Origin of the sequence: Streptomyces sp. 8N616, from assembly GCF_052246385.1 — a bacterium.
Lineage (GTDB): Bacteria > Actinomycetota > Actinomycetes > Streptomycetales > Streptomycetaceae > Streptomyces.
Window position 1 is genome coordinate 1 of the sequence record NZ_JBQQBY010000044.1, and the last position, 56,060, is coordinate 56,060.

A 56,060-nucleotide genomic window follows, 5' to 3' on the forward strand; every position below is an offset into this window, starting at 1 on the left:
ACCCAAACCGCAACACTCACCGGCGGCACCGCCACCGTCACCGACAGCACCCTCGCCGTCGGCACACACACCATCACCGCCACCTACACCGGCGACGGAAACTTCAACACCTCCAACGGCACCGACACCCACACCGTCACCGCAACCGACACCACCACCACCGTCACCACCGCACCCGACCCCACCGACTTCGGCGAAACAACCACCATCACCTTCGCCGTCACCGCCAACCCACCCGGCGCAGGCACACCCACCGGCACCATCACCTACCAGATCGACGGCGGCGCAACCCAAACCGCAACACTCACCGGCGGCACCGCCACCGTCACCGACAGCACCCTCGCCGTCGGCACACACACCATCACCGCCACCTACACCGGCGACGGAAACTTCAACACCTCCAACGGCACCGACAACCAGACCGTCAACGCCGCCCAGACGACCATGACCGTCACCTCCTTCCCGGACCCGTCGACATCTGGAGAGACGGTCACCTTGACCGCCGCCGTACAACCTGTGGCCCCCGGCGCCGGGGTCCCCACGGGGACCGTCGACTTCGTCGTCACCGGCGCCAACTCGGTGACGCTGACCGGGGTGCCTCTGGACGGCAGCGGCGTCGCGACCACCACCACCAACGCGCTCACCGTGTCGGGGGCCGACACCATCACCGGCACCTACGCCGGCGACGGCCAGTACCTCGGCTCCAGTGACAGCGACAGCCACACCGTTCTGTAATCTGCCAGCCACTACGGTCCTGCACCGCAGGACGGCGCCGGGCCTGCCCCACGGGGCGGGCCCGGCGCTCGTATTCACCCACCAGCTTCCCGGATGCCGAGAGCCCGCGACCGTAGACCACCCGCTCTCGTCGACCGACTCCTGGTCTACAGCCCTTGGGAAAGCAGGAGTTCGTGCGCGAGCCGCGCGCCTCGGGCTGCCTCTTCCTCCATCTCGGTGTCCTGCGACGGGATCTCCTCCAGGCCCTCCGCGAGTGCCCGGACGGCCTGGGCCAGGGTCTGGACCTGGGACTCCAGGAGGCGCAACCGTTCGTGCACGTTCGGGGCAACCTTCTCAGTCATGACGGGCCTCCTCACTCCGTCCGTCCGACCAGGAACTCGGTGCGGCCGGGCAACTCAATTTCCGGTGCAGGTCCGGTGCAGGACCATGGGCTCCGCGAGGTGTACGCGGAGGGCGATTGCTGGACCACCGCCTCGGTCCAGGACTCCCCATCACCGCAAGTACCCCAAACCGCCCATATGCTCATGCGGCCCGCGATCCGGCAGCAACCCCGGCGGCTTATGGTGCGAGATGCTCATCCGCCGCTGTTCCGCCGCGGGTGGTGGTGGCCGAGCACCAGAGCCGGTCCATGGCCTTCCCGTACCGCGCCGCGAGTACCACTCGCCCAGGCGCAGCGAGAGCGAACCCGGCGGGTTGAGGGAGATCCGCGCCATGACATTGCCTCCTGATCCGAGTTCGGTCGCAACGCCCGGGCGGGGCCGTCGTGCGTTCACCGGCTCTGACAGAACGGCTCTCCTGGAGTGACACGGGCCGCGAAGGGCCCGCGCACGAGCCCGGAAGAGTCCGCGCTCGTGGTCAGGACGTGGGTCCGGATCCGGTCGCGGCAGGGGCGCCGGGCTCACCCCTGAGGTGGCACTCGACGTCCACGACCCCCTCCACGGCTCGTACCAGGCGCGCCGCCACCGAGATGAGCGAGGTGTCCCGGATCTGCCCACTGAGGGTGACGACTCCCTCGTTCACGTCGACGTGCACGGGCCGGGCGAGGCCGGGGAAGAGGTAGGCCACGACCGTGCGGCGGACCTCCTCCGCGATGTCCTCGTCCGGCCGCAGGAAGATCTTGAGCAGATCGCCTCGGCTGACGACGCCCTGCAGCTTGCCCTCGTCATCGATGACGGGCAGCCGCTTGACGTGCCGTACGGCCATGATCCGGGCCGCCTGGGCCAGAGTTGCGCCCGGGTGGACCGTCACCGCGGGTGCGCTCATGAGCTCTTCCGCGGTCACCGCTCCCGCCTTGGCCAGATCGGACAGGCGTCGCAGTTGCTCGCCACGGCTCGGGTCGCTGTCGCGGAACTCCTCCTTGGGCAGCAGGTCCGCCTCGGAGACGACCCCGATGACCCGCCCTTCGCCCTCAAGGACCGGCAGCGCGCTGACCTTCCACCGCTCCATGGTCCTGACGATCTGCTTGAAGGGCGCGTCGCGGCCCACGGCGACCACGGTCCGTGTCATCACATCGCTCACGATGTACGGGGTCTCGGGCATGGAGCCTCCTCCTCCCCGCTGCTTCGTCGGACCGGTTCGACGTCCGCTGGGTCGGCCTGGCTCCCGCTCGCAGGCGGAGCCGCCCCAGCCCCCTGCTCCTGCCGTCACCTCCAGCGTCCGGCGAGAAGTGGCCCGCCACCAGGGTCTGAAAGGGCACGGAGGTGGGCCGACCGGCCCTGGCCCGGGCGGTGCAAGCGTGCCCACGGGGGTACCCGGAGTACCTCCCGTCAGCCGGAGTGAAGGGCGGTGGGGACCATGGAACTCCCGCTGGTCGTGGGTGTCGACGGATCGGAGTTCAGCCTGCAGGCCCTGGACTGGGCCGTGGACGAGGCGGCCTTCCACGGGCTGCCCCTTCACCTGGTCCATGCCTCCCGGTGGGAGCGCTACGAAGGAGGCCGGCCGTCCCTCGGTACCGACCGCCCCGCCGAAGTGGAGCTGTCCGGGCACATCACCGCCTCTTCCGTGGAACGGGCCCGGCTGCGCAACCCCGAGGTGAAGGTGTCGAGCGAGGTGCTGCCCGATGACGCCGTGACCGCGCTGCTGAGTGCGGGCCGGGAGGCCTTCGCCCTGGTGACGGGGTCCCGCGGCCGGAGCGAGCTCGCCGGGATGCTGCTGGGCTCCGTCAGCCTCTCCGTGGCGGGCCGCGCCACATGCCCGGTGATCGTGGTCCGCGGTGCGGGTCTGAACCAGCGGGGGACCTTCCACCGGATCGTTCTGGGGGTCGGCGACACCACCGAGGGCTCGGCCGCCGTACGGTTCGCCTTCCGCGAAGCCGAGGTGCGCGGCTGCCCGCTTTTCGCCGTGCGGGCCTGGCGCCGCCCGGCTCACGGGCACGTGGACCACCTCCTGATCGCTGACGACGCCGTCCAGGTCCACGAGGAGCAGGCCTCGGCTGTCCTCACCGACGCGCTGAACCAGGCCGTACGCGACCACAGCCGGCCCGTCTGCCACCGCGAGGTCACCGAGGGCCCGGCCCACAAGGTCCTTCTGAACAAGTCGGCCGACGCCGACCTGCTGGTCGTCGGCGCCCTCCGGCAGCACGGCCACTCCGGTCTCCAGCTCGGCCGGGTCACCCACGCCCTGCTGCACCACTCCGACTGCCCGGTCGCCGTCATCCCGCAGCGGGCATGAGGGAGTGCATCGCCCATGGACCCGAGCCGGGGCGGTGCGCGGCGACCCGCTGCGCCGCCACCGTGAGCGGGCCGGTTTTCCCTACCGAACGAGTCGGTTTATCCCCGTCCGGCCATGTAGCCGGCGGAGAACGGGCCGAGCAGGGCCGAGACAGCGGCCTCCAGGTCAGCCACCTTGCGGATCTCGCCGCGCTCGCGGGCCCGCTCCAGCACCGCGCTGGAGCCGGCACGCATGGCCGAGGCCCCGCCCGCGACCGGGGACACCCGGACCGATCTGGTCGCCGTCCTCCGGGACTTCGCGACCACGGTGGAGCGGCTCCGGGGCATGGCACTGATCCGGAGCTCTCCTGCGGGCCGGCGGGTCAGCGCAGTGAGCAGGAGTTGACGACGTCGCCTGAAGCGGGCTTGGCGACGGTGCCGCCGGCGGGCGGGGCCGCGTGGCGCTCGACCCAGTCGGTGAGGGCGCCGAAGGCGGTGCGGTAGCAGGGCAGGATGGGGCGGAGCCGGTCCGGGTGGGTGTCGTAGAGGCCGTCGACGTGCGTGCCGCCCTCGATCGTGTAGGAGCGGTGCAGCCGGGCGCGGTGCCGGTTGGCGATCATGTCCGCGTAGACGTCGGAGGCGGTCGCGATCGGCAGCAGCGCGTCCAGGTCACCATGCAGAGTGATCATGGGCTTGCCGATCCGGCCGGTCAACGAGATCCGTTCGACCGCCCGGTGCACGGACCGGGGGCGGGCGGCGTAGTCGTACGACGCGTCCGAGGCGCAGGGTGCGAGGATCTCCGCGGTCGTCGAACCGGCCGACGCGCCAGGGCAGTCGGGGTCGTACGAGGGGTCGAACTCGGCCCGGTAGACCTTCTGCGTCAGCCCCCAGTAGACGGCCTCGTGGTACGGCCACAGGAATTCCGTGCCGGGGGCGTAGCCGGCGGCGATCATGTCGTCGTGGGTGGCGCGGCCCGCCTGGTGGGCGACGCCGGTCGGCAGGTAGGTGAAGAGATTGGGTCCCTCCGGCGTCCACAGCGCGCCCTCCCAGTCCACCCCGCCGTCGTACAGCTCGGGGTAGTTCTCCAGCTGCCAGCGGGTGAGATAACCGCCGTTGGAGATGCCGGTCATGTAGGTGCGGCGCGGGGCGTGCCCGTAAGTCTGCTCGGCCACGGCCCTGGCGGCGCGGGCCAGTTGGGTGGTACGCCGGTGCCATTCGGCGATCGCGTCGCCGGGCCGGTCCCCGTCGGTAGAGAAGTCCGGTCCGCTGTTGCCCTTGTCGGTCGAGGCGAAGGCGTAGCCCTTGGCCAGGACCCAGTCGGAGATGAGGGGATCCAGGGAGTACTGCTTACGCGTGCCGGGCGCGCCGGTCACCACCAGTCCGCCGTTCCAGCGCTCCGGCAGTCGGATGACGAACTGCGCGTCGTGGTTCCAGCCGTGCGTGGGACCGGAAAGCACGTCTGGAGGTGCCTCGGCGGGCGCGGAGCTGCAGCGACCCCGGGCTGTACGCGAACACGGGCGGCGGGCTCCAGGCCCGTACGACACGCAACGGAGCCTTCTGTGCCGAGGTCGCGGCGAAGGCGAACTCGATCAGCGGATGCGCCGATTCGCGCAGGTCCTCGATGCCGACGACGACCTCGTCCCCCGCGCGCTCAGGCTCGGCCCCCGCGCCCTCCCGCACCATCACCACTGGGCACTTGGCCCACGCGAGCACCTCACGGCGTCGCAGCCGAGGCGGTCGGCTCGCTCGCGGAGCAGCGCGGGGAAGTTCGGGCTGCCGGACTATCCCCTGGGCAGGCCGGCGGAACCGAGAAGCCAGCCGGACACGACGCCCTGCCCGCGCGAGCCGAGGACCAGCATCTCCGACGTCGCGCTGCGGGCCACGAGAGCCGCGACGGCCGTCTCCGCGACCTGCTCGGCGGAGATCGACACCTCCGGGTGGCGGGCCGCGAGATGCGCCTCGGCCTCGCGCAGGATCCGCGTCGCCCCGCGCCTGCGCCCCTCGGGCTCCTGGGCGGTACGCGCTGTCTGGGGCGGCTCGGCCCAGGCGTGTGACGCCGGCGGCCCGGGGTTCACTGAGCTGAACACCCCCTGGGGGGTTGTTCAGCTCAGTGAACCCCGGGCCGTCCCTACGTCGTCACATCGTCTCCATCTTGATGTAGCGCCAGGCCTCCGGTGCTTCTGACAGGACCACCGCGACCGCCGCGGCGGCCAGTGCGCCGACGGCGATGCGCACCACGATCGCCGGGATGAAGATGCCGTTCCTCATCGAGGAATCACCTCCTCTCCCAGAGTGCCCGGTGCGGTGGCAGGCGCTTCCTCCAGCAGCTCCGCCACCAGCGACTCGACGAGCCGTACCGCCTCCTCGACCGCCCGCTGAACGGGTTCGCTGAGCTCCACCAGCACATCCGGCTCGTCACCGGTCATCCGCACCGAGGGCTCGCAACCGACGACGAGGATGCGGGGCAGCGGTCCGTCGCTGCCGTCGCTGAGGTGGCGGGCGAGTGCCAGGACCTTGACCGGGTCCATGGCGTGCGTCTCGGGGGCACCTTCCATGTCCTCGATATCGGGCTCGATGACCGACAGCGTGCCGGGGCGCTCCCCTCTGGGGGCGGCATCCACGAGCAGAGCGGCGTCGTAGCCCTCGAGCAGCCGGTAGGCGAGGTCCATTCCGCGAATGCCGAAGTCCACTACGTGGACGCCGTCGGGGAGCGTCCGCCGGCTCAGAGCGGCGGCCACGGCCGGGCCGAATCCGTCATCGGCCATAAAGACATTTCCGATGCCGGCGACCAGGATGCGCGGGCGAGGTGGTGCACCCGTCCCGGGAGTGGCGGGCCCGGCCGGATCCAGTTCCCCGGGCGAGAAGAAGAAGCGGTGACCGATCTGCCCATTCCCCCCGAAGTCGCGTCCCGGGTCCCCTGCCAGGACGACCGCGACGTGGATCCGGCCCTCGAAATCCTCCTCCACGCCGACCACTTCGGCGATGCGCCCGGCAAGTGCGAGATCGAAGATGTCGGCCCCGCCGGACGGCCTCAGCCGCACCCGGCTCCCCGGACGCAGCGGAACCCCGTCCACGGTCACGGTCTTCCCGATCCCGGGTGACACGGCGTCACCGGACAGCTGCCCGTTCACGCGTCCTCCGAGGGCCGGAACTCGCGGATGGTCCCGTGCAGGCCGATCAGTTCGTCAGGGCTCAGCCCCGCGCAGCGGTCGAGGATCTCCCGCGCTCTGGGGTCGCAGGCCCGGGCCTCCGCCTGCTCCTCCTCCGTCAGGCTCAGCACGCTGAGGACGAGCAACTGGTCGATCTCCGTCCCGTCGAAGAGGTCTCCGGGGCTCTCGGGGGCCACCGCCGGAAAGTCGTACAGGGTGACGGGGGACGACAGCACCGTGTGCGCGCCTGATGTGCTGTCCCGCCGCGCTCCTGGGGGGCGGCCCTCGCCGTCGTCCACGAGTACGGGCCAGGTTCCCCGGTTGTCGCAGGCCGCGGCGAGGGCGCACAGGTGGGCCGGCGGGTCGATGAGGGAGACGAAGCGTCCGGCGTCGCTGTGCAGCAGCGTGTGAGTGGAGACGAAGGCGTACGCGGCGGCCTCCTCCCGGGCGTTGGGCGCGCCGGTGTCCGGACCGGGATACGGCGTGGTGTTCTCGATCCGCACCGTCAGCCGGTGCACGCCGTCCGCGACACGCACAGCGCCCACTTCCACCGTGCCGGTGAGCGGCCGTCGGCTGCGGACGAGACTGCCGACGTGGCGGCCCGACGCGTCGACCAGTGGCTCACGATCGGTGCCCGCGGGGAAGTCGATGGCGGACGTGGCGGGATCCCGCAGGCCCGCGGGCAGCGTCACGGGGACCAGCACCTCGCGTTCGACGGCCTCCTGCCAGGCGAGGTAACGCTCTCCGTCCACGGTCAGCTCGTCGACGGGCTGCGGCCCGTCCGGCCCTTCCCGGACGACACCACGGTCGACGACCTGCAGAAACCGTACGCGGATCGACACATCCACATCGGCCGCGCTCCCCTCCGCATGACCGGTGTCGAAGAGGACCTGGGTCTGCATCACGCTCTGTTCACCGAGCTCGGCGGCGCACGCCTGCGGGAAGACCCCGCCGAAGGTCCAGCGCTTGGCGTTCTTCAGCGCGGACCTGCGGTACGGCCAGAGCAGGTAGCCCTCGTAGAGGCAGGTGCGCACGATCTTCTCCACGGCCGTCTCCGCGGCCTTCTCTACGGTGTGCATGGCGCTCCGGTTCCGGTGGTCGTGGCTTCCCCGAGGGTTTCCGTACGGGTATCCGTGAGGGCTTTCGCGGGGGTTTCCAGGAGGGCGGCCCTCTCGAGCAGGCCGCGGATCGTGTCGTCCCAGCCGCCGAGCACTTCACGCGCCCGGAAGGCGTCGAGCCGGTCGAAGGTCTCCCTGGACAGCCGCAGCCAGGGACTGCCGCCGAAGTACCGGTCGATCAGCTCGTGCCACAGGTCGGCGGGCAGTCCGTACCCGGTGTCCTTGGTCCAGGAGATCTGGGCCGTCCGCAGCGGTCCCTCGGCGGCCCGGAAGAAGACGGTGCCGCCGAAGAGGAAGTTCAGGGGCACGTCCCCGTCCCGGACGGCGCGCAGGTACTTGGTCACACCCAACTCGATGTCGTACGGGCACGGCACCGTGATGTCGACTGCGGTGCCACTGTCGAACGGCGGCACGACCACCGTCGTCCGCGCCCAGTGAAGGGGCCGCATGGTGCTGCCCCACCGCTGCGGCTCGCCGAAGAGCTCGGTCAGGGCCCGCCGGGCCTCCGGGCCGTAGCGGCGCCGGGCCGCGTCGATCCGGATCGCCGTCGTCAGGCTGACCGAGTCCACAGGGCCGCCGCCGGCGCGGGTGATCTCCAGCCGGAAGCGCAGCGTCGGAACCGCGGCGTAGCGCTCCGGCTCCACACCGGTGATCGCGAAAGCCAGGTCCGGGATCGCGTGGCGCGCCGCCGCACGGTCCGTCACCGTCACGCCGGGGACAGGTTCGGCATGTCGGGCATCACGGGTTCCCGGTGCCTGGCGTTGATCCCGGTGGACCGGCGAGCCGTCGAGCGGTCATCGGGCAGATGCCCGGGGTGGTACTTGATGACGCCCCTGTGGTTGCCGCGCCGGACCCCCCTGACGTGTGCCGCCTTGTCGAGCTGTACGTCGGGCTTGCCTACGGTGATGCCCATGACGCCTCCTCGGTCGTGGTTCGGAAGTCGGTGGAGAGTTCATCGAAGAAGGATCTGACCTGCTCCCACACCTGGGGACCACCACCCAGTCCCTTCCAGTGTGCGCGCACCACGGCCACCAGCCGGTAGCAGTCGTCCAGAGGCACCAGCCAGTGCTCCCGAGCGCCGCCGGCCTGGTTCACCAGCAGGGCTTCGACGTCCTCCGCCATCGTGCTCAGAGCCGGGTGGGAGGCCTCCAGCTCGCGCCAGCTGTGCGGATCCACCGTGGAACGCATGGTGCCCAGCGGGCTCGGATAGCCGGCCGAGACCTCCCCGGACGACCCGCTGCGCGTAAAGAATGCGAGGTCGACGGGGATGCCCAGACCGGCCCAGAGCATCTCGTCGATGTCACAGCCGTCCAGCCGCAGCCTGCGCCGCGGCAGCAGCCGGAGGGAGTACCTCCCGGACGGAGTCCGGGGGAGCGCTCCTCCCGCCTCCTGCCGGTCGAAGAGCAGGGAGCAGGCGCGGCAGGCGCAGGACATGGCGCCCGTGTGCAGGTCGAGCAGGTGACGGTGTGCCTGGTCGATCGTCTCGGCGCACAGGTCGCACCGCTCCGGGCCATCGTGGCCCGTCTGGCGGGGGCGCCCTCCCCCCGCCTCCGGGACCGTGGTCCCGCCCATGCCGCCAGTCCCGCCGGTCCCACCGGGGCGAATGGCGTGGTGCACCAGGCGCCGCAGGCGGGGTGCGGCGAAGTGCGTCGTCGCGGGGCTCATCCGGCACTCCGTCCCGCGGGCGTCCGGCCGTGGAACAGCGCCTCCACCGGGATGAGGGTCTCCGGCACCGGCTCCGGGCCGCTCTCGATCCCGACGTCGAGGATCTCGGGCGCACGTCCGGCGATGGCATCCCGTACGGCCTGCTCCGCCGGTTCCTGGGCAGACGAGCAGCCGTGGCCGCGGCGCTCGAGCCGGATCCGTACGGCCGTGTCCGACAGCTCCAGCAGCTCCAACTCGCAGCCCTGCGACCGCACATGGCGGCCCACCTCATCCAGCGCTCTCCGCACCCGGGTCTCCACCGGGTCGGGGTGCAGGTCGTGCACGAGCAGCAGATGGCCGACGAGTTCGTCGGCCGCGAGCCGGTCCAGCAGCCCGAGACCCGTACGGCCGGCGGCCGTGCCGTCGTCGGCTTCACCCGCTCCGTCGGTGTCCGCGGTTTCGGCCGCGTACTCGATGACCCTGGCGAGGCAGTCGCCGTAGAGGCCGACCAGCGCCTCGACGGTCTCGACGGCCCGTGCGGCCGCGGCACTGTCCGGCAGGGTCTCCAGACCGGCCAGCAACTCCTCGGCCCTGGCCACCTGCGCGCGTGCGTGCTCGTCATCCCATGGCATCCCGGCGCCCCTACCCGACCGCGCCGAATGTCGGGGAGTGCATCTGCTTGAGGGTGCGCCCGCCGCCGAGGTACATGTGCACGCCGCAGGGCAGGCACGGGTCGAAGCTGCGCACGGTGCGCATGATGTCGATGCCCTTGAAGTTGTCCGGGCCGTTCTCCTCGAAGATCGGACAGCCCTGGACCGCGTCCTCGTACGGCCCGGGGGTTCCATAGGAGTCCCGGGGGCTGGCATTCCAGGGGGTCGGCGGGTACGGGTGGTAGTTCGCGATCTTGCTGTCACGGATGACCAGGTGGTGGGAGAGCACACCGCGCACGGCCTCGTGGAAGCCCACGCCGATGGCCTCCTTCGGCACCTTGAAGTCCTGGAAGGTCTTGGTGCGTCCGGCCCGGACCTCCTCCAGGCCCCGGTCCACGAAGTAGAGGGCCATCGCGGCGGCATAGGCCACGAAGTACATCCGGGCCCGGTTGCGCTCGATGGTGTTGGGGAACGGCGGGGGCTTCCACTCCAGGTGGACCTCCGGCGTGCCGGGGGTCTTCGGCAGGTCGATCTCCACGCTGTGCCCGGTGGAACGGACATAGGGCGTGCGGACTTTGCCGGCCAGTGCGGTGGACCACAGCCGGGCGATCGGCCCGCCGCCGGTGTCCAGAGCGAGATGGTCACCCGTGCGCCGGTCGTACCACCGGGGGCTCATCACCCAGCTGTACTTGCCGCCCTCTCCCAGGTCGCGCTTCTGCGGTGCGGGCAGCGTGGTCTGGTTCCACGGGTGCCGCTTGTCCACGGGGTTGCCGAGCGGATCCTTGTCGACGAAGGTCTGCTCGCCGGCCCAGTCCTCGTAGTACGAGCTGCCGAGCAGGATGCGCATGCCCAGGTTGATGTCGACCAGGTCGGTGGTGACCAGCTCGTTGTCGACGACGATGCCGGGGGTGACGAACATGGCGTTGCCCCACTCGTTCATCCGCCGGTAGTCGTAGTCGACGATCTCGGGGTCCTGGAAGGCGCCCCAGCAGCCGAGCAGCGTCCGGCGGCGGCCGACCTCCTCGTAGCCCGGCAGCGCCTCATAGAAGAAGTCGAAGACGTCGTCGTTCATGGCGACGGTCCGCTTGACGAAGTCGAGGCACCGCGTCAGCCGGACGAGATAGTCGGTGAAGACCTGCGGGGTCGCGACCGTGCCGACACCGCCGGGGTAGAGCGTGGAGGGGTGGACGTGCCGGCCCTCCATCAGGCAGATCATCTCGCGGGTGAGGCGGCTCATGACGAGCGCCTCCTTGTACGTCGTACCCTCGAAGGGGTTGTAGGACCGCATGATGTCGGCCACGGTCCTGTGGCCGTGCAGGTCGGCGCCGGGAGCCGGGGTCCGCTCGGCCTGCTCCAGAACGCCCGGGTTGGTCTCCCTGACCATGCGTTCGCAGTAGTCGACGAAGACCATGTTGTCCTGGAAGATCGTGTGGTCGAACATGTACTCTGCGGCTTCGCCGAGGTTGATCATCCAGTCCGCGAGCGGCGGAGGCTTCACCCCGTAGGCCATGTTCTGTGCGTACACCGAACAGACGGCGTGGTTGTCCCCGCAGATGCCGCAGATGCGGCTGGTGATGAAGTGGGCGTCCCGCGGGTCCTTGCCCTTCATGAAGACGCTGTAGCCGCGGAAGACGGAGGATGTGCTGCGGCATTCGACGACTTCGCGGTTGTTGAAGTCGATCTTCGTGTAGATGCCCAGGTTGCCGACGATCCGGGTGATGGGGTCGAACGCGACATCGGTGAGGGTGCGCTGTCCGGTCGGGATGGTCTGGCTCGTCGTCACAGGACGGTCCTTTCGCGCATGGTCAGCGGCCGGACCAGCGCGGCGAGAAGCCGGAGGTCAGCTCGGGACGGTTGTGGCGCCACTTCGGTTCCCGGTTCGCGGCGCGGTTGGTGATGGACCGCAGCGTCCGTACGAGCGGCCCGTAGGTGGAGCTGAGCACCGTGGACGACAGGGCGCCGCCCGGTGGCTCGTCCATGAACGGCATGAACTTGTCGGGGAAGCCGGGCATGGTGCAGCCGATGCAGACGCCGCCGACGTTGGGGCAGCCGCCGATGCCGTCCATCCAGCCGCGCTTGGTGACGTTGCAGTTCACCACCGGGCCCCAGCAGCCGATCTTCACCTGGCACTTGGGCGAGTTGTAGTCCTTGGCGAAGTCGCCTTGCTCGTAGTACGCGGCCCGGTCGCAGCCCTCGTGCACGGTCTTGCCGAACAGCCAGGTCGGGCGGAGCTGCTCGTCCAGCGGAATCGGCGGCGCCATCCCCGCGGCCTGGTACAGCACCCAGGTGAGGGTCTCCATGAAGTTGTCGGGCTGGACGGGGCAGCCGGGGACGTTGACGATCGGCAGCCCGCCCGCGGAGCGGAAATCCCAGCCCAGATAGTCGGCGAGGCCCATGCAGCCCGTGGGGTTGCCGGCCATGGCATGGATGCCGCCGTACGTGGCGCAGGTCCCGGCCGCCACGACGGCGTAGGCCTGCGGCGCGAGACGGTCGATCCACTGGTTGAAGGTGATCGGCTCGCCGGTGTCCGGGTCGTTGCCCATCGAGGTCCAGTAACCGTCGCCGTTGATCCGCTCGTTCGGGATGGAGCCCTCCACGACGAAGACATACGGCCCCAGTTCGCCCCGCGCGGCCTGGTGGAAGGCCTGCATGAAGTCGTCACCGGTCTCGTAGGCCAGCACCTTGTTGTGCAGGTGCACCTTGGGGAGACCGGGGATCGCTCCCAGCACGACGTCCTCGAGGCTCGGCAGGGACGCGGCGGTGACCGAGACGGTGTCCCCGTCGCAGCTCATCCCCTCCGAGGTCCACAGAATGTGCACCTCGTCGACACCACGAGCGGCTGACAGGTCGGTCATCATCGCGCCTTCCTTTCCGGGCCCCGCAGGCGCGGACGCCCCTTCTGCCAAGGGCAGCGGGTACGGGCGCCGGTCGGCTGACCGTCACCCCAGAAGAGGCTTACATTCCACGCAATCACTCACAACTCGGACACACTGCGTTGCTCTGCCTCATCCGGCAGGTACTCCGGCGTACGGGTGGCCTGCTCCTTTCGTACGAAGGCCGACCTGAGTGCGTGGTACGGCGCAGCCGCGTCGAAGAAGGTCCGCCGCATGCGCTCAAGCTCCTCGGCCCGGTAGGCGCGGAGCGGTTTGGCGGCTTCCTCGCGTTCCCGTACGGCCTTCTTCTCCGTGATCCGCGCGTGCAGCCGCGCCGAGGTGGCCAGGCCCGCGGCCAGCCGGGTGACCTCCCCGGAGAACTCCTCCGGGCCGCAGGCCACTACTCGGTCGACCAGTCCGGTCCGCAGGGCGCTCGCCGCGCTCACGGGCAGCGCCTCCCGGGTCAGCCGCTCCGCTTCGCGCGCCCCCACCCGGCGCGGCAGGGTGTACGTCCAGTACTCGGATCCGTACAGGCCCATGAGCCGGTAGTGGGGATTGAGCACCGTGCCCGCCCGGCACCAGACCTCGTCCGCCGCCAGCGCCAGCATCGCTCCGCCGGCCGCGGCGTTGCCGCCGAGCGCCGAGACGACCAGCCGGTCGGTGGTGGTCAGAACCGCCTCCACGAGGTCATCCATGGCCTGGATGTGGGCCCAGGACTCCTGCGCGGGATCGGCGGCGGCCTCGATGACGCCCAGGTGGATGCCGTTGGAGAAGAAGTCCCTGGTGGCTCCGAGGACCACGACGTCCGTCGGCCGGGAGCAGGCCCGCCGGTAGGCGGCCAGCAGCCGCCGGCAGTGGTCGGTGCTCATGGCCCCGCTGGGGAAGGAGAAACGCAGGAAGCCGACGCTCGCGTGCTCGTCGTAGCTGATGTCGGCCCAGGTGCGGTGGCGGCTGGGCGCCCACAACTCCGCGGTCAGCTCCGGAACGTCCCTCAGCCGGTCACCGAGGGCCTGGACGGCCGGCAGCTTGAACGTCTTCTCGCCCCCCGGCCGGCGCTTGGCGCGCAGCTGCGGGATCCACACCGCGCCGTCGGCCGTCGCCCGGCAGATCGCACCGCACCGGGTGGCCAGCACCTGGCCGGGCCTGCCGACGAGCCGGTCCTCCGGGTGGCCGCCGTGCAGATACCACTCGCCGCCGAGGAACGAGTCGAGCACCCCGGGGTGGGAGTCGGCGGCGCGCAGCTTGCGCAGCACGATCTCGGTGGGCTCCGACGACCAGTCGATCCGCCGCAGATCCTGGTGGAGATACGGGCGCAGCCCATGCTCGGTCGCGTCCTGGGGCCGTGGGGTGTACGTGCCCGAGGCGAAGCGCTCCACGGCTTGCAGGACCGCTTCGAGTGCGGCATCGGAGGCCTCGCCCCGGTACACGTCGCTCTTGCCGGACGCCGGAACGGGGAAGGGCGCCGAGGCCCAGACGGGGCCCGCATCCATCTCCGCGACCGCCTGAAGCACCGTCACCCCCCACCAGCCGGCGCCTTCCTGCAGGGCCCAGTCGAGCGAAGACGGACCGCGGTCACCGGGTGGCCCCGGGTGCACGATCAGGCAGGTGTGCGCGGACCACACGTCCTCGGGGATCGCGGTCTTGAGCATGGGGGCGATGACGAGCTCCGGAGCGTGCCTGCGCACGGCCTCACGCAGGGACGCGTCACCGCGTACCGGCTCCGCTGCGACCGTGTGACCGCGGTCCCGGAGTTCGGCGAAGATCCGCTGGGTCAGGCTGTTGAACGCGCTCGCGACGAGCAGGATGTGCATCACGCCTCCTGGGCCGGTGCCGCTCTGCGACACGGTGGACGCCGGACACGGAAGGTGATGCTCTCCCAAGGGACGCCATGCAGGGCGCGGGACGCGCCCGATGCGCTCCCGGCTTGCGCCGCCCGAGGGAAATCGGCACTCACCGGTGCCTGCGTTCCGGACGAGGGCCCGCCACGCATGCCTACCGTGACGGGCCATGCATGAACTGTCGATCGCGGCCGCTGTTGTCGAGAGCGCCGAGGAGGCCGCCCGCGAACACGGCGCCGCCTCGGTCGAATCGGTGCAGCTGCGCATCGGCGAACTGGCAGGTGTGGTGCCCGACGCGCTGCGGTTCTCCTTCGAGCTCGTGGCGGAGGGCACGTTGGCGGCCGGTGCCGAGCTCCTGATCGAGGAGGTGCCCGCGCGGGCCCGGTGCACCGGCTGCGACGCGGAGTTCGCGGTGGGCTCACCTCCGCGGCTGTGGTGCCCACGGTGCGAACAGGCCGCGGCGGAACTGCTCACGGGACGCGAGCTCGAACTGACCGGGGTTCAACTGCCGGAGGCCGGGTCGTGTCCGGTCCTCCACGAGGCAGGACGGGGAGAGAGAACATGATGTGTCGGACGGTGGACGTGCGGCAGGCCGTGCTCGCGAAGAACGACCGCCTGGCGGAGACGCTGCGCACCGACCTGGCGCGCCAGGGCGTCACCGCGGTCAATCTGCTGTCCAGCCCGGGGAGCGGCAAGACGGCCCTCCTGGAACTCGTCCTGCGCCAGGCGACCGAGCGCGGCGTACCGGTGGCCGCGGTCACCGCCGACCTCGCGACCGAGAACGACGCGCGCCGGCTCGCCAGATCGGGGGCGCCGGTGAAGCAGGTGCTGACCGGTGGGCTGTGCCACCTGGAGACGGACCAGCTTCGCGGCCATCTGGACGGCTGGCTGCCGGACGGCACCAGGGCGCTCTTCGTCGAGAACGTCGGCAATCTCGTCTGCCCCGCCTCCTACGACCTCGGTGAGGCGCTCCGGGTGGTGCTGATGTCCGTCACCGAGGGCGAGGACAAGCCCGTCAAGTACCCCACGGCCTTCGGCCTGGCGAATCTGGTCGTCCTCACCAAGACCGACCTGGCCGAGGCCGCCGGCTTCGACGAGGACGCCTTCGCGGCGCATGTCGAGCGGATCAATCCCGGGGTGGAGGTGGTGCGTTCCTCCGCTCGTACCGGCCAGGGGATCAAGGTGCTCCTTGACCGGGTGCTCGCCGTGTGCGACGGGGCCCGGCCGCACCAGCCGCTCCTCGCGGGAGACCACCACTCCCATGCCCACGCCGGGGCGGACCCGACCGCCGCCGAGACGTCGTGACATCCCATCGGCAGGCGGCGGCATGACGAGCACGCTGACGAACCGGCCGGAGCGCGCGGCCGCCGTGCGGCGCCGGGTCACGGTGCGGGGCGTCGTGCAGGGCGTCGGCTTCCGGCCCTTCGTCCACCGCCTCGCCGGCGAGCTGGCGCTGTCCGGGTTCGTGAGCAACAACGCGGGCGGCGTGATCGCCGAGATCGAGGGAGACCCCGACGGCGTCGAGGAGTTCTGCCGCCGCGTCCGCGAGCAGACCCCTCCCCTCGCCGTCGTCTCCGGCGTCACGTACGAGTCCGTGGCGGCCCTCGGCACCGAAGGGTTCGTCATCCTGCCCTCCGAGCGGGGCGAGGGCCGCACCCTGATCCCGCCGGACACCGCGACCTGCGCCGACTGTCTGCGCGAGCTCGCCGATCCGCAGGACCGCCGGTACCGCCACCCGTTCGTCACCTGCACGCACTGCGGCCCCCGCCTCACCATCGCCACCGGGCTGCCGTACGACCGCGCGACCACCACCATGGCCGCGTTCCCCATGTGCCCGGCCTGTGCCGACGAGTACGCCGATCCCTCGGACCGCCGCTTTCACGCCCAGCCCGTGGCCTGCCGGTCCTGCGGCCCCCGGCTCACGCTCACCCCCGCTCCCGGTACCGGTGCCCGCCGATCCGAAGGCGAGGAGGCCCTCGCCGAGTCCAGGCGGCTGCTCGCGCGGGGCGCGATCGTCGCGGTCAAGGGCGTGGGCGGCTACCACCTCGCGTGCGACGCCGCCGACCGGGACGCCGTCGCCGGCCTTCGCCGGCGCAAGAGCCGGGGCGCGAAGCCCTTCGCGGTGATGTGCCCCGACCTGGCGACCGCCGCGCGGCTCGCCCGCGTCGGCCCGGCCGAACGCGCCGCGCTCAGCAGTCCCCGCCGTCCGATCGTGCTGCTCCGCCGCCACGCGTCGCACGACGTACGGGAACTGGCCGCAGGTGTCTGCCAGGGCAGCCCGGACGTGGGCGTGATGCTGCCCTACGCCCCGCTCCAGCATCTCCTGTTCGGCCTTCCCGAAGACCCCCCGGGACCCCGGGTCCTGGTGATGACCAGCGGCAACCGGTCGGGCGAGCCCATCGTCACGGACGACCGCGAGGCCCTGACCCGGCTGGCCGGGCTTGCCGACGCCTGGCTGTCGCACGACCGGGCCATCGAGGTCCCGTGCGACGACTCCGTGGTGCGGCTGCGCGCGGACGGCAGCGAGGTCGTCCTGCGCCGGTCCCGCGGCTACGCCCCCTCCCCCGTCGCACTCCCGGTCCCGGTCCAGCCCGCCCTGGCCGTCGGTGGGGACCTCAAGAACACGCTGTGCCTGGCCGACGAGCACAGCGCATGGTTCTCCCCGCACATCGGGGACATGGGCGACCTGGCCACCGTACGGGCCTTCGAAGCGGGTGAGCGGCGGCTGCGGCGGCTGACCGGCGTCGCACCCCGGCTGCTCGTGGCCGACCGGCACCCCGGGTACCACTCGGCGCGGTGGGCCCGCCGCAATGCGGCCGGCCGCCCCCTGCGGCTGGTGCAGCATCACCACGCGCACATCGCCTCCGCCATGGCCGAGAACGGACTCGACGGCACCGCGCCCGTCATCGGCGTCGCCTTCGACGGCACCGGCTACGGCGACGACGCCGCGATCTGGGGCGGCGAGGTGCTCCTGGCCGACTACCACGGCTACCGCCGCCTCGCGCACCTGGCGTATGTCCCCTTGCCCGGCGGGGACGCGGGAGTCGGCAACCCCTGCCGTATGGCGCTGTCGCACCTGCGCGCGGCCGGCCTCCCCTGGGACCCTGACCTGCCCTGCGTCGCGGCCTGCTCTCCCGGCGAACTCCGGGTGCTCGACCGGCAGCTGGAACGGGGGCCGGGCTGTGTGCCGACGTCCAGTATGGGGCGGCTCTTCGACGCCGTGTCCTCGCTGGCGGGGATGTGCCATCGCGCGGGCTACGAAGCGCAGGCCGCCATCGAGCTGGAGGCGGCCGCGTCGCCGGCGTGGGCGGAGCACGAGGACGCATACGCCTTCGCGCTGCGCCCCGCGGGCTCCCGCCCGGGTGTGGCGGCCACGCTGCTCGACCCCGCCCCCGCACTGCGCTCCATCGTCGCGGACCTGCGCCGCGGCTCCCCTGCCCCGGTGATCGCCGCACGGTTCCACCGGGCGGTCGCGAGCGCGGTGGCAGAGGTGTGCAGGAGCGCCCGCCGGGAGACCGGGGTGCGGACGGTCGCGCTCTCCGGCGGGGTGTTCGCCAACGCGCTGCTGGACGAGGAGTGCACCGATCTGCTGCGGGCGAGCGACTTCACCGTGCTGCGTCACGGGGAGGTCCCGCCCGGGGACGGCGGGCTCGCCCTCGGTCAGCTCGTCGTGGCAGCGCGCGGCGGAGACCTCGCGTAGCCACCAACGACCCAGCGACGAACGGAGAACGCCATGTGCCTGGCAGTGCCCGGCAGGGTGGTCGGTATTGAGGATCGGAACGGCACGCGGATGGCGCAGGTCGACTTCGGCGGTGTCGTCAAGGACGTGTGCCTGGCCTACGTGCCGGAGGCGGGAGTGGGCGATTACGTCATCGTCCACGTGGGCTTCGCGCTCCAGCGGCTGGACGAGGAGTCGGCCAGGGCCTCGCTGGAGCTCTTCGCGCAACTCGGGCTTTTGGAAGAGGAGTTCGGCGACGCATGGGGCCGCGCCGCCGCGGAGGCGGGAGCGGCCCGGCCGGACACCGAGGCCGGGGCAACAGCGGCACAGGAGGGTGCCCGATGAAGTACGTCGATGATTTCAACGACCCGCAGCTCGCACGGCGGCTGCTCGACGACATCCACGCCACCGTGACCCGCCCCTGGGCGATGATGGAGGTCTGCGGCGGCCAGACCCACTCGATCATCCGGCACGGGATCGACCAACTCCTGCCCGATACCGTCGAGTTGATTCACGGGCCCGGCTGCCCGGTGTGCGTCACACCGCTCGAGATGATCGACAAGGCGCTCGAGATCGCCTCCCGCCCCGACGTCATCTTCTGCTCCTTCGGCGACATGCTGCGGGTGCCCGGAAGCAGCCAGGACCTCTTCCGGGTCAAGAGCCGGGGCGGCGACGTGCGGGTCGTGTACTCGCCGCTGGACGCCCTCGGCATCGCGCGGAAACATCCCGACCGGCAGGTCGTGTTCTTCGGCATCGGCTTCGAGACCACCGCCCCGGCCAACGCGATGACCGTCCACGAAGCCAGACGCCTGGGCATCCGCAACTTCAGCCTGCTGGTCTCCCACGTCCGCGTCCCGCCCGCCATCGAGGCGATCATGCGGGCCCCGCACTGCCGCGTCCAGGCTTTCCTGGCAGCGGGTCACGTATGCAGCGTGATGGGGACTGCGGAGTATCCGGAGCTGGCCGAGAGGTACAAGGTCCCCATCGTGGTGACCGGTTTCGAACCCCTGGACATCCTGGAGGGCATCCGCCGTACCGTCCGGCAGCTGGAACATGGCGAACACCGGGTCGACAACGCGTATCCACGCGCGGTGCAGCCGGGCGGCAACCCGGCGGCGATGCGCATGATCGAGGAGGTCTTCGAGGTCACCGACCGGGCCTGGCGCGGCATCGGCACGATTCCCGGCAGCGGCTGGCGGCTCACCGACGCCTTCCGGGAGTACGACGCCGAGCACCGCTTCGAGGTCGCCGCCTTGCGGACCTGCGAGTCCTCGGCCTGCCGCAGCGGCGAGGTGCTCCAGGGCCTGATCAAGCCGAACGACTGCGCAGCCTTCGGCACGACCTGCACACCGCGCACGCCCCTGGGCGCCACGATGGTTTCCAGCGAAGGGGCCTGTGCCGCCTACTACCTGTACCGGCGCCTGGACGCGCCCGCGGCGCCCATGCCGTCCGCACCGTCGAAGGAGGCGGCTCCCCTTGGCTGACACGACAGAGCTGCGGGCGCCCGCGGCCACGGAGGAGACCGCGCCGGTGGACCCGGCCGCCTGGTCCTGCCCGGCACCGCTGCGCGACCACCCGGTGGTGGTCATGGGGCACGGCGGCGGCGGAGCCCTGTCCGCCGAGCTCGTGGAACACCTCTTCACTCCCGCGTACGGCAGCAAGACGCTGGCCGGACTCGGCGATTCGGCGGCGGTGACGCTGGGCGGCGCCCGGCTGGCCTTCTCGACCGACTCCTACGTGGTGCGGCCGCTGTTCTTCCCCGGCGGCAGCATCGGCGACCTGGCGGTCAACGGCACGGTCAACGACCTGGCCATGAGCGGCGCCAGACCGGCCTACCTGTCCTGCGCGTTCATCCTCGAAGAGGGGACCGAGCTGTCCGTGGTCGGGAAGGTGGCACAGGCGATCGGGGCCGCCGCCGCGGCCGCGCGCGTCGCCGTCGCCACGGGCGACACCAAGGTGGTCGACGCCGGACACGGCGACGGGGTCTACGTCAACACCTCCGGGATCGGACTGATCCCGGAAGGCGTGGACATCCGCCCGCAGCGGGCCGTTCCCGGCGATGTGGTGATCGTCAGTGGACCGATCGGCATGCACGGCATCGCCATCATGAGCGTCCGCGAGGGACTGGAATTCGGGGTGGAGGTGACCAGCGACACCGCGCCGCTGGCCGGCCTCGTCGAGGCCATGCTCGACGTCACGCGGGACCTGCACGTGCTGCGCGACCCCACGCGCGGGGGTCTCGCCGCCGCGCTCAACGAGATCGCCATCGCCTCGGGGACCGGCGTGGCCCTCACCGAACGCGGCCTGCCCGTCCCGGAAGCGGTGGCGAACGCATGCGGGTTCCTCGGCCTCGACCCGCTGTACGTGGCCAACGAGGGCCGCCTGGTGGCCTTCGTACCGCGCGAACACGCGGACCCCGTACTCGCCGCGATGCACGCCCACCCGCAGGGCGCACAGGCAGCCGTCATCGGCGAGTGTGTGGCCGAGCACCCGGGGATGGTCGTGGCTCGCACGGGCCTCGGTGGCACCCGTGTGGTGGACTTGCCGCTCGGCGAACAACTGCCCCGCATCTGCTGAGTCCGCCCGGCCGCTGCCGGTTGCGCGCAGGGGCCGGCAGTCAACGCGACACGTCCCCGGACTGCGCGGACGTCGTTTCGGTGAGATGCGCCCACGGGCGCTGCCGTCCGCGGCTCACGGCGGCGACACCTGTCTCGTCATAGCGGGCGGTTGCAAGGGACCAGGCCAGATTCCCCGCCATCAGATTTCCCATGCCTGCCACGTAGTGGTCGACGTGTCCGCGGACCTCGGGGAGAACACCCGATGCGCTCAGGATCTTGGGGAGGGTCGAGGAGAGCCGCACGAAGCGGGCGGCCCGCGTGTTGGCGAGGGCGGCGATGCGCTCGACGGACTGCTCCAGGGTGCGCCCCGTCTGCTCCCGCAGAATGATGACGCTGTTGTTCACCTCCCCCGCGGCCAGCTCTTTGACGAGCGAGACGATGTCGTTGACGAAGATCACCACATCGGCGGTGATCTCCCGCATCTTGGCCAGCGGGGAGGCCTCGTGCAGCTCCTCCGGCAAGGTGTAACCACCGCACCGCTCGGTGAAGTCGAGGCACGGCTGGACTCCTATCGACTCCCGTCTGACGCGCAGAAATTCCTGCAGAGAGGGAAGGCGGTCGGCGGTCCTGTGGTGTGCCTCCCCCTGGTGGGCGGCCAGATAGGTCTGCCAGTGCGCACGGAAGCGGTGTTGCCAGGCAGCGGGCCGGCCGGCCGTGGCGCGGTGCCAGATGTTGCGGAAACCCCGGACGAGAGGGGATGACTGCTTGCCGGGCGCCGGGAGGGTCGTGTCGTCCGCCGCCATGGTGAGGCCGATGGAGGCCACCACCTGTTCTATGGCCTCCGGCTGCAGCCCGAGACTGCCGTCGAACTGGTCGTCGAAGATGAAGAACCAGGCGTTGAAATCGGCCGCGAGCTCGAGGTCGGTGCCCGTGGCGTCCGGATAGAAGTACGCCATCAGCCGCTCGAGCCGCAGCGCATCGTACTCCGCGGTCGCGGACGCCCCGGTCAGCATGCCCATCTCCTGTAACCACTGGAGGGTATGCCGCCGTGCGCGCTCGGCGTGCGGGCTGAGGCGGGCGGGGAACGGAATCCTGATGGCGGCAGCGCGCCGGGTGGGGTCCGGGGGCGTCCGCTGCTGGCCGAAATCCCTCGCATGCGTCATGAGCCCCCCTGGTGTCGCAGCGTTCCCACGGTTCGCGGGATTCGCAGCTCCGAGGCGTTCTCGATGCCTCAGAGGCTAAGCGTTCCGCTAGGCGTATGGCCCTGGCCTACGGATGCGCGGTGGCGTGATACCGGCGTACGCGACCACACATGCGCCCCTCTCTGGGGACGGACGGGGATCGTCGACCCGGCTGTCGGCAGTACCAGATTCCGCTCGTGTCCCCCAGGAAAACGTCCGCGCGGATTACGGGGAGTCCCTACGGGCGTACGCTCTGCGGTACTTGCCGAAGAGTCACGGTCGTACGGTCGAAGGAACGGACGTGGAGGACATGGGAGACCGGCAGCGCCGGCCGCACCGGTTGCTGCTCGAGCGGGAACCGGAACTGGCCGCCCTGGACGCCTTGCTGACGGATCTGTGCGTCCCGCCGACTGCGTCGGGCACACCCCGGTCCGGCGGCATACTGGCGTTCGCCGGCCCGGCCGGACTCGGCAAGACGACGCTCCTCGCCGAGGTACGCAGAAGGGCCGCCGACCGCGGATGCACCGTGCTCGTCGCGCGCGGCGGCGAGCACGAACAGGAAGTGGCCTTCCACGTCGTGCGTCAGCTCGTGCAGCCCGTACTCGCCTCCGGCACCGAGCAGGAACACCGCCGGATCATGGGCAGTTGGTACGACATCGTCGCGCCCGCCGTGGGCCTGGTGGCCGGGGACGTCGGCTCGCCCGACCCGCAGGGTGTGCGCGACGGCCTGGACTGGATCGCCACCCGCTTCGCCGTGCAGCACGCGCCCCTGGTCGTGATCCTTGACGATGCCCACTGGGCCGACGCGGAGTCGCTGGCCTGGCTCACCGGCTTCGCGCCACGGGCCACTGAACTCCCGATGCTGCTCGTCGTGGCCTACCGTCCCGATGAACTCCCGGCCTCGGCAATGACGTTCGGGAAACTCGTGGACCGCCAGGGTTCGCGGCCCTTCGATCTGGCGACGCTGACGCCGAACGCGGTGAGCCGGATCGTCCGGGAGGCCCTGGGCGAGGAGGCCGACGAGGCGTTCTGCCGCGAGACCTGGGCGGTCACCGGCGGCAATCCCTTCGAGACCGTCGAACTCACCGCCAAGGTCGCCGAGCGCGGGCTGAAGCCGCAGGATGTGCACATTCCCGAACTGCGCGAACTGGCCTCGGCGGTGAAGGGCAGTGATGTCGTCGAGCGGCTGGAGCGGCTGGGCACCTCCGCGGTCCGATTCGCCTGGAGCGCCGCCGTGCTGGGCGCCGAGGCCTCCCGGACCCTGGCCGCGAACGTCGGCGGACTGGGCGACGCCGAGTCCGCCGATGCCGTCGCCCGGCTGCGGGAGGCCCGCATTCTCGCCGACCCCGCAGACCCAGCCGACGACGATCACCTGGAATTCTTCCACCCCCTGGTCGCCACCGCCGTCTACCGGGCGATCCCCGCGGCGTTCCGGGTCGCCATGCACGGCCAGGCCGCCGTGACCGTCTCGAGCGCGGGCCTCGGCACCACCAGGGTCGCCCGGCATCTGCTGGAGATGCATCCCGAGAGCGACCCCTGGGCCGTACAGCAGCTGCGGGAAGCAGCCCGTGAGTACCTCCGGGCCGGCGCTCCCGAGGCCGCCCGGCGCTGCCTCGCCCGCGCGCTGCGGGAGCCGCCCGCTCCGGAAGACCGGGCCGGGGTTCTCTTCGAGCTCGGATGTTCCGCCCTGCTCACCGAACCCGCGACCACGGTCAACCATCTGAGGGCGGCGCTGGACGAGCCCGTGCTCGACTCGGCTCTGCGCGAAGCGATCACCTACCGGCTCGCCCAGGCCCTCGGCCACTCGGACCGGATGGCGGAAGCCGCCGAGACGGTGACCGAAGCCGCCCGGCAGGCGACCAACGCCCGCACCCGGCTGCGCATGCAAGCGGAGCAGTTCATGTGGAACGCCTTCCGGGCCGACGAGGAGAACTCGCCCGCGCGCTCACGCAAGCTGGCCAGGCTCGCCGAGCACCTCAGCGGCCGTGGCATCGCCGAGCGGTACATCCTGGGTCTGCGGGCCTGGGACGCGATGGTGCGCGGCGAGCCCGCGAGCACGGCCTTGCACTACGCGGAGGAAGCTCTCGGCGAGGGCCTGAGCTGGACCAACGACGAGTGGGGCTTCGAGGTCCCGGTCCTGGTCGCGCTCACCTTCATGTACTGCGACCAGCCGGGACGAGCGGAGGAGCTGTTCAACAAGGGCATCGCCGAATGCGAGAACAAGGGCTGGCGCGGCGCCCATCTGTCCTTCGGATTCACTCTTCTGGGCTATATCCGCTATCGCCGCGGACGCCTCGACGAGGCCGAGATGCTGGTACGCGGTGGACTGCGGATCGCCGACCGGGTGGGGCACCGCGTGCCCGCGCAGTGGTTCGCCATCGGCATCCTGATCGAGATCCTCCTCGCCCGCGGCCGGACCAGGGAAGCCCAGGAGCTCGCCGCCACATACGGCTACGGCGATGTGGTGCCCAATGCGGTCGTCTACCCCGACTCCCAGACCGTGTACAGCGAGTTGCTGCTCGCCCTCGGCATGCGGCGGGAGGCCGAGCAGCAGCTGAAGCAGGTCGGCGCCCGACTGGAGCCACGCGGGATGCGCAACCCCGCGTGGTGCCCCTGGCAGCTTCATCTCGCCCGTGCTCTGGAGCTGTCCGACCCCGGACGGGCTGTCGAGTTCGCCTCCGAAAGCGTCCGGAGGGCTCGCCGCTTCGGTACCCAGTCCGCGATCGGGCAGTCTTTGCGCGCGGCGGCGGCCGTATCTCGCGGTGAGGACCGGATCAGACTGCTCGCGGAGGCCGTTGAGCACCTGGAACGCTCCCCGTCCGGGTACGACCTGGCCATAGCCCTGGTCGACCACGGCGCTGCCCTGCGCCGCGCCGGGCTGCCGCAGGACGCGGCAGAGCAGCTCCACCGCGGTCTGGAAGGCGCCGTGCACTGCGGGGCCGACGCCCTTGCGGCGCGAGCCCGCGACGAGCTGGACGTCGCCGGTCTGCCGCCGCTCCAGCTGCGCACCGGCGATACGGAGTCACTCACCGCACAGGAGCGGACGGTGGCCGAGTGGGCGGCACGCGGCTGGTCGAACACGCGCATCGCCGAGGCGCTGGGCACGCAGGAAAGGGCCGTGGCCCAGCTGCTGTCGGGTGTCTACCGCAAGGTCGGCTCCGACCCCGCAGGTCTGCCGGGGATGATCGGACAGCAGTCGGGGACGCCGCTGACACCGCGCCTCTGATCCTTCATGGTTGCCGGGCGCACACGGGACGGCCGAAGTGTGGTGTCCCACCACATGTGCCACTGACCTGCGCGTTTCTACGGTGTGGCGAAACCGTAAACGCCCCTGTCCCCGCCCGGAAGTGGTGACCATGGCAGTCCCGGCCCCAGCGCCCACGCCCCCCGGCTCACTCCGCCGCATCGTCGCCGCGAGCCTCATCGGCACCACCATCGAGTGGTACGACTTCTTCCTCTACGGCTCGGCCGCCGCGCTCGTCTTCAACAAGCTCTTCTTCCCCGGCTCCGACCCGCTCGTCGGCACGCTGCTGTCCTTCCTCACGTACGCCGTGGGATTCGCCGCCCGGCCGATCGGCGCGCTGGTCTTCGGCCACTACGGCGACCGGCTCGGCCGCAAGAAGCTGCTCGTGCTGAGCCTGCTGCTGATGGGCGGCGCCACGTTCGCCATCGGCCTGCTGCCCACCCACGCCACCATCGGATCTGCCGCACCGCTGCTGCTCACGCTCCTGCGCCTGGTCCAGGGCTTCGCGCTCGGCGGTGAGTGGGGCGGCGCGGTGCTGCTCGTCTCGGAGCACGGGGACGCGAAGCGGCGCGGATTCTGGGCCTCGTGGCCGCAGACCGGTGCCCCGGCCGGACAGCTGCTCGCCACGGGCGTGCTGTCGGCGCTCACCGCTCTCCTGTCCGACAGCGCGTTCACGTCCTGGGGCTGGCGCGTGCCATTCCTGCTGTCCGGCGTCCTGGTGATGGTCGGCCTGTGGATCCGGCTCTCCGTAGACGAGTCGCCCGTCTTCAAGGAGGCCCTCGCCCGCGCCGAGGCCCGCAAGGCCGCGGATAAGGACCTGGTGGAGAAGGCGCCGCTGGTCGCCGTACTGCGGCACCACTGGCGCGATGTGCTGGTGGCCATGGGCGCGCGGATGGCGGAGAACATCAGCTACTACGTGATCACCGCGTTCGTCCTCGTCTACGCCACCAGCCAGGCGGGCCTGGACAAGCAGACCGCGCTGGGTGCCGTACTGATCGCGTCCGCCGTGCACTTCGCGGTGATCCCGGCCTGGGGCGCGCTCTCCGACCGGGTCGGGCGACGGCCCGTCTACCTGCTGGGCGCCGCGGGCGTCGGCCTCTGGGCCTTCCCCTTCTTCGCACTGATCGACACGGAGACCTTCGGGAACCTGCTGCTCGCGGTCACGGTCGGCCTCGTCTTCCACGGTGCGATGTACGCGCCCCAGGCGGCCTTCTTCTCGGAAATGTTCGCGACCCGGATGCGGTACTCGGGCGCCTCGATCGGCGCCCAGTTCTCGTCGGTGGCGGCCGGCGCCCCGGCTCCGCTGATCGCCACCGCGCTGCTCGCCGACTACGGCAGCGCGACCCCGATCGCCCTCTACGTGATCGCCGCCGCGCTGCTCACCCTGGTCGCGGTGGGAGCCGCCCGGGAGACCCGGGACCGCGACCTGGCCGCGATCGAACCGGAGCACACCGCCGCGGACGCCCCGGCCACTGCGCCCCCGGCCCGTACGGTCTGAGCCCTGAGCGGGGCGCGGCCGCCGGCTCAGCGCTTGCGCCGGCCCTGCCCCTCTCCCTGACTCTTGCTCTTGTTCTTGCCCTTCATGGAGTTCCGGGCTCCGGCGATGTTCTCCTTCGCCCGGCCCGCCGCCTGCTTGGCCTTGCCCTTGGCCTGCTCGGCCATGCCCTTGACACGCATCTGTTCGTCCCCGGAGACCTCGCCCGCCATCTCCTTGGCCCGGCCCTTCATCGAGTCCGCCGCACCGCTCATCTTGTCGGCGCTGCCGCGACGGCCGCCGCTCTGCTCTCCCATGGAGCTCATGGAACTGCCTTTCCTGTCCTGTCGGATGTGGACGGAATTCGTCCGCCGTCCACGCTGCCGCAGGGGGTGCGAGCACGCACGCCGGGCGGAGCCGTCAGCGGTCGACGGCGCCGCCCAGCCGGTGCAGCCGCAGCGCCAGCTGGACCTCCAGGGCCCGGGAGGGCGACTGCCAGTCGCAGCCCAGGAGCCGGCCGATGCGCTCCAGACGCTGGGCGACCGTGTTGACGTGTACGTGCAGCTCGTCCTTCGTACGGGCCGGGCTCATCCCGCAGGCGAAGTACGCCTCGAGGGTGCGGACCAGGTCGGTTCCCCGGCGCTCGTCGTAGTCGGTGACGGCGCCGATGGTGCGGTGCACGAAGGCACCGACGTCCCGGCTGTCGGCCAGCAGCAGCCCGAGGAAGCCGAAGTCCTCGGCGGCGGCGCCCTCTCCCGCCCGGCCCAGCAGACGCAGCGCCTCGAGACAGCGCCGGGACTCCGCGTACCCGGCGGCCACGGACCCGGGCCGCGCAGCAGGCTCGGGCACGGGCGCGGAGGCGCCCACCGTGACGGGGTGGTGCACGGCGGTGCCGAGCTGCCGGGCGGCGTGCCGCGCGGTCGCGGCCGCGGTGTCGCCTGAGCCGAGCGGCAGCAGGAGCACGGTGCCGCCGTCGCGCGCCGAGGCCAGGCCGTGCCGGGTGGCGGCCAGGTGGGATGCGGCGGACCACAGCCGCTGGCGGTCGGCGGTCTCCTGCTCTGCGGTCTCGCCCCCCGCCCTCGGCGGTGAGGGCACCCCCGGTGCAGCCAGGGGGCGTACCCCCGGCCGGGCGCCCGCCGCGGGCGACACCTCCACGCGCGCGGAGAGCACGACGTGCGGCGCGTCGAGGTCGGCCTGCAGCCGGGCCGCGCGCTCGCGGAGCAGCCCCGGGTCGCGGTCCGGCGCGTCGAGGAGGTCGTCGAGGAGCTCTCCGCGGACCCGCTGCTCGGCCTCGCCGGCGGAGCGCCGGGCGAGCAGCAGGAGGGAGGTGACCATGGCGGCCCGCTCGAAGGTGCGCTGGTCGACCGGGTCGAGGCCGGGGTGGCCGTGCAGGACGAGGGCGCCGAGGAGTTCGCCGCCCGCGGAGACGGCGGCCACCCAGTCGTCGCCGTGCCGTACGGCGTGGCCGTCGGCGCGCGACCGGTCGACGGCCGGAGCGGGCGCGGCTCCGGCCTCGGCGAACTCGACCGCGCCGCGCAGCACTTCGGCCACCGCGTCGGCGACATCGTCCACTCCCCCGCCGCGCAGCACCAGTTCGGTGAGCCGGTCGTGCACCTCGGAGGCGCGCTCGATGACACCGCTGCGGTCCCGGATGATCTCGTTGGCGGCCTCCAGCTCGGCGAGGGCTGACCGGGTCTCGGCGAGGAGGTTGGCGGTGTCGATCGCGACGGCGGCGTGCGCGGCGAAGGAGGCGAGCAGGGCGATCTGCTCGCGCTCGAAGACGCGGGCGCGGCGGTCGGCGGCGAAGAGCACGCCGATCACGCCGCTGCCGAGCACCAGCGGTACGCCGAGGATCGCGACGAGGCCCTCGTCCTGGACGCCCGCGTCGATGGTGCGGGTGTGCTGGAACCGCGCGTCGTCGAAGTAGCTGTCGGTGACGTACGGGCGGGCGGTCTGGGCGACGAGCCCGCCGAGCCCCTCCCCCATCCCGAGCCGCAGCTGCTGGAACCGTGCCGAGACCGACCCGTCCGTGACGCGCATGTACGTGTCGCCGGCCTTGGGGTCGTTGAGGGTCAGATACGCGACCTCGGTGCCCAGCAGCGAGCGGGCCCGCTGCACGATGGCGTGCAGCACGGCGTCGAGGTCGCGCAGCCCGGCCAGGTCGTGGGCGGTCTCGAAGAGGGCGGACAGCTCCGCCTCGCGGCGCCGCCGCCCCTCCAGCTCGGTGCGCACCCGCAGGGCGAGGAGCTTGCCGCGCTCCAGGCTCGCGAGTTCCTCCGCGGAGGCGCCTTCGGCGCGGGCGCGCAGGACGGGGCGCTCGTACTCCTCCGCCGGCGCGCCGCGGGAGAGAAGCTCCAGGTAGGGGGCTTCGGCGGTGGATGCGGCGGGCCGCGGTCGTGCTCGGGACATGGTCACAGGGATACCTGCCCGACCGGCGCCTGCGCCAGCCTCGGGCCGCGGTGCCCGTGCCTGAAGGGGCCCGCCGGCGCCCGCACGGGCGCCGGGGAGTACGGGTGCGCCGGGGCCCGCGCCGCCGTCCCCGCCGTCGGCCGCCGCACGACGTCGGGCCGCCCGCCGGACGGCTGGGGCGGCCCGACCCGGCTGCCGGGGCCCGGAGTGCCTTCGGCGGCGGGGCGGGCCGAGGGGCCGGGCGGGCCGGCCCTCCCGTCCTCCGCGCCGGAGGCGTTCAGTGCGCGGTCCATCCGCCGTCGAGCGGGAGCGAGGCTCCGGTGATGAACGAGGCCTGCGGAGAGCACAGGTAGGCCACGGCCTCGGCGACCTCCTCGGGCTCCACGAGCCGCTTCAGCGCCGACCCCGCCAGCAGCACCTCGGAGACGACGCGTTCGGCGGAGATGCCGTGGGCGGCGGCCTGGTCGGCGATCTGCAGCTCGACCAGCGGGGTGCGGACGTAGCCGGGGCTGACGCAGTTGGAGGTGACGCCGTGCTGGGCGCCCTCGAGCGCCGCGACCTTGGAGAGCCCCTCGAGACCGTGCTTGGCGGCGACGTACGCGGACTTGTACGCGGATGCGCGCAGGCCGTGCACGGACGAGATGTTGACGATCCTGCCCCACCCCTGGCCGTACATGTGCGGAAGGGCACCGCGTACGAGCCGGAACGGCGCCTCCAGCATCACCGTGAGGACCGTCGAGAACACCTCGGGCGGGAACTCCTCGATGGGGCGGACGAGTTGCAGACCGGCGTTGTTGACCAGGACATCGGAGCCCGCGGCGGCCTGTTCCGCGGCGTCGAGGTCGGTGAGGTCCAGGGTGTGCGGCTCGAGGGCACCGGCCAGCCCGGCGGCGCGTTCGGCGAGGGTGTCGAGCCCCGCGGCGTCCCGGTCCACGGCCCGCACCTTGGCTCCCGCGGCGGCGAGCCGGAGCGCGCAGGCGCTGCCGATGCCGCTGGCCGCACCGGTGACGAGCGCGGTGCGGCCGCCGAGGTCGAGGGCGACGGTGTGGGGGGCAGGACCGGCGGCGGGGGCGGGACCTGATGGGGAGGGGACGGTCATGACCGGCACACTAAGGAGCGGGTGCCGCGCGACCGATGTGGCAGCGCCACACAGTTCAGAGAGTGACGATGGGCTCGAACCACGCCGGTCCCTCGCCCAGCGCCTGCTTGATCCGCATGAGGACGAAGTCCTCCAGATCGGGCAGCCTGTCCAGCGGGAACCACGCCACGTCCAGGGACTCCTCGTCGTTGACCCGCGCCTCGCCGCCGACCGCCCGGCAGCGCAGCGTGATGTCCATGAACTGGCACAGGTCGCCGTTGGGGTACTCGATGGGGTCGAGCGCCTGGACGAGGACGACCCGCTCCGGCACGCAGCGCACCGCCGTCTCCTCGTACACCTCGCGCACAGCCGTCTGGGCGGGCTGCTCGCCGGGGTCGCAGATGCCTCCGATGATCGACCACCTGCCGGTGTCGGCCCGCCGCCCGAGCAGCACCCGGCCGTCGTCGTCGAAGACGATGGCGCTGACGCCGGGGAGCCAGAGGAGCTGGTGCCCGGCGCTCGCGCGCAGCTCGCGGATGAAGTCGGGGGTCGCCATGCATCGAGCGTATCGGCAAGGCGAATCCCGCCCCTGACGTCCCGCCGGGCCCCCTTGCGCCGCATCGTTTCCGCACAACGGCTCAACACGCTGCGGCCCCAGCCGTTACGGTGTGGCCAACCATGTGCCCACCGGCGGCATCCCCGCTGCCGCGAGCGGAGCCCGTCTGAGCTGGGGTTCGACGGGATGGCGCCGTCTGCCGCAGGACCGGCGGTACGGGAACGCGGCGGCGCCGCAGACGTGACCGGCGTCGTCGTCATCGGCTGTTGCGCCGGCTGGGCGCTCATCACCGCCCGGCGCGAGTCGCGCCCCGAAGGGATGCTCCTCGCACTGCTCGCGGTCGCTGCGGGATACGCCTGCGGACGGATCGGCGGAGCGGTGCTGCCGTTGGCCGCACCCCCTCTCGCCGCCCTCGCCGGGGCGGCACTCGCGGTCACTCCGCCATACGGCCCGCTGGGCGCGGCCGCGGATCCCGTCCCGGGCCATACGGGCGCGAGCGCCGCGCAATTCGCCCTCGGCGCCGGCGAGGGCAGCTGCGCGGCCTGGGGCCATGCGCGGCAGGGCAGGGGTCAGGCCTGGGCTGCGGGGCGGGCGGCAGCCATCCGGCGCAGCCGGTCCCGGATGACGCGCACCGCGACCTCGGCGTCGTCCACGGTCACCGTAAAGACGCGGCCGTCCCCGAGCCGTACGACAAGACCCTCGCCGCGGCGTACGACGACGGCCGTGCCCTTCTCCGGGCGCCAGCGGTAACCCCAGCCGCCCCATTCATGAGGGGTGACGCGGGGCGCGAAGTAGGCGCCGGCGACGTTCTCCAGCGGGATACGGCGGCGCGGCAGGCCGACGTGGCCGCAGCGCACTTCGACGGCCTCCTTGTCGACCCGTACGTGGACGTGGACGAAGGCGAGCGTGCCGAAGAGGATCAGCAGCCCGGCGGCGACGCAGCCGATCACGGACATGAGGAGCGGGGCGATGCCGGAGGTCCACGGAGAGTCCACGGCGAGCTCGATGCCGAGGGCCATGCAGGCCGCGCCGAGTGCGGCGAGCGGCCACTGCGCGCGGTTGACAGCGCGCCCGGTCCAGACCTCGGGGACGCGTTCTGCCGCTCCCGAGTGGTCCTGGGGGTCGTCCCTCATGGGAGTGAGCGTACCCGTGATCGGCAGCCGCAGCAGGGGGTTGCGGGCGGCGACTGTATGTGCATCGCACTATGGGGGGAAGCACGTGGGCGCAGCCGCCCGGTACCCCGCTGGGCGCCTGATCTACCTGTTCGCGGGGCTTCCGGCCGTCAGCGCGCGCCCCTCGGCGTATGCCAGGGCGGCGACAGGGAGGGCGGCCTCCTGGCCGCCCAGGATCACGGTCAGCCGGTCGGCCGGATCGGCCGCGGGCGCAGGCTGCGCGCCGATCCGGCGCAGCGCCTGGGCCGCCACGGCCCCGGCGGAACCGTGCAGCGCGATCGGCGGCAGCTGCGGCGGCTGTACGGCGGCCCGGATCCGCTCGGCGACGAGTTCGTAATGGGTGCAGCCCAGGACGAGGGCCCTTACGTCACGGGGCGTGAGGGCGGCCGCGGCGGCGATGGCGTCGTCGATCGCCTGCTCGTCGGCGCGCTGCACGGCGTCGGCGAGCCCGGGGCACGGCACCTCCGTGGTCACGACCCCGTCGGCGAAGTCCTTGATCAGACCGCGCTGGTACGGGCTGCCGGTGGTGGCGGGAGTGGCCCAGATGGCCACAGGACCACCCGTCGCGGCGGCGGGCTTGATCGCCGGAACCGTTCCGATCACGGGCAGCGCCGGCTCCAGCTCGGTGCGGAGCGCGGGGAGGGCGTGCACGGATGCGGTGTTGCACGCGACGATCAGCGCGTCGGGCCGGTGCGCCGCGGCCGCCTTGGCACAGGCGAGCGCGTGCGCGGTGACGTCGTCCGGGGTCCGCGGACCCCACGGCATGCTGTCGGGGTCCGAGCTGAGCACGAGAGCGGCATCCGGCCGCAGCCGACGGACCGCGGCCGCGGCCGCCAGAAGCCCGATACCGGAGTCCATGAGCGCGATCTTCACCCGCCAAACCTTATGCGATAGGGCCCCTGAGCCCTTCCGGCCGGGGTCCACAGAACGCCTGCCCTGCGGCCAGGCAGCCGCCGGTCGCGCGCCGAATCAGGGGCGCGGGGCCGCGGCCGCGCGGGGCCAGCCACATCCTCGGCAGCGCCCTCCGGCGAGCACACGCCCTGCGCGCAGGTACGGGCGCCATCGCCTCCGGCCGCGGCAGCGGCCGACTGACTGCGCGCATCCGGCCTGACCGGACTCCCCGGCATCGCCCGGCCCGGCGGCCGCGCCCAGCCCCCGCCCCCGCCCAGGAGCGGTGCGTCCGGCCAACCCAGCCGACCCCGCCAACCCGGCCGACCCCGCCAACCCGGCCGCCCCGGCAGCCGGGCAGGCAGTCGGCAGCCGGGCGGAAACGTACGCGCCTCGCCGTTCCCGAAGGCACCGTCCGGCAGACTGCCGTGGGTGAGCGTGCTGACGTGGATCGCTGCCGGATCGTTCGCCGCGTGGGTGTGGTTGCTGCTCGGGCAAGGGGGGTTCTGGCGGACCGGGGTACGGCTGCCGGAGCGGGCTCCGGCCGGCGGGGAGGACGGTGACTGGCCCGCCGTGGCCGTGGTCGTGCCCGCGCGGGACGAGGCCGAGGTGCTGCCCGTGAGCCTCGGGTCCCTGCTCGCGCAGGACTATCCGGGCCACGCCGAGATCTTCCTCGTCGACGACGGCAGTACCGACGGCACCGGCCGCATCGCGCGCGAACTCGCCGCACGGACCCACGGCCTGGCGCTGACCGTCTCCTCCCCCGGCGAGCCGGAGCCCGGCTGGACCGGCAAGCTGTGGGCGGTGCGGCACGGCATCGCGCTCGCCCGCGCCCGTCGTACGCCCGGCCCCGAGTATCTGCTCCTCACCGACGCCGACATCGCCCACGCCCCCGACAGCCTGCGGGAGTTGGTGGGCGCGGCCCGCACGGCAGGGCTCGACCTCGTGTCGCAGATGGCGCGGCTGCGCGTGGCGACGGCCTGGGAGCGGCTGATCGTCCCCGCGTTCGTGTACTTCTTCGGGCAGCTGTATCCGTTCCGGTGGGTGAACCGAGCGGATGCGCGGACGGCGGCCGCGGCAGGCGGCTGCGTGCTGCTGCGCGACTCCGCCGCCGTGCGGGCGGGCGTCCCCGAGAGCATCCGGTACGCCGTGATCGACGACGTGGCGCTCGCGCGCGCGGTGAAGCGCAGCGGCGGCCGGATCTGGCTGGGGCTCGCGGACCGGGTGGACAGCGTGCGCCCGTACCCGCGCCTGGGCGAGCTGTGGCGGATGGTGTCCCGCAGCGCGTACGCGCAGCTGCGGCACAACCCCCTGCTGCTGGTGGCGACCGTCGCGGGGCTCGCGGTGGTCTATCTCGCGCCCCCGGTGGCGCTGTTGGGCGGTGCACTGTACGGGAGCCCCGGCGCGGCGCTGCCGGGCGCCGCGGCGTGGGCACTGATGACCGGGACCTACGTGCCGATGCTGCGCTACTACGCCCAGCCGCTGTGGCTCGCCCCGCTGCTGCCGTTCACGGCCGCCCTCTACCTCCTGATGACCGTCGACTCGGCCGTGCAGCACTACCGGGGCCGGGGCGCCGCCTGGAAGGGGCGGACGTATCCGCGGCCGGAGCAGGCACGTACGGCACGCTCCGGCCGGGCCGGCGCCGCCGAGGAGGGCGCCGGGCCGTAAGGCTCACTCCAGGGTCGCCCCGGGCCGCCCGGTCACTTCCGGCCCGGCGTCCAGTTCATCCCCCAGCCATAGGCGTAGTCGACCGTGCGCTGCGGGCTGACTCCGCGCTCGGGGATCAGGTAGCGGGCCTCGCGCTGGACGACGAGTTCGCCGCCCCCCGTGTTGGTGATGAGCGCGAGCGCGCAGACCGTGGACGGGACGGTGCACTCGTCGAGCGAGAAGTCGACCGGCGCGCCGTGCTGCGGGTGCAAGGTGACGGTGGCGTGCAGGTCGGCGAAGCTGCGCGCGCCCTCGTAGATCGTGACGAAGATCAGGATCCGCCGGAAGTACTGCTTGTAGTCGAGGTTGATCGTGAGGTTCTCGCCGGACGACACCGCTCCGGTCCTGTCGTCGCCGTCGAGGTGGATGAACGGCGGCTGGTGGAGGGAGCCGTAGGCGTTGCCGAGGGCCTGGACGACGCCCTTGCTGCCGTCGCTGAGCTCGTACAGCGCGCACAGGTCGAGGTCGAGGTCGGAGTGCATGGCCATGGCCCGGCCGAGTTTGCTCCCCCAGCCTGTGAACTGCTTGTGCACCTGCCAGTTGAGGTTGACCCGCATCGCCCCGGACGTACCGCCCTGCTTGGTCAGCGAGACGGACGGGGCCTGCTTGGTGAGCGTGACCTTCGTGAGGCGCACCGGCGCCGGGCCCGCTCCGGGGGGCGCGGGAGCGGCGGCGGGGGGCATGGGAGCGGCGGAGGGCGCGGGCGGCTGCACGGGCGCCGGGGGTGGGGCGGTGACGGGATTCGGCGCAGGGGCGGGCGCAGGGGGCGCAGGGGCGGGAGCCGGAGCTTGGACCGGAGCGGGCGGGGCAGCCGGAGCGGCGGTCTGCGGCTCGTCGACCGTGATCCCGAAGTCCGTGGCCAGCCCGGCGAGTCCGGTGCCGTAGCCCTGCCCGACGGCCCGGAACTTCCACGCCCCCTGCCTGCGGTAGAGCTCGCCGAGCACGAAGGCCGTCTCGACCGTCGCGTCGTCGCTGTCGAAGCGGGCGAGCTCCGCACCGGCCGCCGCGTCCAGCACCCGGACGTACAGACCCGGCACCTGCCCGAAGCTGCCGCCGTCCGCGGACGCGGCCAGGACGACGGTCTCGATGGCGGGCTCGACCTTGGCGAGGTCCACGGACAGGGTGTCCGTCACGGCGTCGCCTGCCGTGCTCTTGCCCTCGTGCCGTACGGCTCCCGAGGAGTGCGCGGGCTGGTTGTAGAAGACGAAGTCCGCGTCGGAACGCACCTTTCCGGATCCCTGGAGGAGCAGCGCCGAAGCGTCGGCGTCCGGCACGCCGGCGCCGCTGCGCCAGCCCAGCTCGACCCGTACCGCGGGCGCCGGAATCGGAACGTTCGTGCCCTTGCGCATCGCCATGCTCTCCCCCTCTTGAATCCGCCGGAATTACGGCCCCTGGTCCGCCGGAACCCGGTTCTGTGATGTCCCGGGACAAACCTAAGGCCCGCCGCGCCGAGTGCGGTACCGGAAGTGCCGAGGACAGCCCGCGGAGCGCCCCTGCCCGCCAACCTCGGGTAACCCGCCGGGAACTCGGCCTTTACATGGTTTCAACCCGGCAAGAAGTCCCCTTTCCCCAGGTTCGCTCACATTGGGGGCCCAGAGTCACTCCGAACACGAGAAACAACCCTCTTATCGGTCTCCCCAACCAGCACATCGTGGGCTTAACTTATGAGGCATGACCTCCCCCCGCTCCACCTATGGCGGCGGCTACTACTCAGCGCCTTCCTTCCCGGACACGCCGATCTACGACAGCCTCGTCGCAGAGCGCGGCACGCCGCAGATCGCGCCCATCCGGGTTCCCTCTGCGTACGAGTCCGGCAGCTACCTGCCGGCACTCCCCCCGGCACTGCCCGCGCTCCCCTCGGGCGGCCCGTCCCAGCACCCCCAGCACACGCCCTCGTACGGCTATCCGCAGCCCGCACCGCTGCAGCACGCCCCTGCGCCGTACATCCCGCAGCAGGCCACCGGCCCGCGCGGGTACCCGGGGCCGCAGCAGCACCCGACGCCGCCCGGCGGCACCGGCTACGACCAGATGCGCCCCGCCGCGCCCCGGCCGGCGGCCCCGCGTCCGGCACAGGCCCCGCGTCCGGCACAGGCTCCGCGCCCGGCCCAGGCCCCGCGGCCCGCACCGTCTCCGTACGAGGATCCGTACGGGCGTCCGTACCCGGCCCGGGGTTACTGACACCGGCCGCTGACCGGCCCACTGACGGGGCGCAGCCGGGCCGCGAACCGCGCCCACGGCCGCCCGCGGTCCGGTCGTCGCGGCCGCCGGGCTGTCCAAGGGGCCGTCCGCCGGGGCGGGTGTCCGACCCGGCTGGCAGACTGACCGCATGCGGAATCCTGTGCTCAGCGCGGTCCATGTCTATCCGGTCAAGTCGGTGGCGGGGTGCGCCCCGAGCGAGGCGGCAGTGGAGCCGTGGGGGCTCGCAGGGGACCGCAGGTGGATGTTGGTCGGACCGGACGGCCGGTTTCTGACCCAACGGGAGCACCCGCGGCTGGCGTTGGCGGCCGCCCGGCCGCTGCCCGACGGCGGCGTCCGGGTCACCGCACCGGGAGGTGAGCAGCTCACCGTCGAGGTTCCCGAGCGCATCGGCACGACCGCCGTGGAGGTCTGGCGGGACAAGGTCGATGCGGTGCCGGCGGGGGCGCCGGCGGCCGAGTGGTTCAGCGGCTGGCTCGGCACCGAGGTGCGGCTGGTGCATCTCGACGAGCCCGCGCGCAGGCGGCCGGTTCACCCGGCGTACGCCCGCTCCGGCGAGACCGTGACGTTCGCCGACGGCTTTCCCCTCCTGGTCACCACCACGGCCTCTCTCGACGCCCTCAACTCCCTGATAGCGCAGGGCGACCACGCGGACGAGGGCCCGCTCCCGATGAACCGGTTCCGGCCGAACGTCGTCGTGGACGGCACGGCTCCATGGGCCGAGGACGACTGGTCCCGGATCCGGATCGGCGAGGTCTCCTTCCGCGTCGTCAAGCCGTGCAGCCGCTGCGTGATCACCACGACCGACCAGCGGACCGCCGAACGCGGCAAGGAGCCCCTGCGCACGCTGGCCCGCCACCGGCGCTTCGGCGACCGGCTCGTCTTCGGCCAGAATCTGATCCCGGAGGGGACCGGGACGATCCGCACCGGCGATCCCGTGGAGATCGAGAACTAGCCGGTGTTCGCGTGAAGTGGAGCATCACTCATGGGTGGTGACGTTGCTCTCTCTTCGTGCGTTTCGGGCATGTACCGCGCTCCATGAGGTACTTACGGAGTCGGAAGGGGGTGTTCGGCCATGCGAGCGATGACCGGGCTCTGGCGGTGGCGGCGCAATCCGCTGCGCCGGCGGACCGATCTCGTCGAGTCCTGGGTGGCGCTGCTCGCCGCCCTGTTCATCGCCGCCGGAGCCCCGGCCGCCGGGGTCACGGTGGGCTCCCTGGCCCAGGACGCGCTGGCGCAGTCCGTGCGCAAGCAGCATGAGCAGCGGCATCCCGTCTCGGCAACGGTCGTCCGGCTGATGCAGCAGCCGCCCGTCGACCCCGACCCGGAGACCTCCTCCGCCCGTGACTCCGGCCGGCGCGTCGTCGCCAACTGGACGGCCCCCGACGGCACCGTGAACACCGGCCCTGCCGACGCCCCGCGTACAGCTGCCCCCGGCGACCGCTTCCGCGTCTGGACCGACGACCACGGACGGCTCGTACCCCGCCCCATGGACCGCACCACGGCGACCTCGCACGCCATGCTCGCGGGCGCCGGTGCCGGCGCCGCGGCGGCAGGTCTCGTGGAGGCCGCGCGGCGGCTGGCCGTATGGCGCATGTTGCACCGGCGTTACGAGGACTGGGACCGGGCCTGGGAACGGGCCGGTCAGGACTGGGGCAGGACGGGCGCAGGCAGCTGAGCTGTCAACTCGCCTCCTCCGCGCGCGCTACGGTGGTGCGCCAGCACAACCGGTACGAGCCGTACGCGGCGAAGGCACGCACGAGGTGGGGGCACAGCAGCAGCATGGCACCACAGGGCACGGTCCAGGTGACGCACACCGGCACGTCGCGGTGGCGGCGCCGCACAGGCGAGTACGCCTCCCTCGCCGCGGCCCTGGAGGCCGCGGGAGACGGTGATGTGCTCTCCATCGCCCCCGGCACGTACCGCGAGAACCTGGTGATCCAGCGGGCCGTGACCCTGCGCGGTACCGACGGCTCCCGCGGCTCGGTGCGCATCGCCCCCTCCGACGGCGTGGCCCTGACGGTGCGTGCCTCGGCCACCGTCCAGCAGCTGCACATCGAGGGCCAGGACTCCGCCGCCCCTGCACTGCTCGTCGAGGACGGGACACCGGAGTTGACGGATCTGCGGGTGGCCACCCGTTCGGCCGCGGGCATCGAGGTGCGCGGTGGCGCCCGCCCCGTCGTCCGGCGCTGCACCGTGGACAACCCGGCCGGGGTCGGCATCGCCACCCTCGACGGCTCGGGCGGGCTCTTCGAGGAGTGCGAGGTGGTCAGCGCGGGCCAGTCCGGCGTGGCCGTGCGCGGCGGCGCGCACCCGCGCCTGGAGCGCTGCCGGATCCACCACGCCTCCGGTGCCGGCCTCTCGCTGACGGGCGAGGGCAGCTCAGTGGAGGCGGTCGGCTGCGAGGTGTACGAGATCAAGGGCGCGGGCGTGCAGATCGCCTCGCGGGCCACCGGCCACCTCACCGACTGCACCGTGCACCGGACGTCGGCGGACGGCGTCACGCTCGACACCGACGCCGTTCTCACGCTCGCCGACTGCCGGCTCCACGACATCCCGGAGAACGCGGTCGACCTGCGCTCCCGCTCGGTGCTCGCCCTCACCCGCAGCACGGTGCGCCGCTTCGGGCGCAACGGCCTTTCCGTCTGGGACCCGGGCACCCGCGTGGACGCCAACCAGTGCGAGATACATGACAGTACGGGCGACTACCCGGCGGTGTGGGTGAGCGACGGTGCGGTCGCGGTCCTCGAATCGTGCCGGGTGCACGACGTACCCGACGCGTTGTTCGTCCTCGATCGGGGCTCCCGCGCCGATGTCGTCGACAGCGACATCTCGGGGGTCCGCAACACCGCGGTGTCGGTGAGCGACGGGGCGAGCGCGCAGCTGGACGACTGCCGGATCCGGGAGGCCACGACCGGGGCGTGGTTCCGCGACCACGGCAGCGGCGGCACCCTCGCGGGCTGCACCATCGACGGGGCGGCGACGGGCGTCATCGTCACCAAGGGCGCCGACCCGACGGTGGAGCGGTGCACGGTCACCTCCCCTTCGGAGGCGGGCTTCTACGTGTCGGCGGAGGGCCGGGGGACCTTCAACAGCTGCCGGGTGACGGGCAGCGGCGGATACGGCTTCCACATCATCGACGGCTGCCGTACGACCCTGACCCGCTGCCGTACCGAGCGGTGCGCGCGCGGCGGCTACGAGTTCGCCGATGGTGGGGGTACTCCCCCCGCCCATGCCGAAGGGTCTGGGGGAGGGCCGGTCTGCGAGGACTGCACCAGCGACGAGAGCGCCGAGCACCGCAGGTCCCCTTCGGCGCCCGCCACGGTGCCCGCGCTGCAGACCGAGGCCCGTACGGCCGGACTGCTCTCCACGGTGCCCCAGCAGGCAACGGCCCCCGCGGAGCCAGCCGCACCGGCGGGAACGGCGGCCGCCGCCCCGGTCCGCCCCTCCGGCGAGGTCCTGGGCGAACTCGACGGGCTGGTCGGCCTGGAGAGCGTCAAGCGGGAGGTCCGCGCGCTCACCGACATGATCGAGGTCGGCCGGCGGCGGCAGAAGGCGGGCCTCAAGGCGGCGTCCGTCAAGCGCCACCTGGTCTTCACCGGCTCCCCCGGCACCGGCAAGACCACGGTCGCGCGGCTCTACGGCGAGATCCTCGCCTCGCTCGGCGTTCTGGAACGCGGCCATCTCGTCGAGGTCTCCCGGGTCGACCTGGTCGGCGAGCACATCGGGTCCACGGCGATCCGCACGCAGGAGGCGTTCGACCGGGCGCGCGGCGGCGTGCTGTTCATCGACGAGGCGTACGCCCTCTCCCCCGAGGACTCCGGGCGGGACTTCGGCCGCGAGGCGATCGACACCCTGGTGAAGCTGATGGAGGACCACCGCGACGCGGTCGTGGTGATCGTCGCGGGCTACACCGCGGAGATGGAGCGCTTCCTGTCCGTCAACCCCGGTGTGGCCTCGCGCTTCTCGCGCACGATCAGGTTCGGCGACTACACACCCGAGGAGCTGCTGCGCATCGTGGAGCAGCAGGCCGAGGAGCACGAGTACCGGATCGGGGAAGGCGCGGCGGAAGCGCTGCTCAAGTACTTCACGGTGATTCCGAAGGGCCCGGCGTTCGGCAACGGCAGGACCGCCCGCCAGACCTTCGAGGCGATGGTGGAACGGCACGCGGGACGGGTCGCCCAGGTCGCGGACCCGAGCACGGACGACCTGACCCTCCTCTACCCGGAGGACCTCCCCGAGCTGTCCTGACCCGCTTCCGGGGCCTCAGGACGGGGCGCCGCGGCGGTTGCGGCGGCGCGCTGGTGCGGCACGTCCGGGAGCCGGGCGAGGAGCCCTGCGCGCTCCTCGGCGAAGGCCGGGTCCGCCGGGTAGTCGCCGTGGCCCAGGATCGGTGCGGGGAGCGGGTGTTCGGCCGTGCGGCCGTACGCCAGGGGGTCGCGCAGCGGCCCGCGGTCCACCTGCCGGTCCGTGCCGTCGAGCGGCAGCACGGGTCCGCCGATCGGGTCCGTACCGCGCCACAGGTTGCGCCAGCAGTGCAGCTCGCGGTGGAGGGCGCGCATCGGCCGCGGACCGAAGTAGGCGGGGAACCAGCGCCCGTAGAGCCGCTCCAGGGGTGAGCCGTACGTCAGCAGGGCCACCCGGCGCCGGGTGCGCCAGTCGAGCTGCCAGACCGCGGCGGCCGCGAGGACGCTGCCCTGGGAGTGGCCGGAGATCACCAGCCGGCCGCCTGTGTTCTCCGTCCAGGTGGCCATCCGCCAGGTCAGGTCGGGGACGGCGCGCTCGGCGTAACAGGGGGGCGCGAAGGGGTGCGCCGCGCGCGGCCAGAAGGTGCCGACGTCCCACAGGATGCCGATGGTGCGGCGGGCGGCGGGGTCGCGGTAGGCGCGCCTGCCCATAGTGATCAGCAGTATGAACCCCACGCCGACCAGCCAGGATCCGAGCGCCTGGGCAGTCTGGGCGCTCGCGGCGACCAGGCCCGTGGTGCCCTCCGCCGCCTCTCCCGGCACCTCCCCCGTGGCCCAGGATCCGAGGACCGCCCCGCCGCCGAGCAGGAGCGTGACGGCGGCGGTGGTGCCGACGAACCAGGGGGCGCGGTCGGTGAGTTCGGCCGCGGCGAGGGTGCGGGCGATGGCGCGGGTGCGCGAGGTGTCCTCCGGCTCGCCCGGGTGGCTCGCCCGCACCTCGACGGCCATCCGGCGGGAGACCCGCCAGGTCTTCCCCGCGAAGTAGCCCGCCAGGGCGGCGAGGACGAGCAGCGGCACCGGAATGACGGCGGCCTGCCAGGAGAGCACGACCGGCGGGCCGACGATCGGCCCGTCGCCCATGCCGGGCGTACCGGGGCCGTCCAGCCAGTCCGCGACCCGCTGGGCCACTCCGCCGGACATCAGACCGCCGAGCGCGCAGGCGAGCATCGCGACCGCGGCTCCGCCGAGGCCGTGCAGCGCGGCGCGGTCGTCCGCAGCGGAGCGCCGCAGCCACCAGGCGGTGGCGGCGATCGCGACGACCAGGGTGCCCTGGACGAGGGCGATCACACGGAAGGTCTCGTCGCCCGGCAGCACCCCGTTCGAGGCCCAGCCGGGGCGCGACCAGGCGGCGTGCAGCACGGCGACGCCGAGCACGCCGAGGGCCGTACCGGGCAGGGCGCGTACGACGGCCCGGTCGATCCGGTCGTCCGGCTCGGTCTCGCTGCGCCCCCTGCTGCACACCACCCACACCACGAAGGCCCCGGAGGCCACCAGCGTGACCTCGAGCCCCCAGCCGACCGCGTCCAGCCAGGCGCTGCCGCCGGGCTTGCGGTCGAAGCGGGTGGCGGCAGCGGCGAGGGCGGCGGCGACGGTCAGGAATCCCGCCGCGGTGTGGGCGGCGCGCAGCCGGGCCACGAGCCTGCGGCCGTACCAGAAGCCGGGCAGGCACAGGGCGGGGCGGGCCCCGGCCTCGGGGTCCTCCTCGCCGACCGGGCGGCGCAGCGGCGGCTGCGACTCGTACGCGCTCCAGGTGCGGTGCGAGAGCCACCACAGCAGGCCGGTGAGGGCGGCGGGCACGACCGCGGCGAGGGCCAGCCTGCGGCCGGGCTCGCTCCACCAGCCTCCCCTGGCCTCCACCATGGGGGATCCCGGCTCCGGGGAGAGGAACCCGAGCCAGGACCTGCCGCGGGCGCAGGGCGCAGAGCCGGCGCACTGCCAGGCGATCAGGTCGAGCGCGACCTCGCAGGCGGCGGCGACCAGCAGCACGGTGAGGCTGAGGGAGACCAGCCGCACCAGCACGCCGTACGTCCGTACGGCGGTGCCGCGGCCGGATGCGGCGGGCCGCATCCAGTGGGCGAGGTTGGCGACCATGAAGGGCAGCAGGACCAGCCACAGGGCGCGGGCGCCGTTGCCCGAGGTCAGGTTGCACCAGGAGTACGCCTCGGGGACGGGCCGGTCGAGGTAGTCCGCGGGCCGGGATTCGGCGTCGGCGTCCTCGCGGCGCCGGTGGATGCCCGCCGTCTCGTCCCCGCCGACGCGGACGGTGCCGGGGTCGTCGAGCATCTCCTGCGGCGTGGTGCCGCCGACCCCGTGCACCAGGAGTTCGAGGGCCAGTGGCGGCCCGTCGTCCCGGGGTGCCGTGGCCTCCCCCGTCGTCGCATCCGTGCCCGGCTGCATGGCCGGCGCCATCGCATCCCCCGATCCCCCGATCCGTACATGTCCCGCCCAAGGATCCTGCCAGCGCGGCCGGATGCGCGCCAGGCCGGTTGTCACCCGTGCGTGGGAGGATGAACGCGGACGGCCGAGGTGATCAGTCGGCGGAAGGGACGGGCCGGGGTGAACGACAACCAGAATCTCCTCGCGGAGCAGCGGCGGGCCCTGATCCTCGACGAGGTCAGGCGCCGGGGCGGGGTGCGGGTCAACGAGCTGACCCGCAAGCTCAGGGTGTCGGACATGACGGTTCGTCGGGATCTGGACGCGCTGGCACGGCAGGGCCTGATCGAGAAGGTGCACGGCGGGGCGGTGCCGGTCGCCGAGGCGAGCACCCACGAGCCGGGTTTCGAGGCGAAGTCCAGCCTGGAGCTGACGGCGAAGGAGGACATCGCGCGGGCCGCGGCGCCGATGGTGGCGCCGGGCAGCGCGATCGCGCTGTCGGGCGGCACGACGACGTTCGCGCTGGCGCACCATCTGATCGATGTGCCGGATCTGACGGTGGTGACGAACTCGGTGCGGGTGGCGGATGTCTTTCACGCGGCGCAGCGGGCGGCCGCGCGCGGCGGCAAGGTGCACGGGCCCGGGTCGGCCACGGTGGTGCTGACGGGCGGGGTGCGTACGCCGTCGGACTCGCTGGTCGGGCCGGTCGCGGACCAGGCGATCCGCTCGCTCCACTTCGACGTGCTGTTCCTGGGCGTGCACGGCATATCGGTGGAGGCCGGGCTCTCGACGCCGAATCTGGCGGAGGCGGAGACGAACCGGCAGTTCGTGCGGTCGGCGCGGCGAGTCGTGGTGGTCGCCGACCACACCAAGTGGGGGACGGTGGGGCTCAGTTCGTTCGCCTCGCTGGACCAGGTGGACGCGCTCGTGACCGACGGCGGGCTGCCGGGCGAGGCCCGGGAGGAGATCAAGGAGCACCTCGCGCAGCTGGTGGTCGCGGGGGAGGCGGAAGTCGAAGCGGCCGCAGACATCTGACGGTGCGTTAGCTAGGGTGTTTCGACGCCGGCCGACTCCCCCGGAGGTGTGAGCTTGTGGCGCACCCGCTTCGCCCCGTCACGCTCGACTTCGTCGCGTCCGCCCCGCTGCGGCTGGTGTTCACCACGGATGCGGCCGCCCCGCCGGAGGCCGTCTTCCGGGGGCTGTCCGACGTTCCGGGCTGGCCCGAGTGGTACGGCGCGGTGACCTACGCCCGGCCGACCGAGGACGGCAGGGGCCGCGAGATCCGCCTCAGGGGCGGCACTCGCTTCCTCGAGACGATCGTGGCGGCCGACCCGGGGGAGCGCTATGCCTACCGGATCGACCGGACCAACGCCCCTGGTCTGCGGGCCCTGTTGGAGGAGTGGCGGCTGACGCCCTCCCGCACCGGCACCCGGGTGCAGTACACCTTCGCCGTGGACGGGACGGCCCTGCTGCGCGCCGCGGTCCGGCTCGCCCGACCCGGCATCGGACACGCCTTCCGCGGCGCGGTCCGCTCCCTGGACCGACGACTCGCCGCGTCCCCGCCCGGCCCTGGCCCGGCCCGGTAGTCCGGCCCGGTCATGAGGCTCAATCCGGCCACGTGCCGGTCGTCAGGAAGGCATCGATCGCCGCGGCGTGCGGCGTGATGTCCAGGCCCTGCTCTTCGAGCCAGGCGTCGGAGTAGTACTTGTCGAGGTAGCGGTCGCCGGGGTCGCAGATCAGGGTCACGACGCTGCCCGTGCGCCCCGCGGCCACCATCTCCGCGACGATCTTGAGCGCGCTCCACAGCCCGGTACCGGTGGAGCCGCCCGCCCTGCGGCCGATGGCCCGCTCCAGGGCCCGTACGGCCGCGACGCTGGCCGCGTCCGGAACCTTCATCATCCGGTCGATCGCACCGGGCACGAAGCTCGGCTCCATGCGCGGGCGCCCGATGCCCTCTATGCGCGATCCGCAGTCGCTGGAGACGTCCGGGTTCCCGGTCGTCCAGCCCTCGAAGAAACAGGAGTTCTCCGGGTCCGGCACGCAGACGAGGGTGTCGTACTGCATGTAGTGCACATAGCGCGCGATGGTCGCGGAGGTGCCGCCGGTGCCCGCCGTGGCGACGATCCACGCGGGCTCCGGATAGCGCTCCGAGCGCAGCTGCTGGTAGATCGACTCGGCGATGTTGTTGTTGCCCCGCCAGTCCGTTGCCCGCTCGGCGTACGTGAACTGGTCCATGTAGTGGCCCCCGGTCTCGGCGGCCAGCTGAGCCGAGACCTCGTACACCGTCCGCGGGTCGTCCACCAGATGACACCGGCCACCGTGGAACTCGATCAGGCGGGTCTTCTCGCGGCTGGTCGTGCGTGGCATCACCGCGATGAAGGGCACCCCGATGAGCTTCGCGAAGTACGCCTCGGAGACCGCGGTCGAGCCACTGGAGGCTTCGATGACCGGCCTGCCGGGCCGGATCCAGCCGTTGCACAGCCCGTAGAGGAAGAGCGAGCGGGCCAGCCGGTGCTTGAGGCTGCCGGTCGGGTGGGTGGACTCGTCCTTGAGGTACAGGTCGATGCCCCACTCCTCGGGCAGCGGGAAGAGCAGCAGGTGGGTGTCGGCGGAGCGGTTGGCGTCGGCCTGGACCTTGCGGACGGCTTCCTTCAGCCACGCGCGGTACTCGGGATCGGTGCGATCCACGTCGATGGTCGCGGCCGCGCCGCCGGCCTGCTGCCGCTCGATGGTGCTCACCGGCGCCGCTCCTTAGGTGTCCTGATCCGGACCTGGGTCCGGTCCTGCATCTGGTCCTGCACACGTCTTGATCCGCTCTTGACCTGCGCCCGGACGGTGCTGCCCGGTCATTTCGATCATAAGGGCGCACTGGTGCCCGGGACCGACCACGGGCACACTGCGCAGCAGGAGGACAATGGCGGCGTGGCCGCAGCAGTCAGCCGGTGGGATTCCCGTCGAGGGGGCGGTGCAGCATGGCAGAGCCGGAGTTCACGGCGACCGGGGTGCGGATCGAGCACGGGCTGCGCTCGCTCACCCGCGCCGGCCAGGTGCAGATCCGGGACGGCAGGCTGACGCTGCTGACCAGCTACGGCAGCGAGATCGACAGCGCGCCGGTCCATCTGGTGCGGGCGGGCAAGCCCTGGTTCGCGGGCCGCGACGGGGCGCTGGCCACCGTCAACGGCACCCGCTATCTCCTCACGCCGGGCGAGAGCGACCGCGCGAGCGCCCCCGCCCCCGGCACGTCCGGCCGGCCCTGGGTCCGGAAGTTCCTCGATGCGGTCCGGACGGCCGGCGGGCGCGCGGCACGCACCTGACGCCGGTGCCGCTGTCCCGTACCGCCAGGCCGGTTGCCGCCGTTACCACGGTTTCTGAAGTTTCTGTGGTTGCACGAGTTGCGCATGCGCCCAGCCGGGTTCACTCTGGTGTGACGTAACTGAGGGTTCACCGGCGGTTACGCTTCGAACCGGCCGCCGGACACAGCAGCCGGCACTGCGGTCAGCACTGTTGGGTGCGTTCTGTCTTCCGAGCCTCATCAGGGAGTCGGCCGTGATCAGCAAGCCAAGCAGGCACTGCACGGTGGAGCTCCAGGCCCTGCCGTCGCGGATCGGCCAGGTCCGCAGGATCGTCTCGGCGCAGCTGCGCTACTGGCATCTCGATCCCTTGATCGATTCGGCGGCGCTGGGGGTCACCGAGCTTCTCACCAACGTCCACCGGCACGCCGAGCCGGACAAGCAGTGCCGCGTCGAGATCGATCTCTTTCTGGACCGGTTGACCGTCTCCGTGCGCGACAGCGATCCCCGGGTGCCGAGCCTGCGCCGCGCCGAGCCGGCCGACGTCGGCGGCAGGGGCCTGACGCTGGTGGCGTCGGTGAGCGAGAGCTGGGGCGTACGGCCGCACGACGAGGGCGGAAAGGTCGTCTGGTTCACGCTGCAGGCGTCCGCCCCTGCCGCGCAGACGTCCGCGCCTGCCGTCGCGCAGACGTCCGCCCCTGCCGTCGCGCAGGCGTCCGTCGCCCTCCCCACACCGGTGCCCTCCCGCTCGCCCCACCCGGTGCGCACGCCCGCGCCCGCCGCGGCCCTCGGCCCGGTCGACGCCGTTGCCGTCGATCCCGTTGCCGTCGATCCCGTTCCCGCCGCGCCCGTACGTCGCGAGCAGCCCCGGGAGCGGGAACCCGCCACGGCAAGGGCCCGGCCGACCGTCGTGGGGTGACCGGGCCCTTCGGTGCCACGCGCCGGGCCTGTCATTCGGTGGCGACGGCCTGCAGCACGTCGAGCCGCGCCGCCCTGCGCGCCGGGCGCCAGCCCGCGACCGCACCGGCCGCGAGACCCACCAGGGCCACTACGGCGAGCTGCACCGGCGGCACCGCGAACGCGCTGGTCCCCGCGTTGTCGGAGGCCCGTACCAGTGCCCAGCCGAGGAAGCCGCCCAGCGCGAGACCGCCCACCGTGCCGAACGCCGCCACCAGCACCGACTCCCAGCGCACCATGGCGCGCAGCTGTGCGCGGGTCTGCCCGACGGCGCGCAGCAGGCCCAGTTCGCGGGTCCGCTCGTGGATGGCGAGGGTGAGGGTGTTGGCGATGCCGAGCAGGGCGATGACGACGGCCAGCGCGAGCAGGGCGTAGACGAGCGTGAGCATCATGTCGACGCCGCCCGCCGAGGATTCGGCGTACTCGCCGCGGGTCTGCACCTCCGGGTTGCCGTACGCGCCGGCCGTCTTCTCGACGGCCGCCTTCCCGTCGGCCGCGGGCACGCCGTCCTCGAAGCCGACGGCGACGAGCGTGTCGGAGTCCTGCACCCGGTGCGGGGCCCAGGCCTCGCGGGTGACGAGGTAGTCGCCCGCCAGGTCGGCCTGCCCGTAGACGGCCCGTACGGTGAACGTCTGCCGTGCGCCGTCGCTGAAGGACAGCTGTGCGGTGCTGCCCGGCTTCCAGCCGCGCTTGTCCGCCTCGTCCTCGGAGACGGCGAGACCGGTGCGGCCGAGGCCGTTCAGTGAGCCGTCAACCGAGCCGAGGTCGAGCACGCGCGCGAGGGCTGCCGGGTCGGTGACCGTCAACTGCCGCCCGCCGCCGTCGACCTCGGCCACGCCGCGGCCCAGACCGACCGCCGTGTCCACCTCGGGGAGTTCCGCCAGGGCGGGGGCGAGCTTCGCGCTGAGCCCGCTGCCCCCGGCCCCGAACGCCGGGGCGCTCACGGCGACATCGCCCGCGAAGGCCCGGTTGACGGTCTGGTCCATCGTCGCCTTCAGCGAGGCGCCGAAAACGGTGAACAGGGACACCACGGCGACCCCGATCATCAGGGCGGTGGCGGTGGCAGCCGTACGCTTCGGGCTGCGCAGGGCGTTGCGCAGGGCCAGGGCCCCGTTGACGCCGCGCAGCCGGGCGAGCGGCGCGCCCAGAACCCGTACGGCGTACGAGGACGTGACCGGGCCGAGGACCACGAACGCGCCGAGGGTGAGCACCGCTCCGGCCGCGGTCCCCAGGACCGACGGTCCCGAGGCCACCGCGAACGCGGTCAGGGCGATGCCCAGGACGAGGGCCGCCGCGCCCGCAACCGCCCGGGTCCGTGAGGCGCCGGTGGGGGCACTCCCCCAGCTACCGCTGGGGGTACCCCCACCCAGCGTTAGCTGGGGGAGGTCGACGGCCGTTTCGCGCAGAGCCGCCAGCGGAGCCGTCCGGCCCGCCCGGACGGCGGGCAGCAGCGCGGAGCCGCTGCAGACCACGACACCCACCACGAGCGGCAGCAGGAGCGAGAGCCCGCTGATCACCAGGTCGCCTTCGGGGAAGGGGAATCCGACCGCGGGGAAGAGCGCCTGCAGCCCCGCCGCGATGCCGATGCCCCCCGAGCAGCCCGGCCAGGGAGGCGGCGACCGCGACGGCCGCGGCCTCGGTCAGAGTCGAGCCGACGACCTGGCGGCGCGAGGCACCGAGCGCCCGCAGCAGGGCGTTCTCGCGGGTGCGCTGGGCTACGACGATGGCGAAGGTGTTGTGGATGCTGAAGGTCGCGACCAGGAGCGCGATTCCGGCGAAGACCAGCAGCAGAGTGGTGAAGAGGGTCAGGAACTGACCGGTCACCAGGTCGAGGTTCTCCTCGGTCGACTCCTGGCCCGTGATGGCCTCAACGTCCCTGGGCAGCACGGTCCCGATCGCGTCGGCGACCTCCTCCTGGCCGGTGCCGGGACCGGCGCGGACCAGGATGCTCGCCGCCTCGCCGGGCTTCGGGACGAGGTACTTCTCGGTGTCGGCCATGGTCATCCCGGTGAAGGTCACCTGGCCCATGCCGTCCCCTCCGCCGAAGGTCGCGAGACCGACGATGGTCACCCGCACCGGGTCCGGGGTGCGCAGCACGGTCCGGTCGCCGATCTCCAGGCCGCCCGCCTTCGCGGCGCCCCGGTTGATCACCACCTCACCGGGCGCATCCGGCGCCCGGCCCTCGGCCAGCCGGTACGGGTTGAGCTGCCGGTCGTCGATCCAGTTGCCCGCGAAGGTGGGCGGTCCCTGGCCGCCGACCGGCTCGCCGTCGCTGCCCACGAGTTGGCCCGCGCCCTGCACGTTGGGCACCGCAGCGGCGACGCCGGGCACCTTCGCGATGTCCTCGGCGAGGGAGGCCGGGACGGGCTGGCGGGTGCCCTGGCCCTCGCCGGGGACGGTGATGACGTCCGCGCTGCGCACGACCGCGTCCGTGCCGCGCGCGGCGTTGCCGAACATGGTGTCGAAGCTGGCGCGGAGCGTGTCGCCCATGACCAGGGTGCCGCCGAGGAAGGCGACGCCGAGCAGGACGGCGAGGAACGTGCCGGCGAAGCGGCGCTTGTGGGCGCGCAGCGAGGCCAGGCTGATGCGCAGTGAGGCGTGGGCGGCACTCATGTCACGGGCTCCTTCACCTGTCCGGAGTGCTGGTCGAACGCCTTGAGCCGGTCCAGCACGCGCTCCGCCGTGGGCGTGGCCATCCGGTCGACGAGCCGGCCGTCGGCGAGGAAGAGGACCTCGTCGGCGTGGGCCGCGGCCACGGGGTCGTGGGTCACCATGACGACCGTGCGGTCCATCTCCCGTACGGTCCGGCCGAGGAGCCGCAGCACCTCCTCGCCCGATCGCGAGTCGAGGTTGCCGGTCGGCTCGTCGGCGAAGACGACCTCGGGCCGCCCCGCGAAGGCGCGGGCGACAGCGACGCGCTGCTGCTGGCCGCCGGACAGCTCGCTGGGCCGGTGGTGCAGGCGCTCCCGCAGCCCGACGACATCGATGAGGGCGTCGGTCCACTCGGTCTCGCCGCGCCGCCCGGCGAGGTCCTGCGGGAGGGTGATGTTCTCGGCGACGGTCAGCGTCGGTACGAGGTTGTAGGCCTGGAAGACGAAGCCGATGCGGTCGCGGCGGAGCAAGGTGAGCTCGCGGTCGTCGAGTTCGCTCAGGGCGGTGCCGCCGATGAAGGCGGCACCGGAGGTGAGGGTGTCGAGCCCGGCCGCGCAGTGCATGAGCGTGGACTTGCCGGAGCCGGACGGGCCCATGATCGCTGTGAACCGGCCGACGGGGAAGTCGACGGTCACCCCGTCCAGAGCCCGTACCTGCGTGTCCCCCGCGCCGTAGATCTTCACGGCGTCCACGACGCGGGCAGCGGGGGCGGTCATGCCGCACCGCCCTTGCCGCGGCCGAACTCCTCGTCCAGGACGGAGAGCCGGCGCCAGTACTCGTCCTCGTCGATCTCGCCGGACGCGAAGCGGCGGCCGAGCACGGCCAGGGGCGAGTTGTCGTCCCGGACGGGCCGGTTCTGCCACGGGCCGCGCCCGCGGCCGCGCGAGACGGTGCGGCGCAGCACGATGACGGCGCCTGCCACGGCGGCCGCCCAGAACAGCGGGAAGAACAGAATCCACGGGCCGGGCCCGTCGTATGCCAGGGTGTTCATTTCGGCTCCTCGGTAGCGATGTGTGTCTCACTACCGAGAGTCGCCATCACAGGAACCGCCGTCGTCGTACACCTGGCGGCACTTGACTTGCTCCCGCGGGAGTAGAGCGGAGCCGCGCGACGGCGGGAGGGGCCGGGGCGGGGTGGTCCCGGCAGGGGCGTAAAGCGTGATGTGTGGGCCGGCCGACAGCGGACCCGCACTTGGCGGACAACCGTGCCGGCCCGTCAATCATGCAGCCCCAGGCGCGCGCAGCGTTACCGGTTCGCCAGCGCCGCCAGCGGATCGTCGAGCACCGGCTGCCAGGCCAGTTCCGCCGCGCCGACCAGGCTGTTGTGGTCGAGCGTGCACGGCAGGATCGGCACGCCGCCGCTCCGCCCCCACAGGCTGCGGTCGGCGACGACCGCGCGCAGCCGCTCCGGATTGGACTCGAGGAGCTCGCGGTGGAGCCCGCCGAGGATGATCCGGTCCGGGTTGAGAATGTTCACGAGCCCGGCCAGGCCGAGGCCGAGCCGGTCGATCAGCGTCTCGGTCGCGCCCCGTACGCCGGCGTCGTCGTACTCCGTGCGGAGCAGATCCCTGGCCTGCTGGAGCAGCGACACCTCCGGGCCGGGCTCGCGCCCCGCCGCCGTGAGGAAGGCGAGCGGGTCCGCCTCGACGTCGAGGCAGCCGCGGCTGCCGCAGTGGCAGGGCCGGCCCTCCGGGTTGACCGTGAGATGGCCGACTTCGAGGGCAAGGCCGGAACTGCCGGTGTGCAGCCGCCCGTCGAGGACGAGCGCGCCGCCGACGCCGCGGTGCCCGGTCGCCACGCACAGCAGGTCGCGCGCGCCGCGGCCCGCGCCGTGCCGGTGCTCGGCGAGAGCGGCGAGGTTGACGTCGTTGCCGGTGAAGGCGGTACGCACGGCGCCGGACGGCCCGAACACGCCCGCCTCCCCTACGCGTTGGCCGAAGATCTCGCGGACCGGAGCGCCCGCGGGCCAGGCCAGGTGCAGCGGGTTGAGCGCGGTGCCCTCGGGCTCGGCGACCGCCGAGGGGACGGCGAGACCGGCCCCGAGGCAGCGCCGACCGCTGTCGCGCAGCAATTCCGCCCCGGCGTCCACGACCGCGGCCAGGACGTGTACGGGGTCGGCGGGCACGGTCATGCAGCCGGGCGCCGTGGCGACGATGCGGCCGCCGAGGCCGACGAGCGCGGCGCGGAAGCCGTCGGCGTGCACCTGCGCGGCGAGCACGACGGGCCCCGCGGGGTCGATGGCCAGCCGGTGGGAGGGCCGGCCCTGCGATCCGGCGGCGGCCCCCGGCCGCGAGTCGACCTCGATCAGCCCGAGCTGCTCGAGTTCGGCGGCGACGGCGCCCGCGGTGGCGCGGGTCACGCCCAGCTCCGCCGTCAGCACGGCGCGCGTCGGCGCCCGGCCGGTGTGTACGAGCTCCAGGGCAGGGCCGAGGGCGCTGCGGCCTCTCTCCAGCCGTGTTGTCCGAGTCTGGGTCACACCCCTATTCTGGCTTTGTGCCGAGCCTAAACAAAACACGGACGGCCTTCCCGGGGGGACGGCGCGACACGGTCGCGGACCCCGCCCTGATCCGCCTCCGTACCGCCCTGACCGCGTTCTTCGCCCTCGACGGCTTTCTCTTCGCCGGCTGGGTGGTGCGCATCCCTGCGATCAAGGAGCAGACCGGCGCCTCCGCGGGCGATCTCGGACTCGCCCTGCTGGGCGTTTCGGCGGGCGCGGTGGCGACCATGATGGTCACCGGACGGCTGTGCGGCCGCCTCGGCAGCCACCCCGTCACCGTCGCCACCGGCGTGCTGCTCTCGCTGAGCATCGCGCTGCCCCCGCTCACCTCCTCGGCGCTCGCGCTCGGCCTCGTGCTGCTGGTGTTCGGCGCGGCGTACGGCGCCCTCAACGTGGCGATGAACAGCGCAGCCGTCGACCTCGTCGCCGCTCTGCGACGGCCCGTCATGCCCGGCTTCCACGCGGCGTTCAGCCTTGGCGGCATGCTCGGCGCGGGGCTCGGCGGACTGCTGGCGGGCTCCCTCTCCCCCGCCCGCCACCTGCTGCTGCTCACCGCCGCGGGACTGCTCGTCGCCGGGGCAGCGGGTCGTACGCTGCTCGCCCACCCGGCGCCGGGACCCGTTCCCGCGCGGGCGGAACCGCAAGGACCCGTTCCCACGCGCCCGGCACCTCAGGGGCAGACCCCGGCCCCCGGCGTCCGCCTGGCGGGCCGTACCCGCTGGCTGGTCGCCGTCCTCGGCGTGATCGCGCTGTGCACGGCGTACGGGGAGGGGGCGCTCGCCGACTGGGGCGCGCTGCACCTCCAGCAGGACCTCGGCGCGCACCCGGGCGTCGCCGCCGCGGGCTACTCCGTCTTCGCCCTCATGATGACCGTCGGCCGGCTGACCGGGACAGCGCTTCTCGAACGCCTCGGCCAGACGCGGGCGCTGGTCTCGGGCGGCGCGACAGCCGCGGCGGGCATGCTGCTCGGCGCGCTCGCCCCGACGGTCTGGCTCGCGCTCGCGGGATTCGCCGTCACCGGCCTCGGCCTCGCCAACATCTTCCCCGTGGCCATCGGCCGGGCGGGCGCGCTGGCCGGACCCCGAGGGGTGGCCGCCGCCTCCACGCTCGGCTACGGCGGCATGCTGCTCGGCCCGCCCGCCATCGGCTTCCTCGCCGACTGGTTCTCGCTGCCCATCGCCCTCACCACGGTCGCTGTGCTCGCGGGCGTGGCGGCACTGGTCGCGTACGGCGCGCGCACCGCGGGGGCTCGCGGATAGCATCCGCCGTATGGAGACGGAGAAGCTCATCGAAGTCCTGCGCGCGGAGGGCTCGCTGTTGGCGGACGCGGCAGAACGAGCCGGTACGGACGCCGAGGTGCCCACCTGTCCGGGCTGGCGGGTACGGGACCTCCTCCGGCATACGGGGACGGTGCACCGGTGGGCGACGGCCTTCGTAGCCCAGGGCCTGACCCGGCCGCGGCGGCCCGACCCCGAGCCCGAACTGGACGGCGCCGCGCTGCTGGAGTGGTTCCGCGACGGCCACCGGACCCTGGTGGACACCCTGCTGGCCGCGCCCGACGACTTGGAGTGCTGGGCCTTCCTGCCCGCGCCGTCACCGCTCGCCTTCTGGGCGAGGCGGGAGGCGCACGAGACCGCCGTGCACCGGGTGGACGCCGAGGCCGCGCTCGGGGGCACGGCCGGGGGCATGGCGACGGACATCGCCACCGGCTTCGCGCTCGACGGGATCGACGAGCTGCTCTCGGGCTTCCACGCGCACGAGCGCAGCCGGGTGCGCAGCGCCACGCCGTGCACGCTTCGTGTACGGACGACCGACCGGGCGGACGCGGCGGGCGTGTGGACCGTGCGGCTGTCGGACGGCCCGCCCCGTACGGAGCGGACGGACGCGGGGCCCGCCGACTGCGAGATCTCCGGGCCGGCCGCCGACGTCTACCTCGCCCTGTGGAACCGGCTGCCGTACGAGGACCTGGACGTCAACGGCGACGCCGGGCCGGCGCGGCTGTGGCGGCACACGTCGGCGGTCGTCTTCCGCTGAAGGCTGGCATCAGGCCGGCATTACCGGCAGGTAACCCACCGTGTTAGCTTGGCCGCATGTCCCGTCGCCGGTCGTTCACCCCCGCGCGGCTGCGCCGCGCCATGAACTGGTGGCCGCCCTACCTCTTCTCCGGAGTGCGGGTGCTGGAGATCGCGGACGACTGGAGCAGCGCGCGGGTCCGGCTGCGGCTCGGCCTCTTCAACCGCAACTACGTCGGCACGCACTTCGGCGGCTCGCTGTTCGCGATGAGCGACCCGTTCTGGATGCTGCTCACCATGAACAGCCTGGGCCGGGACTACGTGGTCTGGGACAAGGCCGGGGAGATCGAGTTCGTGGCGCCGGGGCGCGGTGACGTGTTCGCCGAGTTCAAGCTGACCGAGGACCAGCTGGAGGAGATCCGCCGGGAGACGGCCGACGGCGGCAGGGCGCTGCCGTGGTTCGGATGCGAGATCGTGGGCGAGGACGGCGCGGTCGTGGCGCGCGTGCGCAAGCAGCTCTACGTACGCCGCAAACAGCCCAAGGTGCCCGATTCCACAGAGGGTTAGGCCTGGGCGTGGGCCTGGGGCTGGGCCTGGGCTAGGCCTCCGTCGCCGCCGCACCGGCCCGTCCGGCGAGCGCCCTGGCCAGCACGGCGCGCTGCAGCGGCAGCACCTCGGCGTGGCGCGCGCGGCCGGCGTCCGTGAGAAGGACCTTTACGCCCCGGCGGTCCTCGCTGCACATCACGCGCTCGACGAGGCCGTCCTTCTCGAGCCGGCCGATGAGGCGGGAGAGCGCGCTCTGGCTGAGGTGGACGCGGTCGGCAAGCTCCTGGACCCGGTACGCGGGCCCGCCGTCCGCCGGGCAGCCCTCGGCGAGGATGTCGAGAACCTCGAAGTCACTGGCGCCGATGCCGTGTTCGTGCAGCTCGCGGTCGAGTGCACAGACGATACGGGCATGGGTGGCGAGGATGTCCCGCCACTCCTCCACGATCACGCGCTCGGCCTTCTTGGCAGCCATGGGCGTACGGTACCAGAAAATCCGACTTTGTTGCATCGGAATTAAATGCGCTTGCACTCAATGCGTGTGCATGTAGTCTGCTGCGCATGACCACTCCGACCGACGTCCCCTCCTCGCAGACGCACTGGAGCCCGCGCCTGTGGGGCACTCTGCTCGTGCTCTGCGCGGCGATGTTCCTC

General features: G+C 72.7%; 51 protein-coding genes and 2 pseudogenes (1 of these 53 running past the window's edge). 23 read left to right on the forward strand and 30 right to left on the reverse strand.

Annotated elements, in window-relative coordinates; genetic code table 11:
• Window positions 1–735: Ig-like domain-containing protein (locus ACTWQC_RS30680; protein ID WP_443319099.1), on the forward strand; the 735-nt coding region annotated here is incomplete at its 5' end.
• A 146-nt stretch (window positions 736–881) separates the two neighbouring features.
• Here ACTWQC_RS30680 and ACTWQC_RS30685 read toward each other — a convergent pair.
• Both ACTWQC_RS30685 and ACTWQC_RS30690 read right to left on the reverse strand, forming a co-directional pair.
• Window positions 882–1,076, reverse strand: a complete 195-nt coding sequence (locus ACTWQC_RS30685; RefSeq protein ID WP_443319100.1) for a hypothetical protein — start codon at window positions 1,074–1,076, stop codon at window positions 882–884.
• Between the two features lie 514 nt (window positions 1,077–1,590).
• Window positions 1,591–2,274, reverse strand: coding sequence for a CBS domain-containing protein (locus ACTWQC_RS30690; protein ID WP_443319101.1), 684 nt, complete (start codon window positions 2,272–2,274; stop codon window positions 1,591–1,593).
• A 255-nt stretch (window positions 2,275–2,529) separates the two neighbouring features.
• Here ACTWQC_RS30690 and ACTWQC_RS30695 point away from each other — a divergent pair, with 255 nt between their 5' ends.
• Window positions 2,530–3,405, forward strand: coding sequence for a universal stress protein (locus ACTWQC_RS30695; RefSeq protein ID WP_443319102.1), 876 nt, complete (start codon window positions 2,530–2,532; stop codon window positions 3,403–3,405).
• Between the two features lie 98 nt (window positions 3,406–3,503).
• Here ACTWQC_RS30695 and ACTWQC_RS30700 read toward each other — a convergent pair whose 3' ends face one another.
• From ACTWQC_RS30700 to ACTWQC_RS30760, 13 genes are all read right to left on the reverse strand, one after another.
• Window positions 3,504–3,731: a hypothetical protein gene (locus ACTWQC_RS30700; RefSeq protein ID WP_443319103.1), complete on the reverse strand. Its 228-nt coding sequence runs from the start codon at window positions 3,729–3,731 to the stop codon at window positions 3,504–3,506.
• A 35-nt stretch (window positions 3,732–3,766) separates the two neighbouring features.
• Complete coding sequence (locus tag ACTWQC_RS30705; protein WP_443319104.1) at window positions 3,767–4,840, reverse strand: alpha/beta hydrolase family protein; 1,074 nt, start codon at window positions 4,838–4,840, stop codon at window positions 3,767–3,769.
• A 324-nt stretch (window positions 4,841–5,164) separates the two neighbouring features.
• Window positions 5,165–5,458, reverse strand: a complete 294-nt coding sequence (locus tag ACTWQC_RS30710; RefSeq protein WP_443319105.1) for a universal stress protein — start codon at window positions 5,456–5,458, stop codon at window positions 5,165–5,167.
• A 61-nt stretch (window positions 5,459–5,519) separates the two neighbouring features.
• Window positions 5,520–5,651 (reverse strand): DUF6893 family small protein, encoded by a 132-nt coding sequence (locus ACTWQC_RS30715; RefSeq protein ID WP_443319106.1) that lies wholly within the window; start codon window positions 5,649–5,651, stop codon window positions 5,520–5,522.
• Window positions 5,648–6,514, reverse strand: coding sequence for a hydrogenase maturation protease (locus tag ACTWQC_RS30720; RefSeq protein ID WP_443319107.1), 867 nt, complete (start codon window positions 6,512–6,514; stop codon window positions 5,648–5,650). The genes ACTWQC_RS30715 and ACTWQC_RS30720 overlap by 4 nt, the downstream gene beginning before the upstream one ends.
• Complete coding sequence (locus tag ACTWQC_RS30725; RefSeq protein WP_443319108.1) at window positions 6,511–7,611, reverse strand: hypothetical protein; 1,101 nt, start codon at window positions 7,609–7,611, stop codon at window positions 6,511–6,513. Before ACTWQC_RS30725 ends, ACTWQC_RS30720 begins: the two co-directional genes overlap by 4 nt.
• Window positions 7,599–8,360 carry a DUF6084 family protein gene (locus tag ACTWQC_RS30730; RefSeq protein WP_443319109.1) on the reverse strand — a complete coding sequence of 254 codons (762 nt, stop codon included), beginning with the start codon at window positions 8,358–8,360 and terminating at the stop codon, window positions 7,599–7,601. Before ACTWQC_RS30730 ends, ACTWQC_RS30725 begins: the two co-directional genes overlap by 13 nt.
• On the reverse strand, window positions 8,357–8,563 hold the full coding sequence (locus ACTWQC_RS30735) for a hypothetical protein (RefSeq protein WP_443319110.1): 207 nt from the start codon (window positions 8,561–8,563) through the stop codon (window positions 8,357–8,359). Before ACTWQC_RS30735 ends, ACTWQC_RS30730 begins: the two co-directional genes overlap by 4 nt.
• Window positions 8,548–9,315, reverse strand: a complete 768-nt coding sequence (locus ACTWQC_RS30740) for a DUF5947 family protein (RefSeq protein ID WP_443319111.1) — start codon at window positions 9,313–9,315, stop codon at window positions 8,548–8,550. The genes ACTWQC_RS30735 and ACTWQC_RS30740 overlap by 16 nt, the downstream gene beginning before the upstream one ends.
• On the reverse strand, window positions 9,312–9,926 hold the full coding sequence (locus ACTWQC_RS30745; protein WP_443319112.1) for a NifU family protein: 615 nt from the start codon (window positions 9,924–9,926) through the stop codon (window positions 9,312–9,314). The genes ACTWQC_RS30740 and ACTWQC_RS30745 overlap by 4 nt, the downstream gene beginning before the upstream one ends.
• Window positions 9,927–9,936: 10 nt before the next feature.
• Complete coding sequence (locus ACTWQC_RS30750) at window positions 9,937–11,727, reverse strand: nickel-dependent hydrogenase large subunit (protein ID WP_443319113.1); 1,791 nt, start codon at window positions 11,725–11,727, stop codon at window positions 9,937–9,939.
• A 22-nt stretch (window positions 11,728–11,749) separates the two neighbouring features.
• Window positions 11,750–12,802 (reverse strand): hydrogenase expression protein HypE, encoded by a 1,053-nt coding sequence (locus tag ACTWQC_RS30755; protein ID WP_443319114.1) that lies wholly within the window; start codon window positions 12,800–12,802, stop codon window positions 11,750–11,752.
• A 116-nt stretch (window positions 12,803–12,918) separates the two neighbouring features.
• Complete coding sequence (locus ACTWQC_RS30760; protein WP_443319115.1) at window positions 12,919–14,628, reverse strand: enoyl-CoA hydratase-related protein; 1,710 nt, start codon at window positions 14,626–14,628, stop codon at window positions 12,919–12,921.
• A gap of 196 nt (window positions 14,629–14,824) precedes the next feature.
• Here ACTWQC_RS30760 and hypA point away from each other — a divergent pair, with 196 nt between their 5' ends.
• From hypA to hypE, 6 genes are read left to right on the forward strand one after another with little or no spacing between them, the layout of a single operon-like run.
• Complete coding sequence (gene hypA, locus ACTWQC_RS30765) at window positions 14,825–15,220, forward strand: hydrogenase maturation nickel metallochaperone HypA (protein ID WP_443319116.1); 396 nt, start codon at window positions 14,825–14,827, stop codon at window positions 15,218–15,220.
• On the forward strand, window positions 15,220–15,960 hold the full coding sequence (hypB, locus tag ACTWQC_RS30770) for a hydrogenase nickel incorporation protein HypB (protein WP_443319150.1): 741 nt from the start codon (window positions 15,220–15,222) through the stop codon (window positions 15,958–15,960). Before hypA ends, hypB begins: the two co-directional genes overlap by 1 nt.
• A gap of 22 nt (window positions 15,961–15,982) precedes the next feature.
• Window positions 15,983–18,355 carry a carbamoyltransferase HypF gene (gene hypF / locus ACTWQC_RS30775; RefSeq protein WP_443319117.1) on the forward strand — a complete coding sequence of 791 codons (2,373 nt, stop codon included), beginning with the start codon at window positions 15,983–15,985 and terminating at the stop codon, window positions 18,353–18,355.
• Window positions 18,356–18,388: 33 nt separating this feature from the next.
• Window positions 18,389–18,718, forward strand: a complete 330-nt coding sequence (locus tag ACTWQC_RS30780; RefSeq protein ID WP_443319118.1) for a HypC/HybG/HupF family hydrogenase formation chaperone — start codon at window positions 18,389–18,391, stop codon at window positions 18,716–18,718.
• Window positions 18,715–19,857 (forward strand): hydrogenase formation protein HypD, encoded by a 1,143-nt coding sequence (gene hypD, locus ACTWQC_RS30785; RefSeq protein WP_443319119.1) that lies wholly within the window; start codon window positions 18,715–18,717, stop codon window positions 19,855–19,857. The genes ACTWQC_RS30780 and hypD overlap by 4 nt, the downstream gene beginning before the upstream one ends.
• Window positions 19,850–20,950, forward strand: a complete 1,101-nt coding sequence (hypE, locus tag ACTWQC_RS30790; RefSeq protein WP_443319120.1) for a hydrogenase expression/formation protein HypE — start codon at window positions 19,850–19,852, stop codon at window positions 20,948–20,950. Before hypD ends, hypE begins: the two co-directional genes overlap by 8 nt.
• Before the next feature lie 40 nt (window positions 20,951–20,990).
• On the opposite strand, the gene ACTWQC_RS30795 is transcribed toward hypE, so the two are convergent.
• Window positions 20,991–22,094: an isoafricanol synthase gene (locus tag ACTWQC_RS30795; protein WP_443319121.1), complete on the reverse strand. Its 1,104-nt coding sequence runs from the start codon at window positions 22,092–22,094 to the stop codon at window positions 20,991–20,993.
• A 328-nt stretch (window positions 22,095–22,422) separates the two neighbouring features.
• On the opposite strand from ACTWQC_RS30795, the gene ACTWQC_RS30800 reads away from it, so the two are divergent.
• Window positions 22,423–25,338, forward strand: a complete 2,916-nt coding sequence (locus ACTWQC_RS30800; RefSeq protein ID WP_443319151.1) for an ATP-binding protein — start codon at window positions 22,423–22,425, stop codon at window positions 25,336–25,338.
• 130 nt (window positions 25,339–25,468) lie between these two features.
• Window positions 25,469–26,854: an MFS transporter gene (locus tag ACTWQC_RS30805; RefSeq protein ID WP_443319122.1), complete on the forward strand. Its 1,386-nt coding sequence runs from the start codon at window positions 25,469–25,471 to the stop codon at window positions 26,852–26,854.
• Between the two features lie 26 nt (window positions 26,855–26,880).
• On the opposite strand, the gene ACTWQC_RS30810 is transcribed toward ACTWQC_RS30805, so the two are convergent.
• The 6 genes from ACTWQC_RS30810 to ACTWQC_RS30835 all read right to left on the reverse strand — a co-directional run bounded on the left by ACTWQC_RS30810 (window position 26,881) and on the right by ACTWQC_RS30835 (window position 32,918).
• Entirely contained in the window at window positions 26,881–27,156 is a 276-nt protein-coding gene (locus tag ACTWQC_RS30810; RefSeq protein ID WP_443319123.1) for a CsbD family protein, read from the reverse strand.
• 94 nt (window positions 27,157–27,250) lie between these two features.
• Window positions 27,251–29,239, reverse strand: a complete 1,989-nt coding sequence (locus ACTWQC_RS30815; protein ID WP_443319124.1) for a helix-turn-helix domain-containing protein — start codon at window positions 29,237–29,239, stop codon at window positions 27,251–27,253.
• 277 nt (window positions 29,240–29,516) lie between these two features.
• On the reverse strand, window positions 29,517–30,338 hold the full coding sequence (locus ACTWQC_RS30820) for a 3-hydroxybutyrate dehydrogenase (RefSeq protein WP_443319125.1): 822 nt from the start codon (window positions 30,336–30,338) through the stop codon (window positions 29,517–29,519).
• Between the two features lie 55 nt (window positions 30,339–30,393).
• A complete protein-coding gene (locus tag ACTWQC_RS30825) occupies window positions 30,394–30,873 on the reverse strand; it encodes an NUDIX hydrolase (protein WP_443319126.1) in 480 nt (159 codons plus the stop codon).
• Window positions 30,874–31,442: 569 nt separating this feature from the next.
• Window positions 31,443–32,006: a hypothetical protein gene (locus ACTWQC_RS30830; RefSeq protein ID WP_443319127.1), complete on the reverse strand. Its 564-nt coding sequence runs from the start codon at window positions 32,004–32,006 to the stop codon at window positions 31,443–31,445.
• Between the two features lie 123 nt (window positions 32,007–32,129).
• Window positions 32,130–32,918 carry a glutamate racemase gene (locus tag ACTWQC_RS30835; RefSeq protein WP_443319128.1) on the reverse strand — a complete coding sequence of 263 codons (789 nt, stop codon included), beginning with the start codon at window positions 32,916–32,918 and terminating at the stop codon, window positions 32,130–32,132.
• Window positions 32,919–33,374: 456 nt separating this feature from the next.
• Here ACTWQC_RS30835 and ACTWQC_RS30840 point away from each other — a divergent pair, with 456 nt between their 5' ends.
• Window positions 33,375–34,601 carry a glycosyltransferase gene (locus ACTWQC_RS30840; RefSeq protein WP_443319152.1) on the forward strand — a complete coding sequence of 409 codons (1,227 nt, stop codon included), beginning with the start codon at window positions 33,375–33,377 and terminating at the stop codon, window positions 34,599–34,601.
• Window positions 34,602–34,633: 32 nt separating this feature from the next.
• Here the strand turns inward: ACTWQC_RS30840 and ACTWQC_RS30845 are convergent, their stop codons facing one another.
• Complete coding sequence (locus ACTWQC_RS30845; protein ID WP_443319129.1) at window positions 34,634–35,995, reverse strand: TerD family protein; 1,362 nt, start codon at window positions 35,993–35,995, stop codon at window positions 34,634–34,636.
• A 316-nt stretch (window positions 35,996–36,311) separates the two neighbouring features.
• Between ACTWQC_RS30845 and ACTWQC_RS30850 the strand changes: the two genes are divergently transcribed.
• The 4 genes from ACTWQC_RS30850 to ACTWQC_RS30865 all read left to right on the forward strand — a co-directional run bounded on the left by ACTWQC_RS30850 (window position 36,312) and on the right by ACTWQC_RS30865 (window position 41,087).
• Window positions 36,312–36,818, forward strand: a complete 507-nt coding sequence (locus ACTWQC_RS30850) for a DUF6643 family protein (RefSeq protein WP_443319130.1) — start codon at window positions 36,312–36,314, stop codon at window positions 36,816–36,818.
• Window positions 36,819–36,966: 148 nt separating this feature from the next.
• A complete protein-coding gene (locus ACTWQC_RS30855) occupies window positions 36,967–37,791 on the forward strand; it encodes an MOSC domain-containing protein (protein WP_443319131.1) in 825 nt (274 codons plus the stop codon).
• Window positions 37,792–37,911: 120 nt separating this feature from the next.
• Complete coding sequence (locus ACTWQC_RS30860; RefSeq protein WP_443319132.1) at window positions 37,912–38,514, forward strand: Rv1733c family protein; 603 nt, start codon at window positions 37,912–37,914, stop codon at window positions 38,512–38,514.
• 104 nt (window positions 38,515–38,618) lie between these two features.
• Complete coding sequence (locus ACTWQC_RS30865; protein WP_443319133.1) at window positions 38,619–41,087, forward strand: right-handed parallel beta-helix repeat-containing protein; 2,469 nt, start codon at window positions 38,619–38,621, stop codon at window positions 41,085–41,087.
• Here ACTWQC_RS30865 and ACTWQC_RS30870 read toward each other — a convergent pair.
• Window positions 41,057–43,492 (reverse strand): hypothetical protein, encoded by a 2,436-nt coding sequence (locus ACTWQC_RS30870; protein WP_443319134.1) that lies wholly within the window; start codon window positions 43,490–43,492, stop codon window positions 41,057–41,059. The two genes, ACTWQC_RS30865 and ACTWQC_RS30870, sit on opposite strands and share 31 nt — an antisense overlap.
• A gap of 147 nt (window positions 43,493–43,639) precedes the next feature.
• Between ACTWQC_RS30870 and ACTWQC_RS30875 the strand changes: the two genes are divergently transcribed.
• Window positions 43,640–44,491: a DeoR/GlpR family DNA-binding transcription regulator gene (locus ACTWQC_RS30875; protein ID WP_443319135.1), complete on the forward strand. Its 852-nt coding sequence runs from the start codon at window positions 43,640–43,642 to the stop codon at window positions 44,489–44,491.
• A gap of 56 nt (window positions 44,492–44,547) precedes the next feature.
• The gene (locus ACTWQC_RS30880) at window positions 44,548–45,042 is read left to right on the forward strand and encodes an SRPBCC family protein (RefSeq protein WP_443319136.1); all 495 of its coding nucleotides are present in this window, start codon (window positions 44,548–44,550) and stop codon (window positions 45,040–45,042) included.
• Between the two features lie 19 nt (window positions 45,043–45,061).
• Here the strand turns inward: ACTWQC_RS30880 and ACTWQC_RS30885 are convergent, their stop codons facing one another.
• The gene (locus ACTWQC_RS30885) at window positions 45,062–46,186 is read right to left on the reverse strand and encodes a PLP-dependent cysteine synthase family protein (protein WP_443319153.1); all 1,125 of its coding nucleotides are present in this window, start codon (window positions 46,184–46,186) and stop codon (window positions 45,062–45,064) included.
• A 242-nt stretch (window positions 46,187–46,428) separates the two neighbouring features.
• Between ACTWQC_RS30885 and ACTWQC_RS30890 the strand changes: the two genes are divergently transcribed.
• Together ACTWQC_RS30890 and ACTWQC_RS30895 are read left to right on the forward strand one after the other, a co-directional pair.
• Window positions 46,429–46,770 (forward strand): hypothetical protein, encoded by a 342-nt coding sequence (locus ACTWQC_RS30890; RefSeq protein ID WP_443319137.1) that lies wholly within the window; start codon window positions 46,429–46,431, stop codon window positions 46,768–46,770.
• A 232-nt stretch (window positions 46,771–47,002) separates the two neighbouring features.
• Window positions 47,003–47,497: pseudogene (locus ACTWQC_RS30895) on the forward strand (ATP-binding protein); the annotation flags it as partial.
• Between the two features lie 199 nt (window positions 47,498–47,696).
• On the opposite strand, the pseudogene ACTWQC_RS30900 reads toward ACTWQC_RS30895, so the two are convergent.
• The 4 genes and pseudogenes from ACTWQC_RS30900 to ACTWQC_RS30915 all read right to left on the reverse strand — a co-directional run bounded on the left by ACTWQC_RS30900 (window position 47,697) and on the right by ACTWQC_RS30915 (window position 52,830).
• A pseudogene (locus ACTWQC_RS30900) lies at window positions 47,697–50,316 on the reverse strand (ABC transporter permease).
• Complete coding sequence (locus tag ACTWQC_RS30905; protein ID WP_443319138.1) at window positions 50,313–51,071, reverse strand: ABC transporter ATP-binding protein; 759 nt, start codon at window positions 51,069–51,071, stop codon at window positions 50,313–50,315. Before ACTWQC_RS30905 ends, ACTWQC_RS30900 begins: the two are co-directional and overlap by 4 nt.
• Window positions 51,068–51,346, reverse strand: coding sequence for an SHOCT domain-containing protein (locus ACTWQC_RS30910; RefSeq protein WP_443319139.1), 279 nt, complete (start codon window positions 51,344–51,346; stop codon window positions 51,068–51,070). Before ACTWQC_RS30910 ends, ACTWQC_RS30905 begins: the two co-directional genes overlap by 4 nt.
• Before the next feature lie 254 nt (window positions 51,347–51,600).
• Window positions 51,601–52,830 carry an ROK family protein gene (locus tag ACTWQC_RS30915; protein WP_443319140.1) on the reverse strand — a complete coding sequence of 410 codons (1,230 nt, stop codon included), beginning with the start codon at window positions 52,828–52,830 and terminating at the stop codon, window positions 51,601–51,603.
• Between the two features lie 17 nt (window positions 52,831–52,847).
• Between ACTWQC_RS30915 and ACTWQC_RS30920 the strand changes: the two genes are divergently transcribed.
• From ACTWQC_RS30920 to ACTWQC_RS30930, 3 genes are read left to right on the forward strand one after another with little or no spacing between them, the layout of a single operon-like run.
• Window positions 52,848–54,110, forward strand: coding sequence for an MFS transporter (locus ACTWQC_RS30920; RefSeq protein ID WP_443319141.1), 1,263 nt, complete (start codon window positions 52,848–52,850; stop codon window positions 54,108–54,110).
• Between the two features lie 10 nt (window positions 54,111–54,120).
• Window positions 54,121–54,885: a maleylpyruvate isomerase family mycothiol-dependent enzyme gene (locus tag ACTWQC_RS30925; protein WP_443319142.1), complete on the forward strand. Its 765-nt coding sequence runs from the start codon at window positions 54,121–54,123 to the stop codon at window positions 54,883–54,885.
• Between the two features lie 56 nt (window positions 54,886–54,941).
• Window positions 54,942–55,430, forward strand: coding sequence for a DUF4442 domain-containing protein (locus ACTWQC_RS30930; RefSeq protein WP_443319143.1), 489 nt, complete (start codon window positions 54,942–54,944; stop codon window positions 55,428–55,430).
• A 31-nt stretch (window positions 55,431–55,461) separates the two neighbouring features.
• Here ACTWQC_RS30930 and ACTWQC_RS30935 read toward each other — a convergent pair whose 3' ends face one another.
• Entirely contained in the window at window positions 55,462–55,881 is a 420-nt protein-coding gene (locus tag ACTWQC_RS30935) for a MarR family winged helix-turn-helix transcriptional regulator (protein WP_443319144.1), read from the reverse strand.
• 86 nt (window positions 55,882–55,967) lie between these two features.
• Between ACTWQC_RS30935 and ACTWQC_RS30940 the strand changes: the two genes are divergently transcribed.
• A protein-coding gene (locus ACTWQC_RS30940; protein ID WP_443319145.1) for an MFS transporter crosses the window boundary here: on the forward strand, window positions 55,968–56,060 show its start. Its footprint extends 1,392 nt past the window's final position; 93 of the gene's 1,485 nt are visible here — the first part of the coding sequence; its start codon is at window positions 55,968–55,970; its stop codon lies beyond the right edge, outside the window.

Coding starts and splice junctions, on each gene's coding strand:
- ACTWQC_RS30685 (WP_443319100.1), bottom strand. CDS start 1,076: ATGACTGAGAAGGTTGCCCCGAACGTGCACGAACGGTTGCGCCTCCTG.
- ACTWQC_RS30690 (WP_443319101.1), bottom strand. CDS start 2,274: ATGCCCGAGACCCCGTACATCGTGAGCGATGTGATGACACGGACCGTG.
- ACTWQC_RS30695 (WP_443319102.1), top strand. CDS start 2,530: ATGGAACTCCCGCTGGTCGTGGGTGTCGACGGATCGGAGTTCAGCCTG.
- ACTWQC_RS30700 (WP_443319103.1), bottom strand. CDS start 3,731: ATGCCCCGGAGCCGCTCCACCGTGGTCGCGAAGTCCCGGAGGACGGCG.
- ACTWQC_RS30715 (WP_443319106.1), bottom strand. CDS start 5,651: ATGAGGAACGGCATCTTCATCCCGGCGATCGTGGTGCGCATCGCCGTC.
- ACTWQC_RS30725 (WP_443319108.1), bottom strand. CDS start 7,611: ATGCACACCGTAGAGAAGGCCGCGGAGACGGCCGTGGAGAAGATCGTG.
- ACTWQC_RS30735 (WP_443319110.1), bottom strand. CDS start 8,563: ATGGGCATCACCGTAGGCAAGCCCGACGTACAGCTCGACAAGGCGGCA.
- ACTWQC_RS30740 (WP_443319111.1), bottom strand. CDS start 9,315: ATGAGCCCCGCGACGACGCACTTCGCCGCACCCCGCCTGCGGCGCCTG.
- ACTWQC_RS30745 (WP_443319112.1), bottom strand. CDS start 9,926: ATGCCATGGGATGACGAGCACGCACGCGCGCAGGTGGCCAGGGCCGAG.
- ACTWQC_RS30755 (WP_443319114.1), bottom strand. CDS start 12,802: ATGATGACCGACCTGTCAGCCGCTCGTGGTGTCGACGAGGTGCACATT.
- ACTWQC_RS30760 (WP_443319115.1), bottom strand. CDS start 14,628: ATGCACATCCTGCTCGTCGCGAGCGCGTTCAACAGCCTGACCCAGCGG.
- hypA (WP_443319116.1), top strand. CDS start 14,825: ATGCATGAACTGTCGATCGCGGCCGCTGTTGTCGAGAGCGCCGAGGAG.
- hypB (WP_443319150.1), top strand. CDS start 15,220: ATGTGTCGGACGGTGGACGTGCGGCAGGCCGTGCTCGCGAAGAACGAC.
- hypF (WP_443319117.1), top strand. CDS start 15,983: ATGACGAGCACGCTGACGAACCGGCCGGAGCGCGCGGCCGCCGTGCGG.
- ACTWQC_RS30780 (WP_443319118.1), top strand. CDS start 18,389: ATGTGCCTGGCAGTGCCCGGCAGGGTGGTCGGTATTGAGGATCGGAAC.
- hypD (WP_443319119.1), top strand. CDS start 18,715: ATGAAGTACGTCGATGATTTCAACGACCCGCAGCTCGCACGGCGGCTG.
- ACTWQC_RS30795 (WP_443319121.1), bottom strand. CDS start 22,094: ATGACGCATGCGAGGGATTTCGGCCAGCAGCGGACGCCCCCGGACCCC.
- ACTWQC_RS30800 (WP_443319151.1), top strand. CDS start 22,423: ATGGGAGACCGGCAGCGCCGGCCGCACCGGTTGCTGCTCGAGCGGGAA.
- ACTWQC_RS30805 (WP_443319122.1), top strand. CDS start 25,469: ATGGCAGTCCCGGCCCCAGCGCCCACGCCCCCCGGCTCACTCCGCCGC.
- ACTWQC_RS30810 (WP_443319123.1), bottom strand. CDS start 27,156: ATGAGCTCCATGGGAGAGCAGAGCGGCGGCCGTCGCGGCAGCGCCGAC.
- ACTWQC_RS30815 (WP_443319124.1), bottom strand. CDS start 29,239: ATGTCCCGAGCACGACCGCGGCCCGCCGCATCCACCGCCGAAGCCCCC.
- ACTWQC_RS30820 (WP_443319125.1), bottom strand. CDS start 30,338: ATGACCGTCCCCTCCCCATCAGGTCCCGCCCCCGCCGCCGGTCCTGCC.
- ACTWQC_RS30825 (WP_443319126.1), bottom strand. CDS start 30,873: ATGGCGACCCCCGACTTCATCCGCGAGCTGCGCGCGAGCGCCGGGCAC.
- ACTWQC_RS30830 (WP_443319127.1), bottom strand. CDS start 32,006: ATGAGGGACGACCCCCAGGACCACTCGGGAGCGGCAGAACGCGTCCCC.
- ACTWQC_RS30845 (WP_443319129.1), bottom strand. CDS start 35,995: ATGGCGATGCGCAAGGGCACGAACGTTCCGATTCCGGCGCCCGCGGTA.
- ACTWQC_RS30850 (WP_443319130.1), top strand. CDS start 36,312: ATGACCTCCCCCCGCTCCACCTATGGCGGCGGCTACTACTCAGCGCCT.
- ACTWQC_RS30855 (WP_443319131.1), top strand. CDS start 36,967: ATGCGGAATCCTGTGCTCAGCGCGGTCCATGTCTATCCGGTCAAGTCG.
- ACTWQC_RS30860 (WP_443319132.1), top strand. CDS start 37,912: ATGCGAGCGATGACCGGGCTCTGGCGGTGGCGGCGCAATCCGCTGCGC.
- ACTWQC_RS30865 (WP_443319133.1), top strand. CDS start 38,619: ATGGCACCACAGGGCACGGTCCAGGTGACGCACACCGGCACGTCGCGG.
- ACTWQC_RS30870 (WP_443319134.1), bottom strand. CDS start 43,492: ATGGCGCCGGCCATGCAGCCGGGCACGGATGCGACGACGGGGGAGGCC.
- ACTWQC_RS30890 (WP_443319137.1), top strand. CDS start 46,429: ATGGCAGAGCCGGAGTTCACGGCGACCGGGGTGCGGATCGAGCACGGG.
- ACTWQC_RS30905 (WP_443319138.1), bottom strand. CDS start 51,071: ATGACCGCCCCCGCTGCCCGCGTCGTGGACGCCGTGAAGATCTACGGC.
- ACTWQC_RS30910 (WP_443319139.1), bottom strand. CDS start 51,346: ATGAACACCCTGGCATACGACGGGCCCGGCCCGTGGATTCTGTTCTTC.
- ACTWQC_RS30925 (WP_443319142.1), top strand. CDS start 54,121: ATGGAGACGGAGAAGCTCATCGAAGTCCTGCGCGCGGAGGGCTCGCTG.
- ACTWQC_RS30930 (WP_443319143.1), top strand. CDS start 54,942: ATGTCCCGTCGCCGGTCGTTCACCCCCGCGCGGCTGCGCCGCGCCATG.
- ACTWQC_RS30935 (WP_443319144.1), bottom strand. CDS start 55,881: ATGGCTGCCAAGAAGGCCGAGCGCGTGATCGTGGAGGAGTGGCGGGAC.